Genomic DNA, 45,728 nt, shown 5'->3' with positions numbered 1-45,728 from the left:
CAACTCCCGCAGCGGGAACCGGGCGAGGACCGACTCCACCTCCGGGGACAGCGCCGCCTTCAGACGGTCGTGCACCGACAGGGAGTCGTCGCCGAGGGCGTGCGCGGCGGCCAGCACCAGGGCGCGCTCGGGGCCCTTGGGCACTCCGGCGGCGGCCCGCTCGTACAGCTCGGCGCCCTCCTCCAGGACCAGGCCGGTGTCGATCCCGGCCGGCACCTTCACGGACGCGGTGTGCCGCCACGTCGCCAGCGGATGGCTCCAGGCCTCCACCCGGAAGGTCCAACGGCCCGTCGCGTCCGGGGTGATCTCCGCACCCCAGCGGTCGCTGCCCGGGGACAGCTCCCGCATCGGCGTCCAGGGGCCCCGGCGGCCCTGGGGATCGCGCAGGACCACGTTCGCCCCCACGGCATCGTGCCCTTCGCGGAACACGGTGGCCGTGACCTCGAAGGTCTCCCCGGCCACCGCTTTCGCCGGGCGCCTGCCGCACTCCACGGCCGGCCGGACGTCACGTACCGGTACACGGCCGATGGCCGGGGTCCTGCGCATGTATCTCACCTCCGCCGTGCGCGGAGCCGGGCACCCGGCCCGGCTCCGCGATCCGAAAGCGGGGCCGGCGCGCGCCGGTCCCGAGAGGAACGCCTTGTACGGTGCCAGGTCAGGGGCTTGGCGCCGTGGAACGCCGCTCCGGCGGCGGCGCTCTTCTGACCGCCCGGCGTGGCTTCGGCCGTCCGTCCTGCTCGCGCAGGTAGGTGACCAGGTTCGTACGGAGATAGCGCTCGGCCGCGTCCGCGGCTTCGCGGGCGCAGCGTTTGCCCATCAGCACGCACAGCGTGTATCCCGAGTCCTCGAAGGTGGCCCGGACCGTGCGGTCGTGGGGCGAGGCGAGCATGACGCGCTCCCACGCCCGGTAACGCCGCAACTGCCGGGCCACTTCGGCCTTGGCGGGTAGCAGCATGGCCCTCAGCCACCTTCCACGCTCTCGACTGGGCGCGTTCCCGACGGTCGGGTGGCGTCCGCGCACGGGAGGGCGCGGCACCGTTACGGCGATCGAGGCTTTCACTTATGGTGCACGCGCGACGACGCAGCGTCTTGTTGGAGCTTCAATCATTCGGGGGTGTCGGGCGCTCGTGTTGCACGAATGGCGTAGTGGGCTCACCGTGGAGGTGACTCAGAAGCGATCAGCGCTCACGCTATGTGTCCGGGATCCCTCCCGGACAGGGCAAGGGGAGCGAGAGCTTCGCCGGTGAGGAGCAAGCGACGATGAAGACCGCAGTGCCCTGCTACTACCACCTCGACGTGGAAGTCAGCCCGGAACGGGTGGGACAGGTCAGCCGCATCCTGGCCGCCCACCTCCGCCACTGGGACCTCGACAACCTCGTGGACCCCGTCTGCCGCGGCGCCGAACTGCTGCTGCGAGCGATCGACGAGCACGCGACGGACAAACACACCTCGATCGAGATGTGGTGGAACGGCCAGCACCTCATCACCGCCTTCGGTGACGACGACCCGGATCTGCGCCCTGACCAGGACCTGCGGTCCTGCCTCGCGGACATCGCCGCGATGAGCGACGGCTGGGGCTGCTGCGCCTCGGACACCGGCAGCAAGATCATCTGGTTCTCGCAGCGCGCCCGCGCCGGCCAGCGCGTCCCGCTGGTGCCCACCGCCCCCGCGCCGACGCTGCGGGAGGGCCGCACGGTGCCGCACGAGGAGCCGGTCGCCGTGCTCGCCGCGCCGGCGCCCGCCGGTGACGACGCCCTGGAGGGCAGCCGGTGACCGCCCGAAAGCGCCGCAAAGGGGTGCCCGTGTGGAGCGGGCACCCCTACCCGTTGGGTGCCGCCTTCGACGGACAGGGGACCAACTTCGCCCTGTTCAGCGAGGTCGCCGAGCACGTGGAACTGATCCTCGTCGACGACGCCGGCACCACCACGCCTGTCCCGCTGCAAGAGGTCGACGGCTTCGTGTGGCACGCGTACCTGCCCGGCGTCGGACCCGGCCAGCGCTACGGCTACCGGGTGCGCGGCCCCTGGCAGCCGGCGCTCGGCCACCGCTGCAACCCGGCCAAGCTGCTGCTCGACCCGTACGCCCGCGCCGTGGACGGCCAGATCGACAACCACGCCTCCCTGTACGAGCGCGCCCCGGACGGACCCGCCCCGGCCGACAGCGCCGGCCACTCCATGCTGGGCGTGGTCACCGACCCGTTCTTCGACTGGGGCGACGACCGCCCGCCCCGGACGCCGTACGCGGACTCGGTGATCTACGAGGCCCATGTGCGCGGCCTGACCATGACCCACCCGGACGTCCCGGAACGGCTGCGCGGTACCTACGCCGGCCTCGCCCACCCCGCGGTGACCGAGCACCTCACCTCGCTCGGGGTGACCGCCGTCGAACTGATGCCGGTGCACCAGTTCGTCCAGGACGGCGTGCTCCAGGACCGCGGCCTGTCCAACTACTGGGGCTACAACACCATCGGCTTCTTCGCCCCGCACAACGCCTACGCCGCCTTCGGCACCCGCGGCCAGCAGGTCAACGAGTTCAAGGCCATGGTGAAGGCGCTGCACGCGGCCGGCCTCGAAGTCATCCTCGACGTGGTCTACAACCACACCGCCGAGGGCGACGAACGGGGCCCCACGCTGTCCTTCCGGGGCATCGACAACGCCTCCTACTACCGTCTGGTCGACGGCGACTGGGCCCACTACTACGACACCACCGGCACCGGCAACAGCCTGCTGATGCGGCACCCCTACGTGCTCCAGCTGATCATGGACTCGCTGCGGTACTGGGTCACCGAGATGCACGTCGACGGCTTCCGCTTCGACCTCGCGGCCACGCTGGCCCGGCAGTTCCACGAGGTGGACCGGCTCTCGGCGTTCTTCGACCTGATCCAGCAGGACCCCGTCATCAGCCGGGTCAAGCTCATCGCCGAGCCCTGGGACGTCGGCGAGGGCGGCTACCAGGTGGGCAACTTCCCGCCGCTGTGGTCGGAGTGGAACGGCAAGTACCGGGACGCCGTACGGGACTTCTGGCGGGCCGAGCCCGGCTCGCTCGGCGAGTTCGCCTCCCGGCTCACCGGCTCCTCCGACCTCTACCAGCACAGCCGGCGCCGGCCGCGCGCGAGCGTCAACTTCGTCACCGCGCACGACGGTTTCACCCTGCGCGACCTGGTGTCGTACAACGACAAGCACAACGAGGCGAACGGCGAGGAGAACCGGGACGGCGAGAGCCACAACCGGTCCTGGAACTGCGGGGTGGAGGGCGAGACCGACGACCCGGCCGTGCTCGAACTGCGGGCCCGCCAGCAGCGCAACCTGCTGGCCACGCTGCTGCTCTCGCAGGGCATCCCGATGCTCTGCCACGGCGACGAACTCGGCCGCACCCAGCGGGGCAACAACAACGCCTACTGCCAGGACAACGAGATCTCCTGGGTGGACTGGGACCTGACCGACGAGCAGCACGCCCTCGCCGAGTTCACCCGGCGTCTGATCGCGCTGCGCGCCGCGCACCCGGTGCTGCGCCGGCGCCGCTTCTTCCGCGGCGAGACCGCGACCCACGCCAGGCAGCCGCTGCCCGACCTGATGTGGCTGCGGCCCGACGCCCGGGAGATGACCGACCGCGACTGGCAGCGCGGGGACGCGCACACGGTCGGGGTCTTCCTCAACGGGGACGCCATCGCCGAACGCGACTCCTACGGCCGCCGCATGGTCGACGACTCCTTCCTGCTGTGCGTCAACGGCTACTGGGAGCCGGTCGTCTTCCGCCTGCCCGACGACTCCTTCGGCGAGCGCTGGACCACCCTGATCGACACCGCCGACCCCGAGGGCGTCCCCGACGAACGCGAACGGAAGGCGAGCACGAAGCTGCGCGTCGAGGCGCGCAGCCTGGTCCTGCTGTCACGCCCGTCGCGTTCCGCCGGCTAGGCGGCCAGGGGACCGAGACGGCGGCGCCGCACCCCGTCCGGGGGTGCGGCGCCGCCGTCTTGAGCGCCGGCCTCAACGGCTCCGGCGGGACGTCACCGTGAACTGCGCGCCGTCCGGGTCGCGCAGGATCGCCTCGGTGTCCTCCTCGCGCAGCACGCTGCCGCCGTGCTTCTCCGCCGTGCGGGCGCAGCCGGGCACGTCGGCCACCGCGAAATGGACCTGCCAGTGCGGCCGTACCGAGGGGTCCGGGGCCGCCTCCACCGCGCCCGAGTCGATGCGCGCCACGATGTCACCCTGGCTGCGCAGCACCACCTCGCCACCCTCGTACTCGACCTCGCAGCAGCCCGGCAGCCCGGTCGCCCAGTCCAGGACCTCGCCGTAGAAGATCGCGGCGTCGAAGGCGTCCCGGGTGTGCAGCCGGACGAAGGTCGGTGCCGCCTGCCGCCACGCCTCCCAGTTGCCGACCAGTTCGCCCTGCCAGATCCCGAACGTGGCCCCGTCCCGGTCGGCGAGCAGTGCCGCCCGGCCCGGCGGGAAGGACAGCGGCCCGACCGCCGCCGTGCCGCCGCGCTCCCGCACCCGGGACACGGCCACGTCCGCGTCCCGTACGGCGAAGTACGGCGTCCAGGCCACCGCCATCTGCCACATGGAGGCGACGGCGGCGATCCCGGCCACCGGGACCCCGTTCGCCAGGGCGATCCGGAAGTGCTCGCCGAGCTTGGCGCTGCGCCAGCGCCAGCCGAGGACGGCCGCGTAGAAGTCCTGGGTGGCCTGGAGATCGCGGCTGGTCAGGCTCACCCAGCACGGTGCGCCGAAGACGGAGTGGGTGGAGACGACCTTTGTTCTGCGTGGCTCGCCGCCGGTGCGGGTGTCGTGGTTCATGGCAGTCGCGTCCTGCTCTCGGGGCCGGGCGGCCACCGGTCTGACACCAGTGTCCGACCGGAAGCGGGTGGGCTGCCTGTCGAGTACCCCGGGTGGCGGGGGTGCAGGCCCCTGCGCACGATGGAGGGATGGGAGAGATCGAGCCGGACCGGATCGCCGCGCTACAGGCGGAGGTCGACCAGCTGAAGGAGGCCGTGACCTCCCACGCGGTGATCGACCAGGCGATCGGGATGGTCGTGGCCCTCGGCCGGGTGACCCCGGACCAGGGATGGCAGGTGCTGAAGGAGGTCTCCCAGCACACCAACATCAAGCTGCGCAACATCGCCGAGCTGATCCTGATCTGGGGGCGGCGCGGCGACATCCCGGCCGAGATCAGGGCCGAGCTGGAGGACGCGCTGGACCGCTACGGCCCCACCCAGGTGCCGGGGTCCGAGGGGCAGTAGGCTCCCGGGAGCCGACGGAACGGGGGCTCCCGGGAGCCTCGGGGGACCAGGGACTCAGCGGGCTCGGGCCTCCGCGAGCAGTTCGTCGCGCAGCCGGTCGAAGCAGCCGCTGAGCAGCCGCGAGACGTGCATCTGCGAGATACCGAGCTGCTGGGCGATCCGGCTCTGCGTCATACCGCCGAAGAACCGCAGGTAGAGGATGGTGCGTTCCCGCTCGGGCAGCGCCTCAAGACACGGCTTGACCGCGGCCCGGTCCACGACGAGGTCGAACCCCGGGTCCGGGCCGCCCAGGGAGTCGCCCAGCGCGTAGCCGTCCGTGCCGGTCACCTCGGCGTCCAGGGACAGCGCGGAGAAGCACTCCAGCGCCTCCATCCCGGTGCGCACCTCGTCCTCGCTGAGCCGCGTGAACGCGGCGATCTCGGCGACGGTGGGCGCCCGGCCCGGCGTCGTCTGCGCCAGCTCCTTGGTGGCGGCACGGACCCGGTTGCGCAGGTCCTGCACCCGGCGCGGCACGTGCAGGGTCCACATGTGGTCGCGGAAGTGGCGCTTGATCTCCCCCGTGATGGTGGGCACCGCGTAGGCCTCGAAGGCCCGGCCGCGGTCGGGATCGTAGTGGTCGACGGCCTTGACCAGGCCCAGCGCGGCCACCTGGTACAGGTCCTCCAGGGCCTCGCCCCGGCCGCGGAACCGTACGGCGATCCGCTCGGCCATGGGCAGCCACAACCGGACGAGCTCGTCCCGCAGCGCCTGGCGCTCGGGACCGTCGGACAGCCCGGCGAGCCGCTCGAAAGCGGCGCTGGTGTCCGGGGCGTCGTCGTGTGGATGGGGTTTCGTGCTGCCAGTGACACGCATCGCGCGCACCTCTCTCAGCAGGTGCTGGATGACAGACACCGTGGGAGGTGCGCTCGGACCATGGATAGGACACCGGGGCGTCCGGCGAGGGCCGGCTCCCACGGACGTGCCTCCTGTCCGAAGCACTGGTGTGCCCATTCCCGCTGAGGGGCATCTCAAAACAAATATGTGCATACAGGGAGATTCGGGCGAAGTGCTCTCGGCCGCCCTTTGGGGAGCCCTTGGAGAGCCCTTCGGAAGTCCTTGGGGAGCAATACCTCTGTAGCAGAGGTAATCTCCGAAGCGTGGACGCCGACACCTTTCCGGAGCAACTGGCCGACGCGCTGGTGCGCATCCAGCGGCTGATCCGGCGCCGGCTGCGCGGCGGGCTCACCGCGCCCCGGCTGCGCGGCGCCGAGGTCGAACTGCTGCGGCTCGTCGAGTCCCGGCCCGGCATCGGTGTCTCGGACGCGGCCCGTCGGCTGCACCTGGCCGGGAACTCCGTCTCGACCCTGGTCAACCAGCTCGTCCGGGACGGCTATCTGGTCCGCGAGACCGACCCGGCCGACCGGCGGGCCGCCCGGCTGCTGCTGACCGGGGCCGCCGAGCAGCGGCTCGCGGACTGGCAGCGCCGCCGGGCCGAACTGGTCGGCCGGCATGTCTCCCGGCTCGGCGAGGCCGACCGCGAGGCCCTGCGCGCGGCCCTGCCGGCCCTGCGCAGGCTGGCCGTCATGCTGCACGAGGAGGCCGAGGAAACATGACGAGCGACAAGCCTGACGGCTCCGGGACGGGCGGTACGCCCGACGTCGCCGGTACGGCTGAGACCCCCAGCAGGTCCGGTGCCCCCGCCGGTGCCCCGGTGGCCTCGGAGGGCCCTGGGGGCTTCGAGGGTGGTCCGGCCGGTCCGGCGGAGGGCGCGCCAGGCGCCGTCGGGGCTTCCTCCGTGGCCGCGGACCGTGTCTCCGTCGAAGCCGTGTCCTGCACCGGGCTCGCCCATGCCTTCGGTGAGACCCGCGCCGTCGACGGGCTCGATCTGGCCGTCCGGGAGGGCGAGGTGTTCGGGCTGCTGGGCCCCAACGGGGCCGGCAAGACCACCGCCATCCGCTGCATCACCACACTGCTGCCCGTCCCGGCCGGCATGGTCCGCGTCTTCGGGCACGACGCCGCCAAGGAACGGATGGCGGTGCGCCGGCTGCTCGGCTACGTCCCGCAGCAGCTGTCCGCCGACAGCGCACTCACCGGCCGGGAGAACGTCGCCCTGTTCGCCCGGGTCTTCGACGTGCCGCGCCGCGAGCGCGCCGCACGCGTCACCCAGGCCCTCGCCGCCGTCGGCCTCGCCGACGCCGCCGACCGGCTGGCCGGGACCTACTCCGGCGGCATGGTCCGCCGCCTGGAACTCGCCCAGGCCCTGGTCAGCGCACCCCGGCTGCTGATCCTGGACGAGCCCACGATCGGCCTGGACCCGATCGCCCGCACCGGCGTCTGGGAGCACATCAACGCCGTACGCGCCGCCACCGGCATGACCGTCCTGGTCACCACCCACTACATGGACGAGGCCGACCAGTACTGCGACCGGGTCGGCCTCATGCACCGTGGCCGGGTCCGCGCCCTCGGCACCCCGACGGCACTGCGCCACGGCCTCGCCGAGCGGCGGGGCGCCGACCGCCTGCCCACGCTGGAGGACGTCTTCCGCGACGTCGCCGGCAGCGGCCTCGACGACCACTCCGGAGGAGGTTTCCGCGATGTCCGAAGCACCCGCCGCACCGCGCGCCGCGTCGGCTGACGGCAGCACCGGAGACGGCATCGCCCTGCTGCTCACCCCGCCCGTACCGCGCGCGGGCTGGCGCGTCCTGCCCGCCCGGGTGATCGCCATGTGCGCCGTCGAGCTCCAGAAGCTGCGCCACGACCGGACCGAGCTGTACACCCGCGCGGTCCAGCCCGCCCTGTGGCTGCTGATCTTCGGCCAGACCTTCACCCGGATCCGGGCGATACCCACCGGCGGGGTCCCGTACATCGACTACCTGGCACCCGGCATCATCGCCCAGTCGGCGATGTTCATCGCGATCTTCTACGGCATCCAGATCATCTGGGAGCGGGACGCGGGCATCCTGAACAAGCTGCTCGTCACCCCGACCCCGCGCTCGGCCCTGATCACCGGCAAGGCCTTCGCGGCCGGGGTGAAGTCGCTGGTCCAGGCGGTCGTCGTGATCGTGATCGCCGCCCTGCTCGGCGTCGCCCTCACCTGGAACCCGCTCAAGCTGCTCGGCGTCGCACTCGCGGTGGTCCTCGCCTCCGTGTTCTTCTCCTGCCTGTCGATGACCATCGCGGGGATCGTGCTCAGCCGCGACCGGCTGATGGGCTTCGGGCAGGCGATCACCATGCCACTGTTCTTCGGCTCCAACGCCCTCTACCCCGTGTCCGTGATGCCGGGCTGGCTCCAGGCGGTCAGCAAGGTCAACCCGCTGAGCTATCAAGTGGACGCCCTGCGGGGCCTGCTGCTCGGTACACCCGCGCATCTCGCCGCCGACTTCGCGGTGCTGACGGTGGCCGCCGCGGCGGGCATCACCGCGGCCTCCGCACTGCTCGGCCGGCTGGCCCGCTGATCTTGCCGCGGACGTGATGTGCGGCACGCGCGCGTACCCGGCCGCGAGGGGCCGGATACCGATTCTTCCTGGGCAGCGCTTGATCACCGATCAAAGCGGGTGAATCCCCTGGCCACAGCGCATTACGCGCATTTGACAGTGCGCTGAGCGCACAGATAGACAGCAGCTCTCGAAGGTCGAGAGGGGCACTGTGTACGAGCCGAACGTGGTCGGGGACTGGCAGGAGTACGAGGAGCATGCCGGTCTGCGGGTCCGCGTCCACCGCCTGGAGCCGGCCGAGCCGCCGCGCGGACGGGACGACGCCGCCGCCGGGCTGACGTACTTCAGCGTCCGGGTGACCGTGGAGAACCGCGGCGCGCGGCACTACGGCATCCACCTGGAGGACGGCCAGATCGACGTCCGCGTAGGTCCGGACGGCGAGGGCGCCTTCATCGACTGGCGCAACTCCCAGTTCATCGAGGGCTTCGACGTCTACCCGCTGCGCCGGGCCACCGCCGTCCTCTACGCCGCCGCGCCCGAGGCCGCCCTCACGCACGTGGACGTGCAGGTGCAGCTGCGGGTGGAGGACGAGTGGGCCGACCGCCGGCTGTGGGCGGGCGGCATCGGCATCGTGGAGCCCGCCGCGCCGGCCGCACCCGCGGGCACCGGACAGGGCAGCCTGGCCCACCAGGTCAGCGCGTTCCTGAGGGACCAGACCGAGCCCGGTTCCGCCTGACGAGCGCCCGCGCGGAGCGTCGTACGACGCTCAGTGCGGGATGCCGTCGATGATCTCGCGCGCGCCCTGCCGCAGCAGCGCCACCGCGACCGAGGTGCCGAGGGTGGCCGGATCGAGCCGGCCCGCCCACTCGTGGGCGTTCAGCCGGGTCTTGCCGTCCGGGGTGAAGACACAGGCGCGCAGGGAGAGTTCCCCGCTCCGGTCCACCCGCGCGTACCCGGCGATGGGGCTGTTGCAGTGTCCCTGCAACACGTGCAGGAACATCCGTTCGGCCGTCGCCTCCCGGTGGGTGGCCGGGTCGCTGAGCCCGCTGACCGCGTCGATCAGCTCGCTGTCGTCCTCCCGGCACTGCAACGCGACGATGCCCGCGCCGATCGGCGGCATCATCGTCTCCGGGGACAGTACCTCGCTGATCACGTCCGTCCGCCCGATGCGCTCCAGGCCGGACACCGCCAGCAGCAGCGCGTCCGCCTCACCGGCGGCCAGCTTCTCCAGCCGGCGGTTGGCGTTGCCCCGGAAGGGCACGCACTCCAGGTGCGGGTGGGTGGCGGCCAGTTGGGCGATGCGACGCACCGCGGAGGTGCCGATCCGGGTGCCGGGCGGCAACTCGTCCAGGGTGAGCCCGTCCGGGTGCACCAGCGCGTCCCGGATGTCGTCCCGCTTCAGGAACGCGGCGAACACCGTCCCGGCCGGCAGCGGCCGGTCGGCGGGCACGTCCTTGACGCAGTGCACCGCGAGATCCGCCTCCCCGGCCAGCAGGGCGGCGTCCACCTCCTTGGTGAACGCCCCCTTGCCCTCGACCTGGGACAGATCGCCGAGCCACTTGTCACCGGTGGTCTTCACCGGTACGACCGTGGTGCGCACGCCCGGGTGCAGCACCGCCAACTCGGCGCGGACCCGTTCGACTTGGGCCAGGGCCATGGGCGAGTCGCGGGAGACGATTCGGATCAGTTCGGGAACCGGCATGCGGACACGATAGACCCACCGGCCTCAGCCGGATTCCCCGGGCAGGTCGGCCGCCGACTCCTCCGGGGTGAGATCCGGGCGCAGCCGCAGCCAGGAGGGCTGGCGCAGCATGCCGTTGCGGGTACGGGTGCTGTAGCCGACCTCGCCCACCAGCCGGGGCAGCACCCAGCGGGCGCCGGGCACCCGCGGCACGGGCGCGAAGGGGCACCGGTCGCTCGCCGTGTCCCGCAGCAGGTCCGCCAGCCGGACGCGCTCGGCCTCGCTCCAGCCGGTGCCCACCCCGCCGACGTACCGCAGCCGGCCCTCCGGGTCGCGCTGGCCGACCAGCACCGCGCCGGGCAGTCCGGTCAGCCGCCCCTTGCCGGGCAGCCAGCCGCCGACGATCACGTCCTCGGCCCGCATGTTCCGGATCTTGATCCAGGCGCGGGAGCGCACGCCGGGTTCGTACACCGAGTCCAGCCGCTTGCACACCAGGCCCTCCAGGCCGTGTTCCCTGGTCGCCGCGAGCGCCTCGGCGCCGTGCCCGGTCACCGCTCCCGGCGTCGACCAGTACGGCCCCGCGAGCCCCAGTTCCTCCAGCCGCGCCCGCCGCCGGACGTACGGCAGCCGTACCAGGGACTCCTCCAGATGGGGCACGTCGAACAGCACCAGGTGCACCGGGACCTGCGCGGCCCGGCGCGCCGCCCGCGCGGGGGCGTGTGCGAGGCCCATCCGGCTCTGGAGGAGCTGGAAGTCGGCCCGGCCCCGCGCGTCCAGGGCCAGCACCTCCCCGTCCAGCACCGCGGGCGTGGTGCCCAGCGCCCCGCCGAGCGGCCGCAGCTCCGGGTAGGCACCGGTGATGTCCTCGCCCGAGCGGGCGCGCAGCAGCACACTGCCGTCGCCGGGCAGGTACACCATCGCCCGCTGGCCGTCCTGCTTGGTCTCGTACGCCCACCGCGCGTCCTGCGCGGCGGGCGGCAGGCTGCCGGGCGTCGCGAGCATGGGCGGAATGAGCGGCAGGGTCACGGCGGTCACGGCAGAGATCTCGACCACCCCCGACGCCGTCACGCCCCTTTCCCCCCGGGTTCCCCTGAACGGTCCCGCGACGGACACGGGCACGGGCACCGGGCGCCCGCCGGCCGGGCTGGAGCGGCACGGGGCGGGACCGCGCGGGGGCGTGGCGGCGGGGACGGACCGTGGCCGGTGTGGGGCGCTCGGGGGCGTACCGGTGGGGACGGAGCGTGCGTGGGTGCCGGGTCGGTGCGGGGGTCGGTGCCGCCGGACGGGGCGCGGGGCGGCTACCGGGCGCTGGGCGGGCGGGGTGTGCTGCGGGTACCGGCTGGGCGGGGACGCTGGGGCGACGCGGTGGGGGAGTGGTGGCGGGGAGGGGCTGTGGCCGGTGCGGGGCCACGGGGGGCGTGCCGGTGGGGACGGACTGTGGGCGGGCGCCGGGGCGGCGCGGCGGGGGAGTCGCGGCCGGGACGAGCCGGTGCGCCGTACCGGGCCCGCGTGAACGGGCCCGGTGTCGCCTGGGCGGGTGGTCACGGCACCGGACCGGCCCGGTGCGGCGGGAGGGACCGCCGAGGGCCGCCCCGGACGGGGGCAGCCGGGCGGCCCACGAGTCCCCCTCAGCTGACCCGTTCCGGTGGCGCGGCCCGCTCGCTCGCCCCGCTCAGCTGACGCAGTCGTGATCAGCGAGCGGTTCGGTCGTCGGTGCCGGGATTGCCGGGCGGGGAGACGGGGCCTGCTCGGTCTCCCCGCCCGGCCGGCGGAGTTTGCTCAGGCGACCCGTTCCGGCGGGAGAGGCCGCTTCGCCGCTCCGTTCCGGCGGCAGATCCGCCATTCGCCCCGCCCGGCCGGCCGAGTGCTGCCCAGGCGACCCGTTCCGGCGGCAGGGGCCCCTCGGCCGCTCCGCTCGGCCGGCAGAGTTCCGCTCAGGCGACCCGTTCGGTCGTCGGTTCCGGGGTCGGGGTCGGGGTCGGGGCCGGGGTGTCGGGGTGGTGGCGGGGGAGGAAGGAGGCGAGGACGAAGGCGAGGGCCGCCGCGCCCGCGCCGAGTGCCATGACCGCCTTGAAGCCGTTCTCGGACGGCAGCGCGTGGCCGCCGAGGCTGATCGTCAGCTGGGCCAGGATCACGCCCGCGACCGCGCTGGCCACCGACGTTCCGATGGACCGCATCAGCGTGTTGAGGCTGTTCGCGGCGGCCGTCTCCGACGCCGGGACCGCGCCCATGATCAGCGCGGGCATGGCGCCGTAGGCGAAGCCGACACCCGCGCCGATGACGCAGGAGACCAGGACCAGGTGCCAGACCTCGCTCATCAGCACGATGCTGAGCGCGTACCCGGCGGCGACGATGACCGCTCCGATCATGAGCGTGATCTTCGGCCCCCGGGATTTGGTGATCACGGCGGAGACCGGGGCCATGGCCATCATCACCAGGCCCTGCGGCGCCATCACCAGACCGACGGTGAGCATGGACCTGCCGAGGCCGTAGCCGGTCTGGGTCGGCAGCTGGAGGAGCTGTGGCAGGACCAGGGACATCGCGAACATCGAGAAGCCGAACGCGATGGAGGCCAGGTTGGTGAACAGCACCTGGCGGCGGACGGTGGTGCGCAGGTCGACCAGCGGCTGCGCGGTGCACAGCTCGAAGAGGCCCCAGCCCAGCAGGACGACGACGGCGAGGGCGAACAGGCCCAGCGTGGTGCCGCTGCCCCAGCCCCAGTCGGCGCCCTTGGAAATGGCCAGGAGCAGGGAGACCAGGCCGACGGCCATGCCCAGCGCGCCGGCCACGTCGAAGCGCCCACCCGTACGCACGCTCGACTCCGGTACCAGGCCCAGCACGCACACGAACGCGACGACGCCGAGGCTCGCGGAGGTCCAGAACAGTACGTGCCAGTCGAAGTGGTCGGCGATGAAGGCCGCCGAGGGCAGCCCGAGCGCGCCGCCGACGCCCAGCGAGGCGCTCATCAGGGCGGTCGAACCGGCCAGCTTCTCCGGCGGCAGCTCGTCGCGCATGATGCTGATGCCCAGCGGGACCACGGCGGCGGCGAGCCCCTGGAGCGCACGGCCGACGATCATCGGGACGAGCGTGTCGCTGAGCGCGCACACCACCGAGCCGGCCACCAGCAGCACGAGGCTGACCATCAGCAGGCGCCGCTTGCCGAACATGTCGCCGAGCCGGCCGGCCACCGGGGTGGCGACGGCGGCGGCCAGCAGCGTGGCCGTGACCGCCCAGGCGGCGTCGGACGCCGAGGCGTGCAGATAGCCGGGCAGCTCCGGGACGATCGGGATCACCAGGGTCTGCATCAGCGACACGGTGATACCGGCCAGGGCCAGCACCGCGACCACGGCACCCGGCCGTGCCGGAGCGGAACGGCCGGCCTCGGCGGGCCGGGCGGGGGCGTCGGACATAGGAGGACCTTCCAGGGAACAGGGAACAGGGAACGAACAGGGAACAAGGAACAGCGGGGCAGGGAACGAGGGCGAGCCGAAGGACCGGACGAGTGACCGACACTTCGTTTAAGTCAACTGCTTGACTTACTGTAGCGGCATGGAGCGGCGGCACGCGGGGGCCCGTCCCCGCCGGTGCGGGCGGGCCCGTAGGCTGCCCTCGCTGGACCTCGCCGCCCCGGTCGAGGACCTGGGACGGAGCGCGGGACGGGCCGGCCCAGGGCGGTGCGCAGTCCCGGAGCGGTGGTGAGCATGGCGCGCAGGACGGCGCGGGCCGAGCAGGTGAGCGCGACCCGGGAGGCGATCCTGACCGCGGCGGAACGGCTGTTCGCCGAGCACGGCGTGTACGCCGTCTCCAACCGCCAGGTCAGCGAGGCCGCGGGACAGGGCAACAACGCCGCGGTCGGCTACCACTTCGGCACCAAGGCCGACCTGGTCCGCGCGGTCGCCCGGCGGCACGCCGAGCACATCGAGACGCTGCGGGAGCGGGCCCTGGCGGCGGCCGGTGACTCCACGGACGTACGCGACTGGGTCTACTGCCTGGTCCGGCCGGTGACCGAGCACCTGGCGAGCCTCGGCAGCCCCACCTGGTACGCCCGGTTCTGTGCCCAGGTCATGACCGACCCGGCCCTGCACGAGATCATGGTCGAGGAGTCCTTGGCCTCACCGGCGCTGCGCGAGGCGGTCGAGGGCCTGAACCGCACCCTCGGGGAGTTGCCGCCCGAGGTGCGCGCCGAGCGCGGCCAGATGGTCCGGCTGTTGATCCTGCACACCTGCGCCGAGCGGGAGCGGGCCCTGGCGGAGGGCACCCCGACCCCGCGCGCCACCTGGGACGAGGTGGCCACGGGCCTCGCGGACGCGATCGTGGGCCTGTGGCTGGCCCCCGTGGGCACCGCCCGCCGGACCGCGAGCCGCTGAACCCGGGCGGCGGGCCGGGGCCGCCGCCCCGCGTCAGGAGGACCGTGCCGGCCGGACCCAGCCCAGGGAGCGTTCGACGGCCCGCCGCCAGTTGTCGTACTCCGCCTCCCGCCGCTCCGGGTCCATGGCGGGCAGCCACTGGCCGGCCTTGTGCCAGTTGCGGCGCAGCACCTCCAGGTCGGGCCAGTAGCCGGCGGCGAGCCCGGCCGCGTAGGCGGCGCCCAGCGAGACCGTCTCGGCGACCATCGGCCGTACCACCGGCACGTCGAGCACGTCGGCCACGAACTGCATGAGCAGGTTGTCCGCGGTCATGCCCCCGTCCACCTTGAGCTGCTGGAGGGCGACCGAGGAGTCGGCGTTCATGGCGTCGACGACCTCCCGGGTCTGCCACCCGGTGGCCTCCAGGACGGCCCGTGCCAGGTGTCCCTTGGTGATGTACGAGGTGAGCCCGACGATGACCCCGCGCGCGTCGCTGCGCCAGCGCGGCGCGAACAGGCCCGAGAAGGCCGGGACGATGTAGCAGCCGCCGTTGTCCTCGACCGTCCGGGCGAGGGTCTCGATCTCCGGCGCGCTGCTGATCAGCCCCAGACGGTCACGGAACCACTGGACGAGCGCGCCGGTGACGGCGATCGACCCTTCCAGGGCGTAGGCCGGCTGCTGGTCCCCGATCTTGTAGGCGACCGTCGTGAGGAGCCCGTGCCGGGACCGCACCAGGTCGGCCCCGGTGTTGAGCAGCAGGAAACTGCCCGTTCCGTAGGTGCACTTGGCATCGCCCGGGGAGAAGCAGGTCTGGCCGAACAGGGCGGCCTGCTGGTCGCCGAGCGCGGCCGTGATGGAGACGCCCGGCAGCAGCGAGCGGGCCTCGCCGTACGGCTCGGCGGACGACCTGATCTCGGGCAGCATCGAGCGGGGCACCCGGAAGAAGTCCAGCAGCTCGTCGTCCCAGACGAGTTCGCGGATGTTCATCAGCATCGTGCGGCTGGCGTTGGTGACGTCGGTGATGTGCAGACCGCCGTCGGTTCCGCCGGTGAGGTTCCAGATCAGCCAGCTCTCCATCGTGCCGAACAGCACCTCGCCGTCCCGGGCGCGCTGTTCGACCCCCTTGACGTGGTCGAACAGCCACCGGATGCGCAGCGCGGAGAAGTAGGTCGACGGCGGCAGGCCGCACCGGTCGAGGAAGAACGCCTCCCCGGGGTCTTGCGAGAGGGCGTCGACGAGCGGCGCCGTGCGGGTGTCCTGCCAGACCAGTGCCCGGCCGAGCGGGGCGCCGGTGCGCCGGTCCCAGAGCACCGTCGTCTCCCGCTGGTTGGCCAGGCCGATCGCCGCGATCTGGCCCTGGTCCACCCCGGCGTCCGACAGGGCCTCGGGCACCACCCGCCGCAGGTTCTGCCAGATCTCGACGGCGTCGTGCTCGACCCATCCGGGTTTCGGGAAGTGCTGCTGGTGCTCCTTCTGCGCGACCGAGACCAGCCGCCCACGGTGGTCGAACAGGATGCAGCGGGTCGAGTTGGTGCCCTGATCGACGGACATCACATACCGTTCAACCATGATCGGGTCTGTCCTTCCGACGGATCGAGGGGCGGCTGTCCCGGCCTACCAGCGGGCGGCTCCCAGGTCCCGGGAGATCGCCCGCGCGGCTTCCCGGATCAGGCTGACCAGATGCGGGCGGGGCCGTCCCTGGCTGTCGCAGATCCGCTCGACCGGCCCGGACAGCCCGATGGCGCCGACGACGAGCCCGCCGTGCCCCCGGATGGGTGCCGAGAGCCCGGCCTCGCCCATGCTCATCTCCTGGATCTCGGCGGCCCAGCCGAGCTCCCTGACCTCGGCGAGCGCCCGGGCGAGCCGCTCGGGATCGACCAGTGTGTGCCGGGTGTACGCCTCCAGCCCCGGTGGCCGGACCGGCTCGACGGTCGCGGTCCCGAAGGCCAGCAGGACCTTGCCGAGAGAGGAGGCGTGCAGGGGCAGCAGCGCGCCCACGTCCAGGGTCTGGAAGGTGTCGTCCGGCCGGAACACGTGGTGGACGATGAGGACGCTGCCCTCCAGGGGGGTGCCGAGGCGCACCGCCTCCCCGCTGCGGGCGGCCAGGGCGTCGGCCCAGTTGAGGGAGCGCGAGCGCAGTTCGTTGACGTCCAGGTAGCTGGTGCCGAGGTGCAGCAGGGCGGCTCCGAGCTGGTACTTCCCGGTGGTCGCGTCCTGCTCCACGAAGTCGACGTGCTGGAGCGTGCGCAGGATGCCGTGGGCGGTGCCCTTCGCCAGCCCGAGCGACGCCGCCACCTCGCCGAGACCGAGCCGGCGGGGGCCGCCGGCGAGCAGGCGCAGGATCGCCGCCGCCCTTTCGATCGACTGGACTGGGCCGGCCATGAAGCGAGCCTATTACCGCTGCGGAACCTTCGCCGCGCGGACGGGACACGGGTCCCGGGCGGTGCGTTCGGTAATGCCGACCGCCGTTCATTGACCAGCCCGATTCGTCTCCATAGGTTTCCTGAAGTCCGGCAAGGTGTCGATTCACGCGCCCGGCCGGCCCACATCATCGGGAGAGAACATGGCGGCACAGCTCAATACGCTGCTACGGGCGGCGGCACACGAACTGGTGTGTCCGGTGCCGCCCGCCCCCGGCGCCGTCTCGGCCGTGCGCCGGTGCGCGGCGGCGGCCCTCGCCGACTGGAACGTGTCCGAGGAGATCGTCGAGGACGCGCTGCTGGTGGTGTCGGAGCTTGTCACCAACGCGATCATCCACGCCCGGCCCCCGGCTGAGCTGCGGCTGTCCTGGGAGGCGGGCGACGGCGGCGGCACGCTGCGCGTGGAGGTCACCGACACGGGACCCGCGTGCCCGGCGGGGCAGCAGCTCGGCTGGCTGGACCCGGACGAACACGGCCGGGGCGAGGCGATCGTGCACGCCCTGGCGACACGGCACGGCATACGGGTCCGCCGTGGCGGGGTCACCCGGTGGGCGGAGCTCGTCGCGGTCCGCGGCGTCTGAGGCGCGGCCCGCGGACCGGCCGGCACGGAGACCGGCTCCCGCGCGGCCGTCCTCCGCGGCAGGAGGAGCGCGGCGTCGTGCAGCCCCCGCCCGGCCACCAGGTCGGGGCAAGACCGGGATCAGGGGGTGGCCGCACGGCCGTAGACCCCTGCGTTTGGGGGACGCCTCGTGTGGGGCGGGGCCCCGGGCCCCACGCGCGGCCATGATCAGATCCGGGCCGAGGCCGCTACCCCGCCGGGCTCGGCACCGGTGTGTCGCCGGCCCGGTCCACCAGTTGCCGCTCGGGGTGATCGCGACGGGTGCCGGTGGCGCCGCGGTGGGAGTCGCCGAAGCCCCTCCTGCCTCCCCCCCCGGCACGGCGCGGGCGTCGGTCAGGCCGGTCCGTGCCGGTGCCGCGTGGTGAGGCTCAAGGCGTTGGCCGTCACCACCGCGCCGATGCCCGCCCACTCCACGGCGCCGAGGGCCTGGTCCAGGATCACCCGGCCGACCACGGCCGCCAGGACCGGGTTGACGCTCATGAACAGGCCGAATGTCTGTGCCGGTACACGGCGCAGTGTGAGCAGGTCGCTCAGGTACGGCACGGCGGAGGAGAGGACCCCGGCGGCGACGGCGCACAGGACGGCCCCGGCTGTCGGAGGCCGGCCGATCACTACGGCGATGCCGACGGGAAGGAAGGCCAGGGCGGACACGGCCGAGGCCGCCGCCGCGCCCTGCGCCCCGGGGATGCGCCGCCCGACGACCCGGTTGAGCAGGATGTACGACGCCCAGCAGCACGCGGCGGCCAGGCCGAGGGCCATGCCGGTGCAGTCGGCGGACGCGCGCGGTCGCAGCAGGACGACGACCCCGGCCCCGGCCAGCACCGCGCACCCGGCGTCCAGCCGCCGCCGGGACGCGGCGAGCGCGACGGTGAGCGGCCCCAGGAACTCCAGGGTCACGGCGAGACCCAGCCCGATCCGGTCGACGGCGCTGTACAGGCTGAGGTTCATCGTGCCGAACACCCCGCCCAGCAACAGCACCGGCCACCACTGCGGCCAGCTGAACCCGCGCAGCCGGGGGCGGGCCACGGCGAGCAGGACGAGCGCGGCGACGTACTGCCGTACCGCCACCACACCGAGGGGACCGAGGACGGGGAAGGCGAGCGCGCCGACGGCGGCGCCGGTCTGGTTGGACAGCCCGCTGCCGGCCATGGCGGCCACCGCGGCCAGCGGCCGGGGCGAAGGCGCGGACGCGGTCAAGGTCCCGGCCGCGACGGGGTGTTCGAGAGCTGATCCCATGCCCGGGATCGTGCGCGCAGGGCATGCTTGCGCAAAATGCATGCGTCACTCGATCTATACGCTGAGCGTATGCAGGACATCGATCTGCGCCAGTTGCGCTGTCTCGTGGCCATCGTGGACGAAGGCACGTTCACGGACGCGGCGATCGCCCTGGGCGTCTCCCAGGCCGCCGTCTCCCGCGCCGTCGCCTCCCTCGAACGCGCCCTGGGCGTACGACTCCTGCGGCGCACCTCCCGCGAGGTGACCCCCACCGCCACCGGCGCCCGCGTGGTGGCCCAGGCCCGGCGCGTCCTCGCCGACGTCTCCGACCTGGTCCGGGAGGCCACCTCGGGACACACCCGGCTGCGCGTCGGCTACGCGTGGTCCGCGCTGGGCCGCCACACGGTCGCCTTCCAGCGGCACTGGAGCGCGGCCCACCGCGACACCGACCTGCACCTGGTCCGCGTCAACTCGCCCTCCGCCGGGCTCGCCGAGGGCGCCTGCGACCTCGCCGTCGTCCGCAGACCGCTGGACGACCGGCGCTTCGGCACCGCCCTCGTCGGGCTGGAGCGGCGGCTGTGCGCGCTCGCCGCCGACGACCCGCTCGCCCGGCGCCGATCCGTGCGGCTGGCCGACCTCGCCGCCCGGCTCCTGCTGGTGGACCGCCGTACCGGCACGGCCACCCCCGACCTGTGGCCGCCGGACTCCCGGCCGGCCACCGAGGAGACCCACGACGTCGACGACTGGCTCACCGTCATCGCCGCCGGACGCGGGATCGGGGTGACCGCCGAGTCCACCGCGCACCAGTACCCGAGGCCCGGGATCGTCTACCGGCCGGTGCGCGACGCCGAGCCCGTCGCCGTCCGGCTGGCCTGGTGGCGTGACGATCCGCACCCGGCCCTCCGGGCGGTGCTGGAACTGCTCACCGAGCTCTACCGGGCCGGATGAGCCGGGGCGCCGGGGCCGAGTCCTTGCAGACAAAAATGTTGGCATTGGGCCACACAGCACGCGCTCGCGCAGCCGCGGCAGGCGATCTCGCACGGCGAGGTGGCACCGGCCCAGCGGCTGGTGGAGAACGAACCCGTCCGCCCACACCTCCGCCTCGCCCTCCAGCACGGTCACGTGCTCGTCGCAGTTGTGCGAGTGCGACGGCGCCCCGGAACCCACCGGATACACGCTCATCCCTGCTGCTCGCTGGTTCTTCCCGCCCGACGACGGCGTGGTGATCAGCGGGGTCGTGACGGCCGAGCCGCCGCGAACGGATGCCCTCCTCGCCCTGCGGGGCGGGGCGTCCGGCCCGGCGGGAGACCACGTCCCGGCCCGCCATCGCGCGGACCGGCCCGGCCGGGTCGAGTTCGGCGGCGGGCGCGGTGCGGACGACCGTACCGTCGCGGAGCACGGTGAGCCGGTCGACGACGGCCATCACCTGGTCGATGTGGCGCGAGATGTGGACGACCGCGACGCCCTCCCCGGAGGCCGCGCACCAGCGCGCGGATCCGGTCGGCGTCGACCGCGCCGGGGCAGACGGTCGGCTCGTCCAGGGTGAGGATCCGGCCGCCCCGGCGTACCTCGCGGGCGACCTTCACCATGTTCGGCGACGGTGAGCGAGCCCGCGGTCCGGTCGACGTCGTGGGCGAAGCCGAGCGCGGACAGGGCCGCGCGGGCCTGCTGCCTGACGTCCTTGCAGCGGACGGTGCGGGCCCGGGTGGTCAGGTCGCCGGGTGCGGAGCGGCCACCTCCGCTCCCGCCGTCGGCCGAGTGCGCAACCCGTGTCTGTCTGCCGAGAACGGCCACACCCGCGCCTACCGTCGAGTAATATCCGGCGGCAGGACACCAAAGGAGGTACCGTGCCCCGGTCCCCACGCTCACCCCTGCTGCTCGCCGGTCTGCTGGCGACCGCCGGAGTGGCCCACTTCGCCGTTCCGCGGCAGTTCGACGCGACCGTGCCCCGTGCGCTGCCGGGCTCGCCCAGGGCCTGGACGTACGGGAGCGGGGCCGTCGAGCTGGCCCTCGCGGCCGGGATCGCGGCGCCCCGCACCCGCGCGCTCGCCGCTAAGGCGGCGGCCGCATTCTTCGTCGGCGTGTTCCCCGCCAACGTCCAGATGGCCGTGGACTGGCGCCACCGGCCCGCGCCGCTCAGGGCGGCTGCCCTCACCCGGCTGCCCCTCCAGGTGCCGCTGGTGCTGTGGGCGCGCGCGGTCGCCCGGGGCGGGGAGGCGCGGTCATGACCGAGCGTGTCGAGATCGGAGCCAAGGCCGAGGACTTCGCCCTGCCCGACGAGACCGGCACCACCCGCCGGCTCACCGAGCTGCTGGCCGACGGCCCGGTCGTCCTCTTCTTCTACCCCGCCGCCCTCACCCCCGGCTGCACCGCCGAGGCCTGCCACTTCCGCGACCTCGCCGCCGAGTTCGCCGCCGTGGGCGCCCGGCCCGTCGGGATCAGCGGGGACCCTGTCGACAAGCAGCAGGAGTTCGCCGGCCGGCACCGTCTCGGGATGCCGCTGCTCTCCGACGCCGACGGCACGGTCCGCGAGCGGTTCGGCGTCAAGCGAGGCTTCTCCCTGGCCCCGACCAAGCGGGTCACCTTCGTGATCGCCGAGGACCGTACCGTCCTGGAGGTCGTCCGCAGCGAACTGCGCATGAACACCCACGCCGACCGGGCCCTCGCCGCCCTCCGCGCCCACCGGGGCTGAAGCGGACACCCCGCCGCTTGATGCGCCGGGACAATCGGATCATTCTGGGGCGTATGAAAGATGTCGCCGCCGTGGCGGTCATCGACGCGCACGGCACGGTGACCGGGTGGACCGAGGGAGCACGGCTGCTCACCGGCCACCCGGCCGACGAGGTCGTGGGCCGGCCCGCCACGGACCTGCTGGCCGAGGACGTCCCCGGCGACATCCTCACCGCCCCCGCCGGCCCGGTCGCCCTGCGCCACCACGACGGCCACCGCCTCGTGCTGCCCCTGAGCGTCTGCCCGCTCACCGGCGCCGCCGGACAGCCCGCCGGCTACGTCGTCACGGCCCTGCCCCCGGGCACCACCCTGGCCGCCCGAGCCTTCGAGCAGGCGTCCATGTCCATGTCGGTCTTCGACCTCCGCCAGCGCTACCTGCGCGTCAACGCCGCCGCCTGCCATGCGATGGGCGTTCCCGAGGAAGCGCTGCTCGGCCGGTCCTTCCCGGACACCGTCGCGGACACCGAGCACAGCCGTGGCTTCCTGGCCCAGCTGCGCGAGGTCGCCGAGACCGGCCGGCCCGTCCGCTACGAGAGCTACACCGCCGCCCCCGCCCTCGACCAGGAACAGGCCTGGAGCATCGAGATGTGGCCGGTGCGCGACGCCTCCGGCGAACCGGCCGCGGTCGCGCTCGCCGCGTCCGACAGCAGCGAGCAGTACTGGGCCCGGCGCCGCCTCGCCCTGCTGAACGAGGCCGCGACCCGCGTCGGCACCACCCTGGACGTGATCGGCACCGCCGAGGAGATGATCGCGGTGCTGGTCCCGCAGTACGCGGACTTCGCCAGCGTCGACCTGCTCGACTGGGTGCTCGGCGCCGACGAACCGCCGACGCCGCCGGACGGCGGGGTCGTCCTGCGCCGCGTCGCCCACGGCTCCAACCGCCCCGGCCACCCCGCGGCGGCCCTGTACCTCGGCGAGACCGACGTCTACCAGCCGACCTCCCCGCCCGCCCGCGCGCTGCACGAGAGCCGCGCGGTGCTCAGCCAGGCCGGCGAGCCCGAGTTCGTCCAGTGGGTGGCGGAACGCAACGCACGCTCGCCCGGGGGCCGCCCCTTCCGGCAGGGCGCCCACTCCATGATCGCGGTGCCGCTCCGGGCCCGCGGCACCACGCTGGGCGTCGCGGTCTGCGTCCGCATGGGCCACCCCGACGACTACGGCCCCGACGACGCCGTCTTCGCGGAGGAACTCGCCAGCCGCGCCGCCGTCTGCATCGACAACGCCCGCCGCTTCACCCGCGAACGCGCCACCGCCCTCACCCTCCAGCACAGCCTGCTCCCGCGCGGCCTGCCCGGGCAGGCCGCGGTCGACGTCGCCCACCGCTACCTGCCGAGCGGATCCCTGGCCGGCATCGGCGGCGACTGGTACGACGTCATCCCGCTCTCCGGCGGCCGGGTCGGCCTGGTCGTGGGCGACGTGGTCGGCCACGGCATCCAGTCCTCCGCCACCATGGGCCGGCTGCGCACGGCCGTCCGCACCCTCGCCGACGTCGACCTGCCGCCCGACGAACTCCTCACCCACCTCGACGACCTGGTCACCCACCTCGCCGCCGACGACAGCGGGGAAGAGGTCGCCGAACTCGGCGCGACCTGCCTGTACGCCGTCTACGACCCGGCCTCCCGCCGGCTCGCCCTGGCCGCCGCCGGCCACCCCGCCCCGGCCGTCGTCCTGCCCGGCGGCACCGCGGAGTTCCTCCCCGTCACCGCCGGGCCACCACTCGGCGTCGGCGGACTGCCGTTCGAGGCGACGGAACGGGAACTGCCCGAGGGCTCGGTCGTCGCCCTCTACACCGACGGCCTGATCGAGGACCGCGAGCGCGACCTGGACGGCGCCACCGAGGAACTGCGGCGCGCCCTCACCGCACCCGCCGCCTCCCTCGAAGCCCTCGCCGACGACGTCCTGAAGGCCGTCCTGCCCGACCAGCCCGGCGACGACGTCGCCCTGCTCCTCGTGCGCACCCGGGCCCTGGGCGCCGACCGGGTCGCCACCTGGGACGTGCCGCCCGACCCCGCCCAGGTCGCCGTCCTGCGGCAGGCGGCCGGCGGGCAACTGGCGGCCTGGGGGCTGGCGGAGACCGCCTTCGTCACCGAACTCGTCACCAACGCCATCCGCTACGGCGAACCGCCCATCCAGCTCCGGCTGATCCGCGACCGCGCTCTCATCTGCGAGGTCTCCGACGCCAGTTCCACCTCCCCGCACCTGCGCCGGGCGCACGCCTACGACGAGGGCGGCCGGGGACTGCTCCTCGTCGCCCAGCTCACCCAGCGCTGGGGCAGCCGGCAGACCGGCGCCGGCAAGACCATCTGGGCCGAGCAGCCGCTGCCCGGGGACTGATCACTGGAACGCGCAGCCGGGGTTCGGCGCGTCCCGCGAGAACGGGGAGCCGTGCGGCAGCACGTACAGCACATCGAGGACGAGCGGCGTGTCCCCCAGGTTGCGGCCGATGTGGACGTAATCGCTGCCGGACGGCTCCCGGATCGTCGCGCCCGTCCGGTACACGCCGTCCGAGCCGCACGTGGCGTCGAAGTGGCTGAGGGTGCCCTGCTCGACGACGCCGTACAGCGGGCCGTCGTGGTAGTGCCAGCCGGTGCTCTGGCCGGGCGGGACCGTGATCTCCCGCAGGGTGTAGTCGGTGCCGCCGACGGTGGTCTGCGCGAGGATCCGGGCCGTCACACCGGGCCCGGCCGGGGTCGCCCCGGCGGGGCCGCAGAGCGCGAGGGCGGCGGCGGTCACCACGCCGGCGACGACGGTACGGAGTGCGGTGCGCATGCGGGGCCTCCAGGGGGCGCGGGCGGACACCGCCCGAACATAGAGGCAGAGGAGGCGCGCCGGGGCCGGAACCCGGCGATCCGCATTCCTCCGCCCGCGCGCCGCTGAGCCGGTGTCACTCCCGGCCGGCAGCGGCGGCGACCTGGGCCAGGGTGCGCCCGCTGCGCACCGAGCGGGCCCGCCGGGGATCGGGGTGCCGTGCCCGTCCGGCCGCGCCGGTCCCTTGCGGACCAGCAGCCAGGCATCCTCCCCGTCCGTGCCGCCGCGGAAGCGGGTGAGGGCGTACTCGCCGTGCAGCTTCGCGCCGTGCAGCCGGAAGGTGGCGTGCCCGCGCGCCAGGGACTCCGCGAAGTCCGCCGGGCGCCCCCGGCGGTCGTGGCTGAGCGGCTCGTACGTCCCGCGGTCCCACACGATCACGGTGCCGCCGCCGTACTCGCCCTTCGGGATGACCCCCTCGAAGTCCTCGTACTCCAGCGGGTGGTCCTCGGTCGGCACCGCCAGCCGCTTGTCCCCGGGGTCGGTGGACGGGCCCTTGGGCACCGACCAGGACTTGAGGACGTCGTCGACCTGGAGCCGGAAGTCGAAGTGCATCCGCCGCGCGTCGTGGATCCGCACCACGAACCGGGGCTGCTCACCCCGTGTCCGCCGCGCCTGCCCCGACGGCTCACGGGTCCGCTCGAAGCCGCGCTTGCCGCGGTACGTCCGCAGCCGGTCCTCCGCCGCCACCTCCGGCTCCTTCCCACGACGCCTACGACCGCCGCACGCGCCCCCGGGTACCCCGCCCCGGTCCGGTCAGCCCGCGATGCCGTCCAGCTCGGCCATCGCGTCGTCCGGCAGCACCAGGTCCGCCGCGGCGATGTTCTCCCGCAGGTGCCCGGGGGAGGAGGTGCCGGGGATGAGCGCGATGTTCGGCGAGCGGCGCAGCAGCCAGGCCAGCGCCACCTGCTGCGGCGACGCCTCCAGCCGGGCGGCCACCTTCGCCAGCGTGTCCGACTGGAGCGGGGTGAACCCGCCGAGCGGGAAGTACGGCACGAAGGCGATGTTCTCCGCCGCCGTGCGCTCCAGCAGCGCGTCGTCCTGCCGGTTCGCCAGGTTGTAGAGGTTCTGCACGCTCACCACGGGCGCGATCGTCCGGGCCTCGTCCAGCTGCGCGGCGGACGCGGCGCTCAGCCCCAGGTGCCGGATCAGCCCGCGCTCGCGCAGCTCGGCCAGGGCGCCGAACTGGTCGGCGACCGAGTCCTCGTTCGGGGTGTCCATGTCGCCGAGCCGCAGATTGACCACGTCCAGCGTGTCCACGCCGAGGTCGCGCAGGTTGTCGTACACCTGCGCCTTCAGGTCCTCGGGGTGCCGGGACACGATCCAGCTGCCGTCGGCTCCCCGCCGGGCCCCGACCTTGGTGACGATGCGCAGCTCGTCCGGGTAGGGGTGCAGGGCCTCCTTGATGATCTGGTTGACGACGACGGGCCCGTAGAAGTCGGCCGTGTCGATGTGGGTGATGCCCGCCTCCACCACCGCGCGCAGCACCGCCACCGCCCGGTCCCGGTCCCGCGGCGGGCCGAAGACGTGCGGCCCGGCCAGCTGCATGGCGCCGTACCCGACGCGGGTCAGGGTCAGGCCGTCGGCCGGGGTGACGGTGCCACCGAGCTGTGCAGACATGTCGTACCTCTCAGGATGTTCCGGCCACCGGACGTTCCCGGTGGCCTCGCTCGCTTCGCCCTCCACGGTCCGCCCGATCCGCCCGGTACGGCAGTGCCCCGACGATCCTGGGAGTGACAGGGCCAGTCACCGCCGCCCGGCCGGCCGTACGGTGGGGGCGTGGACGGATCGAACGCGCTCGGTGAGTTTCTGCGCGCCCGCCGGGCGCTGGTACGGCCCGAGGACGTGGGGCTGCCCGGTGGCGGCCTGCGCCGGGTGCCGGGGCTGCGCCGCGAGGAGGTCGCGATGCTGGCCGGCATCAGCTCCGACTACTACCTTCGCCTGGAGCAGGGCCGCGACCGCAACCCCTCCGTGCAGGTGCTGGAGGCCATCGCCCGGGTGCTGCGGCTGGACGTGGACGCCACCGCCCACCTCGTCGGGCTCGCCCAGGAGCGGCCCGCGCCCGGCGTGCGCCCGGGGCGGCGGGCGCGGCAGGTCCCGGCGAGCCTGCTCCAGCTCATCGACGGCTGGCCGCGCAACCCCGCCTACCTCCAGAACCGCTACACCGACTGCCTGGCCGCCAACGCCCTCGCCACCGCGCTCACCCCGAACTACGCGCCCGGCGTCAACCTGCTGCGGGCCGTGTTCCTCGACCCCGCCGAGCGCGCCCTGCGCCGGGACTGGACGGACCTGACCGGGGAAGGCGTGGCCGCCCTGCGGTCCGAGGCCGGGACCGACCCGGACGACCCCCGGCTGCGCGACCTGGTCGGCGAGCTGTCGCTGCGCAGCGAACGCTTCCGCGCCCTGTGGGCCCGCCACGAGGTGCGTCCCCGGCGCGGCCGGGTGAGCCACCTCAGCCATCCCGAGGTCGGCGATCTCGACCTGCACTCCCACAAGCTGTCCGTGGACGGCACCGACGGACTCACCCTGGTCGTCTTCCACGCCGAGCCCGGCAGCCGCAGCGCCGAACTGCTGGACATCCTCGGCAGCCTCACCGCGCCCGGACGGACGAGCGCGCACGGCGAGGAACGGAAGGACGAGCCCGCCGAGGAGCCGTAACCCGGAACTCCTCGTGAGCTCAGAACTCCTCGTGCGTGTCGGGGTCCCCGCCGAGCCGGCGCGGGGAGCGGCGGGCGACGGCCGCCATCTGGTCCTCGTCCAGCCCGAAGCCGAAGACGTCCAGGTTGGCGCGCTGCCGTCCGGGGTCCGCCGACTTCGGGACCGGCAGCGCGCCGAGCTGTACGTGCCAGCGCAGCAGCACCTGCGCGGGCGTGACCCCGTGCGCCCGCGCGACCTCGGCGACCGCCGGGTCGTCCAGCGACACGCTGCCCCGGCCCAGCGGGCTCCAGCTCTCGGTGACGATCCCCCTCACCGCGTGGAAGGCGCGCAGTTCCTCCTGCGGGAACAGCCGGTGCAGCTCGATCTGGTTCACCGACGGCAGCACCCCGGTCTCCTTCTCCAGCCGCGTGAGGTGTTCGTGCGTGAAGTCGGAGACGCCGATGGAGCGGACCAGACCGTCCTCGCGCAGCCGGATCATCGCCCTCCACGCGTCGACGTACTTGTCCACCCGCGGGTTCGGCCAGTGGATCAGATACAGGTCCACGTACTCCAGGCCCAGCCGTCGCCGGGACTCCTCGAAGGACGCGAGGGTCTCCTCGTACCCGTGGTGGCGGCCGGGCAGCTTGGTCGTCACCACCACCTCCTCGCGGGGCACCCCGCCGCCCGCCACGCCCCGGCCGACACCGGTCTCGTTGCGGTAGTTCGCCGCGGTGTCGACCAGCCGGTAGCCCGCCTCCAGCGCCGTGCGCACGGCTCGCTCGGCCTGCGCGTCGTCCAGGGGCCAGGTGCCCAGGCCGATGGCCGGGATCGTCGTACCGTCGTCGAGCGTGTACCGCGGAACACCGTTCACGATGACCTTCCCTCGATCGTCTCCCCCTGTGTTTGTCCCCAGCCTCACGGATAGGGTGAGCGGTGATCAACCGGACGGGTGGGAAGAGGGCAGCGGACGGCATGGGCGGCGGCGCGGACAGGAACGGCGTGGGCGGCGGACGGCCCACCTCACGGGACGTCGCCCGGCTCGCCGGCGTCTCTCACACCGCCGTCTCCTTCGTCTTCAACGGCCGCGCCGAGGGCAACCTCTCACCCGCCACCCAGGAACGCATCCGGCAGGCCGCCGCACAGCTCGGCTACCGGCCCGACCCCGTCGCCCGCGGCCTGCGCCGCCGCCGTACGGCCGTGATCGGCCTGGTCACCGACGAGATCGCCACGTCCCCGTTCGCCGGCCGGCTGTTGCGCGGGGCCATGGAGACCGCCTGGGACAGCGACCACCTCGTCCTCACCGTGGACTCCGGCGGCGACCGGGCCAAGGAGGACGCGGCCGTCGCCGAACTCCTCGACCGGCGCGTGGACGGCATCATCTACGCCGCGATGTCCCTGCGCCGGGTCCGGGTCCCCGAGGGCCTGCACCGCACCCACTCCGTGCTCGCCAACTGCCTGCCCGAGGACGGCTCGCTGCCCGCCGTCATCCCCGCCGAACGGGCCGGCGGCCGGACCGCCGCACGCCTGCTCCTGGAGGCCGGGCACCGCAGGGTGGCCCTGGTCGGCGGGCAGGACGACATCGCCTCGGTGGAACGGCTGCGCGGCTTCCGGGACGCGCTGCGCGCCGAGGGCATCACCGTGCCCAAGGAGTGGGTCGTGCGCACCGGCGGCGAGATCACCGGCGGCTACGAGGGAGCCACCCGGCTGCTCGACGGCACCGCCCCGCACCACCGGCCCACCGGGATCTTCTGCTACAACGACCGGGTCGCGGCGGGCGTGCTGCACGCCGCGACCCGGCTCGGGATCGCCGTACCCGGGGAGCTGTCGGTGGTCGGCTACGACGACCAGGAACACATGGCCGCCTTCCTCACCCCGGCCCTGACCACCGTCGCGCTGCCGCACCGGGCGATGGGCGAGGCCGCGGCCCGGCTGCTGCTCGACGCCATCGACACCGGCCGCACCCCGCCCGCCACCGTGCGGCGGCTGGCCTGTCCCGTGGTCAGCCGCGCCTCGGTGGGACCTGCTCCCACGCGCTGACCCCGGCGTCCCCCTCGACCAGCAGTTCGGCGACATCGCCCGGCCGGTGGTAGACCCGCTCGGTCACCGTCGCCCGGTCCGCCACGAACAGTTCGAGCAGCGAGCCGTCGGCCAGCACGCGCACGGAGAGGCCCGGCCCCGGCGGCACTCCCACCGTCACCGGAGCCGATCCCCCGACGCCCTCGCGGGGCCACCCGGAGCGGTCCAGGACGACGGTGCCGGCGTCCGGGTCCAGCCGGAGCGTCAGCGCCCGGTCCGCCGACCGCAGCAGCGTGACGGTGGTGGCGCCGTACGCCGTCACCGTCAGGTCGTACGCCGGCGGAAGCGGCACCGCCCGGCCCGGCCGGGTCGCGAACGGCGCGTCGGCGCGCAGGAGTTCCAGCTCCGGGGCCGGTACGACCCGCAGGGTGCCGTCGGGACCGGCGTCGACGACCCGCGGCGCGGTGAGCGTGCCCGCCCAGCCCGCCGCCAGCACCGCCGCCTCGTCCCGCGCCTCCCACGACCAGCCCCACATCAGCGCCCGGCCCGGCTCCTGGAGGACGGCGGGAGCGTAGAAGTCCCGGCCGTGGTCGAGCCGGCCGCCGGTGCGGGGCACGAACCGGGGCTGCGTTCCGGGCGTCAGCCGGCCCGTCAGGTAACCGGTGGTCCGGGGGTCCCCGTCCCACAGGGACACCACCAGGACGTGGTCGCCGCCGGACGTCTCGAAGAGCTGCGGGCACTCCCAGCCGACCGCCTTGTCGCCGAACGCGCCGACCGCGACGGGGTCGTGGCCGTCCAGCAGGACACCCGCGAACCGCCAGTCGGTCAGCTCGTCGCAGCCGTACAGCAGCACCGAAGGGGTGCCGTCGGCGTGGCCGGCCCCGACCACGGCCCAGCGGCGGCCGGCGTGCCGGAAGACGAACGGGTCGCGGAACATCACCACGTCGAGTCCGGGGGGCGGCCCCGGGACCACCGGGACGGGCCGGGGCCGCCAGGTCAGGAGCCGGTCGTCGGCCGGGTCGGCGGCGCGGGCCAGGCAGATGGCGCCGAGCCCGGTGTGGGCGTGGTCGACGCCGGTGTACACCGCCGTGGGCACACCGCCGTCGTCCACCACACACCCCGACCAGCAGCCGGCCTCGTCGGGGCCGCCGGGCGTCGGGGTGAGGGCGACCGGGTGGTGCTCCCAGTGGACCAGGTCGGGACTGGAGGCGTGGCCCCAGTGGATGTCGGCGTGCACCGGGGCGGCCGGGTTGTGCTGGTAGAAGAGGTGGTGACGGCCACGCCAGCGGAAGGGGCCGTTGGGGTCGTTGATCCAGTGGGCGGGCGGGCGGACCCGGAAGCGGGGGGCGTCCGGGTCCGGGGCGGGAGCGGCGGGGCTCAACGGTTGACTCCTGCGGAGGTGATGCCCTCGCGGAGAGGGCGCTGGCCGACGACGAACACGGCGACGGCGGGGATCATGGAGAGGACGACACCCGCGAGGACCACCGAGATGGAACCGGTGCCGAGGTTGCCCTGGAGGGAGACCAGCCCCAGCGGAAGGGTGTAGTTCTGGCCGGAGGTCTCCAGGATGAGCGGGCGGAAGAACTCGTTCCAGTGGTAGTTGAAGGCGAGCACGCCGACGATCGCGAGGCCCGGCCGGGCCAGCGGGGCGTAGACGGACCGGAAGATCCGCCAGGGCCCGGCGCCGTCCAGCATCGCCGCCTCGCCCAGGTCCTTCGGCATGCCGAGGAAGTACTGGCGCATCAGGAAGGTGCCGAACGCCGTCGGGAACGCCGGCACGATCAGACCGAGCAGGGTGTCGGTCAGGCCCATCGACTTGAGCACCAGGAACACCGGGACGATCGTGACCTGCAAGGGGACCATCATGGTCGCCAGGACCAGCCCGAACAGCGGCTTCTTGAAACGGAAGTCGAGCCGGGCGAACGCGTAACCGGCGAGCCCCGCGGTGATCATCTGGCCGACCGCGATCAACGCGGTCACGAGCGTCGAGTTCAGCGCGAGCAGCCACACGTCGATCTGCTCGAACACACCGTGGTAGGCGGCGGCGCTGGGATGCGCGGGAATGATCTGCGGCGGCAGGTCGAACGACTCCGCCGGAGTGCGCAGCGAGGTGGACACGGTCCACACGACCGGCCCGAGGGTCAGCAGCGCGCACACCGTCAGCCCGGCGATCCGCGCCCACGGTCCGAGCGCGTACCGGGCACGGCTGAGGGTCGGGGTTGCTTGGCTCATGGGACTCACCCGGCTCACTGGTAGTGGACGAAACGCCGGCTGAGCCGGAACTGGAGGGCGGTGACCGCCATGATCAGCACGAACAGCAGCACGCCCACCGCGGACGCCTCGCCGAACCGCAGTTGCTCGAAGGCCTTCTCGTAGATGACCATCACGACCGTGCGGGTGGAGTCGCCGGGCCCGCCGTCGGTGAGGACGTACGGCTGCTCGAAGACCTGGAGCGCGTTGATGATGCCGACCACCGAGGCCACCAGCAGGGTGGGGGAGAGCAGCGGCAGGGTGATGGCGAGGTGCTTGCGCGGGCCGGTCGCGCCGTCGAGCGCGGCGGCCTCGTGGATCTCCTTGGGGATGTTGTTCAGTCCGCCGACGAACAGCAGGAAGGAGAACCCGAACTGCTGCCACACGTAGACGATGACCACCGTGGCCATCGCGCCGTGCTCGGAGGTCAGCCACGGCACGGGAGCGATCCCGAACAGGCCGATCAGCCAGTTGACCACTCCGAAGTCCTGGTTGAACAGGTACTTCATCACCACCGAGATGGACGCGGCGGACAGCACGAGCGGGAAGAAGAACGCCGAGCGGAACACCGACCGCAGCCACGTCGGCATCCGGCCGTTCAGCGTCAGCGCGAGCGCCAGCGCGATCAGGAGCTGCGCGGCGACCGCGAAGACCATGAAGACGAGGGTGTTGCGGAAGGACACCAGAACGGTCGTGTCGCCGAACACCTCCCGGTAGTTGGCCGTACCGGCGAAACCGGGCGAGTCGATCACGTTCCAGTGGAAGAGGCTCAGCACGACCGAACCGACGATCGGTACGACCGTGAAGATCACGATCCCGACCACGGTCGGCGCCAGGAACACCGCCGCCAGCAGCCGCGTCCCCCGCTCACGCGCTCCCGGGCGCACGGCCCGCGCGGCCGGGCTCGCGGCCCGCGGCCGCACGGAGGAGATCCGGGTGTCCGTCATACGTCACGCTCCATGGCCTTCTCCAGATCGCCCTGCATCCGGCGCAGCGCCGGCCCGACCGAACCCGGGCTCGACAGCGCCGTCCCGGTGTGCTTCAGCAGCACCTGGGTCACCTCGGCGACCTGCGGCGGGGCCGGGATGGGCCCGGTGTCGGGGAACCGGTCGAGGGTGTCGTAGAAGACCCGCCAGTGCGCCGGGCCGGTCTCCCGGTAGCGGTCCGCGGTCAGCATCGAACGGAGGGCCGGGGTGGTCTGGTTGGTGGTGAACAGCTTGCCCAGGGTGTCGCGGCGGGCCGAGTACTTGATGAACTCCCAGGCCGCGTCCTGCTTCTTCGAGGTGCGCAGCAGCGCGTAGCCGGCCGCGCCGAACTGGTGCCGCTGGGTGTGCCGGCGCGGGAAGTACTGCACGTCGAAGCCGTCGGCGCGCATCCCGGCCAGATGCAGACCGCCCGCCCAGAAGCCGCCGGCCGGGGTGACCCCGACCCGGCCGGTGGAGAACACGCCGATGAGGTTCTGGCCGTTGCCGCCCTCGGGCCGGGTGCACAGTCCGTCGTGGACCAGGGCGGCGAGATAGTCGTACGCCTCCACCACCCGGTCGTCCGTCGCCTGCGGGGTCGTCCAGCGGAAGCCGCCCCCGCGGCCCCGCCGCCGGTCCGCCGGGTAGAAGGCGTCCCACAGCCAGGAGCCGCCCGGCGCCTTGGACTCGGCGAGCAGGTTGGTGCCGTTCGCGAACAGCCAGGGGACCACCCCGCCCCACAGCCGGTTGGTCCAGAAGTACGGCGTGAAGTGGGAGTCGCTCGCCTTCTTCATCCGGCGCAGCAGCGCGGTGAAGTCGTCCCGCGTCCAGTCGCCGGCCGGGAACTCCGCGCCGGCGCGCCGCAGCACCTGGGTGTTGAGGTACATGTCGGCGGCGTTGAACTCGATCGGGAGCTGGTACAGGCTGCCCTCGTACATCATCGACTCCACCAGTGAGGGGTGGACGTCGGCGAAGTACTCCCGCAGTTCGGCCGCGTCCCGCCGTACCCAGCGGTCCAGGGGCACGCCCAGGTGGCGGGCGAACAGCTGCACGCCCTCGGTGGCCACGTAGACCAGGTCGGGCGCGGTGCCCGCCGCGATCTGCGTGAGGATCTTGGCGAAGAAGTCCGACCAGTCCACGGCCTGCACCGCGTTGACGCGGACCTTGATGTCGGGGTGCAGCCGGCGGAAGCCGTCGACCAGGGCGCGGACCCCGGCCGGGGAGAACGCGGAACCCAGGGTGGCGACGACCAGGGAGCCGTCGTCGCGGCCGGGGATGTCGGCTCCGGTGAGCCGGTCCCAGCTCGCGGCGGTGCCGGCGAGCGCGGCGGCTCCCGCGCCGTAGGCGCCGTACCGCAGCAGGGCGCGGCGGGAGAAGAGCGAGTCGGTCATCCAAGCGTGCCTAACTCGTGTTAGTCGAGGAGTGATGCCCACGATGATGAAAAGCGCGTCACATCTGTGTCAAGGCATTGGAACACTTGACCTTTAACGAGTTAGGTCTACAGTCCCTTGAACCGATGACCCGTCAGGAAGGGGACACCGAACGATGCGTGGTCTGAGCAGAAGGGCCCTGTTCGCCTCCACGGCCGCCGGAGCCGGCGCGGCGCTGTTGCCCGCGGCGCCCGCCGGGGCGAGGCCGCGGTCCGGGCCGGCGGCCGGATGCGCGCGGTACCGCGCCGACTACCACTTCACCGTGCCCGACCAGTGGAAGAACGACCCGCAGCGCCCGGTCTGGATCGACGGCGAGTACCACTGCTACTACCTCTACAACGCCGACTACCTGGACGGCCTGGAGGGCACCGCGTGGCGCCTGGCCACCAGCACCGACCTCGTCTCCTTCACCGACCGGGGCATCGCCGTCCCCAAGGACACGACCGTCAACGGCGACGTGTGGTCGGGCTCGGCGGTGGTCGACACCGCGGGCACGGCCGGCTTCGGCGCGGGCGCGGTCGTCGCCGTCGTCACGATGTCACCCGGCGGCGGCACCGACCACCAGGAGCAGTTCCTGTACTACTCGACGGACGGCGGCCGTACGTTCACGAACCACGGCACCGACCCCGTTCTCGCCAACCCGGGCGTCCTCGACTTCCGCGACCCCAAGGTGATCCGCGACGACGACCGCGACCGCTGGGTGATGGCCCTCGCCGAACGGAACAAGGTCGGCTTCTACCACTCGACGGACCTCAGGTCCTGGACGTACGCGGGCGCTTTCGTCAAGGACGGCCTCGGCGTCCTCGAATGCCCCGACCTGTTCCGCATCACCGCCGACGACGGCGCCGTGAAGTGGGTGCTGGGCGTGAGCGCGGACGGTACCGGCTCCGGGCAGCCCGCCACCTACGCCTACTGGACCGGTTCGTTCGACGGCGCGGCGTTCACCGCCGACTCCGCCGACCCGCAGTGGCTCGACCACGGCTGGGACTGGTACGCGGCCGTCACCTTCGAGAAGCGGAACCCGGACGGCACGGTGGACCCGGCCACCCGCCACGCCCTCGGCTGGCTGAACAACTGGGCCTACGCGCACACCACACCCACCATCGACGCAGACGGCTTCAACGGCACCGACTCGATCGTCCGCGAGATCACCCTGAGGAAGACAGCCTCCGGCGGCTACCACCTCGCCTCCCGGCCGGTCCCCGCGCTCGACGCCTATGTCTCCCGGACCGTGCGCCTCGGCGACCTGACGGTCGACGGCACCCGCACGCTCGACCACACCGGCATCTCGTACGAACTGACCACTGAGATCACCTGGTCCGAACTCACGGGCGCCGGCGTCCAGTTGCGCCGTTCCCCGGACGGCGTACGGCACATCGACGCCGGGGTGTACGGCGACTACGCATTCCTCAACCGGCGCGGCACGGTCAACCCCGACACCGGCGGTACCCGACAGGAGAGCCGTACCCCGTTCGACCGGTCCGCCGGCCGGGTGCGGCTGCGGATCCTCGTGGACCGCACGTCCGTCGAGATGTTCGTGGACGACGGCCGGTACGTGCACTCCGCCGAGGTGTTCCCCTATCTGGTCGACGACCGCCTGGCCCTGTTCAGCGTCGGCGGCACGGCCGTGTTCCGGAACACGGTGATACGGGAGTTCGCCGTGCCGGGGCGGAGAGTGCCACGATCTCCCCGGTAGCGGATACGGACGAGCACCGGAGGGCGCATGGCGACGGACAGGGCGACCGCGGACGGAACGGGCCGCGTCCCGGGCGTGGAGGTGCGGCCGGTCGCCGGGCACATCGGCGCCGAGATCACCGGCGTCGACCTCGCCGAGCCGCTGGACGACGCGGTGACCGCGCTCATCAGGGACGCGGTGCTGCGCTGGAAGGTGGTGTTCTTCCGCGGCCAGCGGCTCGACCACGCCGGGCACATCGCGTTCGCGCGCCGTTTCGGCGAGCCGGTGGTGCTCCCGCGCCGCGGACCGCACTCGCCGCCCGGCTTCCCCGAGATCGAGACCACCGCCGACCGGCTGGAACTGGGCGGGCGGTACGGCATGGACCACGACGAGTGGCTGGGCCGGCGCCGGCACACCCTGCTGCGCGGCTGGCACTGCGACCACGGGGCCCGCGTCGATCCGCCGGCCGCGACCGTCCTGCGCGCCGAGGCCGTCCCGCCCTACGGCGGCGACACCACCTGGGCCAACCTGGCCGCCGCCTACGCGGGACTGTCCGCACCGGTCCGCGCCTTCGTCGACGGCCTGCGCGCCGAGCACCGGCTCGGTGTCGGCTACCAGCCCCGGCCCGGCGACGACGCCTACGTCCGCCACCTGCTGGACCACCAGGTCGCCTCCGTGCACCCGCTGGTCCGGGTGCATCCGGAGACCGGGGAGCGGGTGCTGTTCGTGAACGGCTACTACGTCGAGCAGATCACGGACGTCTCCCGGCCGGAGAGCGCGGCGCTGCTTCAGATGCTGGTGGAGCAGGCCGTGCGCCCCGAGTACACGGTCCGCTTCCGCTGGGAGCCCGGCAGCGTCGCCTTCTGGGACAACCGGGCCACCATGCACCTGGCCCCGAGCGACCACGCGCACGTGGGCTCCCCGCGGGTCATGCACCGGGTGATGCTCCACGGCGAGGTGCCGGTCGGGGTGGACGGGCGGCCCTCCGAACCGGTCACCGGCACGGAAGCGGGCCGCTGGTGACTCAGCCGGCGGGCCGCCACCCCAGCGCCGGACCCAGCCGCGTCGCCATGTCGGTGAGGATCTGCACGTAGTCCTCGTGCTCGAACGCGAACGGCAGCGCGAACGCCACCTCGTCGACCTCGCGGAACGCGGCGTGCGCGTGCAGCCGTTCGGCCAGCTCCGCGGAGGTGCCGACCAGGTCCGGCGCGAACAGCAGTCGCGCCGGGCCCTGCGGGGAGGTCGTGCGGGGCAGGCGCCCGGCGGCGTAGGACTCGTACATGGCGCGCTGCCGCGGTGTGGCCGAGTCGGTGGGGATCACCACCAGCCCCTGGGAGACGCGGGCCGCCTCCCCGTCCGGGTGGTGGGCGCGGAACGCGCGGATGTGGGAGAGCTGGATCTCCGCGAAGTCCAGCGGCGCCCCGGGGTTCTCCGCCTTGACGACGCTGCTCGTCAGGAAGTTCATGCCGTGCTCGCCGGCCCAGCGCGCCGAGCCGAGGCTGCCGCCGCCGTACCACAGCCGCCGGCCGAGCCCGGGGGAGTGCGGCTGGACGACATCGCTGAAGACCTCGATCCCCTCCACCCCGCTGAAGTCGGTGGCGGGCTTGCCGCGCACCAGGTCCAGCAGCCGCCGCACGCGCTCGTAGGAGAAGTCCTCCGCGTCGGCGGTGTCCGGGTAGAGGGCGTCCTTGACCTGGTCGTAGTGCAGGGGCGGGCCCACGCTGACGCCCGGGTTCAGCCGGCCGCCGGACAGCACGTCCACCGTCGCGAGGTCCTCGGCGAGCCGCAGCGGGTTCTCCCAGCCGAGCGGTGTCACCGCGGTGCCCAGCGCGATCCGGCGGGTGCGCTGCGAGGCGGCGGCCAGCACGGCGACCGGGGACGATATGCCGTACTGGAGATGCCGGTGGCGGACCCAGGCGCTGTCGAATCCGAGCCGCTCGCCCAGCTCGATGATCTCCAGGGTGGACTCGTGGCCCCGGCCCGGGTCCGCAGGGTCGAACAGGCCGATGGTGAGGAAGCCCAGCTTGCGCAACGGGCGAGGGGTGGACGGCACGGGCTCCTCCAGCGGTCGTACGTCGGCTCCGCACCGATTCTCGCAGGCGAGTGTGACAACCGTGTGATCAGTTCGCCCGGCCCCTTGATCACGCCGGCGGGGACAGCGGGATGACGACCTCGTCCTCGACCGGCGGGTCGACATCCTGCGGGCGGTTGCCGGTCGCGGCGAAGCAGCGCAGCCGCACCGCGTCCGGACCGACGTCCAGCCGCAGGAAGCACTTGAAGAAGGGCGGGCTGTAGGTGGCGGAGGACGGCGAGAACAGCTGGGTGTAGATCTTCCGGACGGGCAGCCGGAACCGGGCGGGCCGGCCGGGGCGGCGGCCGGCCCCGAGGAGGCTCGCGACCAGGCGGGCACGGCGGGTGACCCGGACGTCCGGGCCGGGTGCGCGGGCCGGCTCGATGCCGAGCCGTTCGGCGACCACGGCCGTCGCCTCCGCCTCGGTGAGGGTGAAGAAGCGGCGCAGCCGGAGCCTGCGGCCGTACAGGCGGCTGTAGAAGGCGAGCGAGTCGCCGCGCAGCGGGTAGCAGCGGAACGCGTCCTCGGTGACACCACCGACCGAGACGCGCGGGACGGTGTGCGTGGCGTGCATGAACGCGCCGCCGCCGCCCGCGACGACGTACTGGATCGTGCGGCCGTCCACGTCGACCGGATACCGCTGGTAGTTGTGGATGTCACCGCCGATCGCGGCCACGTAGTGGTGCTCGGGAGCCCGGACGATCTCGTCCACCGTGCCGCCGCCCTCGATGGGGCAGGGGTGGTGCTCCCCGTCGACGTACAACGGCGATCCGGTGACGAGGATCTTCGGCCGGGGCCCGCGGGATATCTCCCGCAGCCAGGCGCCCTGTTCGGCGTCGACCGTGCCCAGCAGACCGGTGTCGATGCCGACGATCCGCACCGGTCCCGCGTCGATCGCCCAGTACGGGCCCGGCTGTACGGCCTGTTGGCCCGGCGCCGAGCGCAACTCGCGTGCCGAGGCCAGCCGTCGCTCGTCGGCGGGGCGCGCCCGGTGCCACAGCAGGGAGCGCCACCAGGCGCGGGTGAGGGGGCGGGGCCGGGGCTCCGGGCCGGGCGGCGGGGTGTCGGCGCAGAAGACCCGCATGAAGGCGCCGAGGTCCTCGTACCAGTCGTGGTTGCCGGGGATCGCGTAGATCGGCGCGGGATAGTCCTGGTACGGCCGGAAGAACTTGTCGCCGTAGTCCTCGGCGCTGCCGACGGGGTAGATGACATCGCTGGCGATCACCGCGAAGTCGGTGTCCCGGCCCGCCTCCAGCAATCCCGGCACGACGGCGTACTGGGAGTCGCCCCCCTCGCCCGTGTCCCCGATGACCAGGAAGGAGAACCGTTCCGGTACGTCCCGCCGGATCACCTTGTCCGCGGGCGCTCCCGCCGTCGCCCGCGCGGCCACCCAGCGGCTGCGGGTACGGCCCGTCGGGTCGCCGAACCAGGACGCCAGCACGCCGTTGCGGGCGGCCCACAGAACGCGCGGGTTCAGCCACGACAGCTTCTCGACGTGGTCGGGCATCAGCCGCTTGTAGGTGCCGGGTTCGGACGCGCCCCAGCCGGCGCCCTGTGCGGTATCGCGTGAGGAGTCAGACACGCGGTGCACGGTAACAACGTGCCGGTCAGCGGCGAGAGGCCGGGGTCTTGCCCAACGTGCCCGGCGCCCGGGCCGGTTCGGGGCACGCTACGCTCTGCGCGACGGTGCGCACCCTCCTCCCGAACGGAAACGGATCGCATGGAACTCTCCTTCGCCGGCCGGGTCGTCGAGTGGCGGGGACCGTCGCCGTACTACTTCGTCGCCGTGCCCCGCCAGGAATCCGCGGACATCGGCGAGGTGGCCGCCCAGGCCACCTACGGCTGGGGCGCGATCCCCGTCACGGCCAGGATCGGCGGAACCGACTTCGCCACCTCGCTCTTCCCGAAGGACGGCACGTACCTGCTCCCGCTGAAGAAGGCGGTGCGCACGCCGGAAGGACTCGCGGTGGGCGACGAGGTGGCCGTGGAGCTGACCGTGCGCCTGTAACGGCGCCGGTGCCGGACGGTCACGGCTCGCGGGCGGGACCCCCGTGCTCCGCGACGACCTCCGGGGCGGGTGAACCGGGCTCCGGGCGCCACCGGGTGACCGGCACGACGCCGGGGTCGACGAGGCGCAGCCCGTCGAAGAACGAGGTGATCTCCTCCACGGTCCGCAGGTGGTACGGGACGGCGCCGCTGTTGTTGCAGGCCCCCTGGGCCCGCTCGAAGACCGGGTCGACGCCCGACGACCCGTCGTTGACGCAGAGGTGGCTGCCCGCCGGCGGGGCGGCCATCAGCCGGTCGACGAGGGAGCGGGCCTGGTCGTGGCCGACGACATGGCCCAGGATGTCGCTGAGGACGAGCCCGGTCGGCCGGGTCGGGTCCGGCGTCTTCGTGGCGGCGGCGAGGATGCGGTCCGGGTCGGTGGCGTCGGCGTCGATGTAGGCGGTCGCGCCCTCGGCGGAGGAGCGGAGCAGCGTCCGGGCGTGGGTCAGGACCATCGGGTCGTTGTCGACGTACACGATCCGTGACTCGGGTGCGGGCCGCTGGGCGACCTCATGGGTGTTCCCGGCGGTCGGCAGGCCGGTGCCGACGTCCAGGAACCGCCGGATGCCCGCCTCGCGGACCAGGTAGGTGAGGGTGCGGCGCAGGAAGGCGCGGCTGCCGCGGGCGAGGGTGACGATGCCGGGGAAGACGGCGGCGTACGCGTCGCCGGCCCGCGCGTCGACCGGGCAGTTGTCCTTGCCGCCGAGCCAGTGGTTCCGGATGCGGGCCGAGTGCGGCACCGACGTGTCGATCCGCGGGTGCGCCGCCGACGCGGGGGTCGTGGCCGGATCGGTCATGATCGTGCCCCTCGCTTCAGCCGAGGCATGGATTCCGCCACCCCTCGACCTGTGCCCCGAAGCCCTGCTCCCACCTCCCTGTTCGCGCTTCCGGGCCGATAGGGAAAACCCTCGATTGACCCGCCGTGAGGTGACATGGCTCGGTCAATGCTGTCATTCTCCCTCAGCACGCTGATCCACCCCACCCGTTCCTGGATCACGGCCCCGCACAGCTCAGCTCACCCCGGGCAGCAGACCCGTCTGCCCGTCTGTCACCGGCCGCCGACCGGCGGTCGCAGCAGGAGGAGTACGAGTGAGACCCCACAGACCCCTTCCCCACAAGCGGGCCACGGTCGGAGCCGCCCTGGTCTCCACCGCGGCCTTCCTCGCCGTCGGCCTCCAGGCCGTCCCGGCGACCGCCGCACCGGCCGCAGTCCACCCCAGCCCGCTGCGCGCCGGCGGCCTGGAGGCCAAGCTCAGCCCGGCCCAGCACCAGGCGCTGATCAAGAGCGCCCGGCAGCGGACCACCACGACCGCCCGCGCCCTCGGCCTCGGCGCCCAGGAGAAGCTGGTCGTCAGGGACGTCGTCAAGGACAACGACGGCACCCTGCACACGCGCTACGAGCGCACGTACGCCGGACTGCCCGTCCTCGGCGGCGACCTCGTCGTGCACACCCCGCCCGCCTCGCTGGCCAAGGGGACCGTGAGCACCACCTTCAACAACAAGCGCACGATCAAGGTGCGTTCCACCACCGCGACCGTCAGCAAGGCCGCCGCCGCGACCACGGCCCTGAAGGCCGCGAAGACCCTGCGCGCCGAGAAGCCCACCACCGACAGCGCCCGCAAGGTGATCTGGGCCGGCGACGGCACCCCGAAGCTCGCCTGGGAGACCGTGGTCGGCGGACTCCAGGACGACGGCACGCCCAGCCAGTTGCACGTCATCACCGACGCCACCACCGGCAAGGAGCTGTACCGGTACCAGGCGGTCAAGACCGGCACCGGCAACACCCAGTACAGCGGCACCGTCACCCTGAACACCACGCTGTCGGGCTCGACGTACCAGCTGTACGACACCACGCGCGGCGGTCACAAGACGTACAACCTCAACCGGGGCACCTCCGGCACCGGCACCCTGATGACCGACACCGACGACGTCTGGGGCGACGGGACCGGCTCCAACACCCAGACCGCCGGCGCCGACGCCGCCTACGGCGCGCAGGAGACCTGGGACTTCTACAAGAACACCTTCGGGCGCAGCGGCATCCGCAACGACGGCGTCGCCGCCTACAGCCGCGTCCACTACAGCAGCGGCTACGTCAACGCCTTCTGGGACGACAGCTGCTTCTGCATGACCTACGGCGACGGCTCGGGCAACACCCACGCCCTGACCTCGCTGGACGTGGCCGGCCACGAGATGAGCCACGGTGTCACCTCCAACACCGCCGGCCTGGAGTACAGCGGTGAGTCGGGTGGCCTGAACGAGGCGACCAGCGACATCTTCGGCACCGGCGTGGAGTTCTACGCGAACAACTCCAAGGACGTCGGCGACTACCTCATCGGCGAGAAGATCGACATCAACGGCGACGGCTCGCCGCTGCGGTACATGGACAAGCCGAGCAAGGACGGCGGTTCGGCGGACAGCTGGTACTCCGGCGTCGGCAACCTGGACGTGCACTACTCCTCGGGCCCGGCGAACCACATGTTCTACCTGCTCTCCGAGGGCAGCGGCACCAAGGTCGTCAACGGCGTGACCTACAACAGCCCGACCTCCGACGGCGTCGCCGTCACCGGCATCGGCCGCGACGCCGCGCTGAAGATCTGGTACAAGGCGCTGACGACGTACATGACGTCCAGCACCAACTACGCCGGCGCCCGCACCGCCGCCCTCAACGCGGCAGCCGCGCTGTACGGCACCAACTCCACGCAGTACGCCGGGGTGGGCAACGCGTTCGCCGGCATCAACGTCGGCAGCCACATCAACCCGCCGAGCAACGGGGTGACGGTCACCAACCCGGGCAGCCAGTCCGCCACCGTCGGCACCGCCGTGAACCTCCAGATCCAGGCGAGCAGCACCAACAGCGGCGCGCTGACCTACAGCGCCTCCGGTCTGCCCGCCGGCCTGTCGATCAACAGCTCGACCGGTCTGATCTCGGGGACGCCCACCACGGCGGGCACGTCCAGCACCACCGTCACGGTGCAGGACTCCACCGGCGCGACCGGCACCGCCACCTTCGGCTGGACGGTCAGCGCGACCGGCGGCGGCTGCACCTCCACCCAGCTGCTGAGCAACCCCGGCTTCGAGTCGGGCAGCACCGGCTGGACCTCGACGAGCGGCGTCATCACCACCGACAGCGGTGAGGCGGCCCACAGCGGCTCCTACAAGGCGTGGCTGGACGGGTACGGCTCCTCGCACACCGACAGCGTCTCCCAGTCGGTGACGATCCCCGCGGGCTGCAAGGCGACCCTGACCTTCTACCTGCACGTCGACACCGCCGAGACCGGCACCAGCACCCAGTACGACAAGCTGACGGTGACCGCCGGTTCGAAGACCCTCGCGACCTACTCGAACCTGAACGCGGCCTCCGGCTACACCCAGAAGACCTTCGACCTGTCCTCGCTGGCGGGCTCCACGGTCACACTGAAGTTCAACGGCGTGGAGGACGCCTCCCTCCAGACCAGCTTCGTCGTGGACGACACGGCCCTGACGACCGGCTGAGCCGGCGCTGGTGACAGCGGTCCCGCACCCGGCCGTCCGGGTGCGGGACCGCTCGCGTGTCAGCTCAGCGGATCCAGTGTCAGATACGCCTGCTGCGGGCTGCCGTCGTGCACCAGGGACTCCTGGTTGCCGACGTCGTCGAAGGCGAACGCGTACGCCTTCCCGTCGGCCATCTGCGCGTGGATCGCGCGCGCGTAGTGATTGGTCACCGCGTCCCGGTAGAAGTTCGCCGTCGTGGTGTCCGGCTGGCTGGGGTTCACCAACAGGGTCGACCGGTTGAAACCGGCGCACAGCGTACGGGAGATGGGGCCGCGGACCTGGTCGTTGGGCGCGTCCAGCAGCTTGTGGCAGCCGAAGACGCTGGCCGCGTCGGGCTTCTGGAAGCTGGTGACGACCGCGCCGGAAGCGTTGGTGAAGTTCATGACGTTCCCGGAGACACGGCCGTAGTACTTGGTGTTCGGCTGGTCCGCGAACGGCGTGACGGTCAGCGTCGACGTCGTGTACTTCTGCCAGACCCGGCCCACGTAGTCGTCCATCGCGTTCGCCGGCAGCGCGCCGGTCTCCACGCCGTACAGCGGGGACAGCGCGCGCAGCACGGTGCCGTCGGAGCGGGTCTGGATCAGGCCGGCCCAGCCGCCCGGCTGCGCGCGGAGCGCGTTGAAGAAGCCGTTCCAGCCGCCGGACTTCAGATGCCCGGTGCTGCTGACGCTGCCGTCGGCCCGCTGCACGCCGACCGCGTACGGCGCCGAGAACATGTCCACCTGGGTGCTGTTGAGCCACAGCCCGGAGTCGTTGAGCGTGTACTCCGACCAGTTGAAGAGGATGTTCCGGTTGGGGTCGGACGGGTTCTGGACGGCGGGCTGCACCAAGCCGCCGGTGGTGAGCCTGAAGTCGAGCTTCTGGCCGTACGAGAAGTAGATGCGGCCGGAGAACTTGGGGATGCGGATGGTCGTGGACTGCCCGGCGGCCGGGCCGGGTATCGCCGCGTCCGGTGCGGGAGTCGGCGGATTGCCGCCCGCCGGCCAGGCGTGGAAGGCGCCGCTCGCGTCGGCCCAGCCCTGCCGACCCGAGGACAGCTGGGTACCGAGGTCGTAGAGGTACAGCGGCTCGGAACGGCCCGAGTTGTTGGTGATCTTCAGCGGGATGGTGTCGGGGACGGCGGCGTCGGCACGCTCCGGTGCGCCGAGGGCGAGCAGTCCGCCGAGCAGCGCCGCGGCGGCGGCCAGGGGGAGCGCGCGCCGGGGAAGCGCGCGGCGGGTGAGCCTGTGAGGCACTCTCCACCTCCGTGTGGGGTCGGGGTCGTACGGACGTGGTCCGTACCGCTGTGAGAGCGCTCTCAGACTCATGCTCGGACGGGTGCATGTCAATGACATGGACGAGATCGGCCCGGCGCCCGCCCACCGGGCGGACGCCGGGCCCGGCGTCAGAACGTGCGCCTGGACAGCGTCAGAACGTGCGCTTGAGCAGACCGAGCAGCGCCGCCCAGTGCCGCTCGTCGGCCTCCTGGTCGTAGGCCGGGGTGTCCGCCTGGGTGAAGCCGTGGTGGGCACCGGCATACACCTCGCAGGTGTGCCGCACCCCGGCGGCGGTCAACGCCTCCTCGAAGCGCGCCACCTGCTCCGGGGGCAGCGACGGGTCCTCGTCGGCGTGCCCGAAGTAGAGCTCCGCGGTGATGTCCGGGGCCTGGAGGTGCGGGCTGTCCGGGTCGTCGGTGGCGAGGCGCCCGCCGTGGAAGCCGGCCCCCGCCGCGACGCGGTCCGGGTGGGCGCCCGCGGTCCACAGCACGAGCCGGGCGCCCATGCAGTAGCCGGTCAGCGCGGCCGGGCCGTCGGCCGCGACCGGGCTGTCGGCCAGCCATCGCAGGTAGGCGTCGGAGTCCCGCCTGACCTGGTCCGGCGTCAGCCCGGACACGATCGGACCGAGCCGCTCCCAGAGGGCCGGGTCGGCGCCCGGGTCGATGAACTCGGGCAGCCGAAGGACCGGCGCCCGGCCCAGGCGGTAGAACACGTTCGGCACCAGCACCGTGTATCCGGCGCCGGCGAGCCGGTCGGCCATCGACCGCAGGTACGGCCGCAGACCGTAGGCGTCCTGGTAGAAGAGCACGGCCGGACGGGGGCGGCCGTCGGCCGGATGGACGAGGTAGGCGTCGGCGACGCCGTCCTCGGTGGGGATGTCGACGGCGGTCGCCTGGACATCGGTCATGGTGAGAAGGCCCTCCCTCGGGGATGGCGCGGGCGGCGGGTGCCCGCCCGGCGCCGCGGCTACGGCCATGCTGCCACGCAAGATCAGGTCCGGCGCACCCGGTGCCCCGGGCGCCCGCGTGCGGGGCGGTGCCGGCTCGCGTGGTGTCGGGGCCGGCGCTTACGTGGCCTGAGTGGTGCCTGTGGTGCCGGGTGCGGGGCCGGCGCTCGGGCGGCCCCTGTGATGTCCGCGTCGCTCGCACGCGGTGGCCGGTGCTCACCCGGCCGGGCGGATGTCCCCGGCACTCGCGTAGCGCGGCCAAGGCGCTCACCGGCTCCGCCCGGTGTCCCCGGTCTCACTCGAAGCGGCTGGTGTCCCCGGCGCCCCGTCGGACGATCTCCGCCTCGCCGCTGGAGAAGTCGACCACGGTCGTCGGCTCGGTGCCGCAGTCACCCGAGTCGACGACGGCGTCCACCACATGGTCGAGCCGGTCCTTGATCTCC

The 45,728-nt window shown here is 73.1% G+C and carries 42 protein-coding genes and 1 pseudogene (1 of these 43 only partly in view); 19 read left to right on the top strand and 24 right to left on the bottom strand.

The genetic code is table 11. The annotated features are described in order from the left end of the window. Both IE273_RS13290 and IE273_RS13285 read right to left on the bottom strand, forming a co-directional pair. The coding region (locus IE273_RS13290; RefSeq protein WP_189815317.1) for a maltotransferase domain-containing protein at nt 1-546 on the bottom strand (546 nt) is incomplete at its 3' end. Nucleotides 547-655: 109 nt separating this feature from the next. Next, nucleotides 656-955, bottom strand: a complete 300-nt coding sequence (locus IE273_RS13285) for a DUF5133 domain-containing protein (protein ID WP_041665878.1) — start codon at nt 953-955, stop codon at nt 656-658. 305 nt (nt 956-1,260) lie between these two features. Between IE273_RS13285 and IE273_RS13280 the strand changes: the two genes are divergently transcribed. Together IE273_RS13280 and glgX are read left to right on the top strand one after the other, a co-directional pair. Continuing rightward, the gene (locus IE273_RS13280; RefSeq protein ID WP_189815316.1) at nt 1,261-1,773 is read left to right on the top strand and encodes a pep a2; all 513 of its coding nucleotides are present in this window, start codon (nt 1,261-1,263) and stop codon (nt 1,771-1,773) included. Continuing rightward, the gene (glgX, locus tag IE273_RS13275; protein ID WP_229887212.1) at nt 1,770-3,914 is read left to right on the top strand and encodes a glycogen debranching protein GlgX; all 2,145 of its coding nucleotides are present in this window, start codon (nt 1,770-1,772) and stop codon (nt 3,912-3,914) included. Before IE273_RS13280 ends, glgX begins: the two co-directional genes overlap by 4 nt. Nucleotides 3,915-3,986: 72 nt before the next feature. On the opposite strand, the gene IE273_RS13270 is transcribed toward glgX, so the two are convergent. Then, nucleotides 3,987-4,796, bottom strand: a complete 810-nt coding sequence (locus IE273_RS13270; RefSeq protein ID WP_189815315.1) for a VOC family protein — start codon at nt 4,794-4,796, stop codon at nt 3,987-3,989. Nucleotides 4,797-4,924: 128 nt separating this feature from the next. Between IE273_RS13270 and IE273_RS13265 the strand changes: the two genes are divergently transcribed. Continuing rightward, a complete protein-coding gene (locus tag IE273_RS13265; protein WP_014670708.1) occupies nt 4,925-5,239 on the top strand; it encodes an ANTAR domain-containing protein in 315 nt (104 codons plus the stop codon). A gap of 54 nt (nt 5,240-5,293) precedes the next feature. Here the strand turns inward: IE273_RS13265 and IE273_RS13260 are convergent, their stop codons facing one another. Further along, nucleotides 5,294-6,091 carry an RNA polymerase sigma factor SigF gene (locus IE273_RS13260; protein ID WP_189815314.1) on the bottom strand — a complete coding sequence of 266 codons (798 nt, stop codon included), beginning with the start codon at nt 6,089-6,091 and terminating at the stop codon, nt 5,294-5,296. A 284-nt stretch (nt 6,092-6,375) separates the two neighbouring features. On the opposite strand from IE273_RS13260, the gene IE273_RS13255 reads away from it, so the two are divergent. From IE273_RS13255 to IE273_RS13240, 4 genes are all read left to right on the top strand, one after another. Continuing rightward, a complete protein-coding gene (locus IE273_RS13255; protein ID WP_189815313.1) occupies nt 6,376-6,831 on the top strand; it encodes a MarR family winged helix-turn-helix transcriptional regulator in 456 nt (151 codons plus the stop codon). A 182-nt stretch (nt 6,832-7,013) separates the two neighbouring features. Beyond that, nucleotides 7,014-7,853 carry an ABC transporter ATP-binding protein gene (locus IE273_RS13250; protein WP_189815367.1) on the top strand — a complete coding sequence of 280 codons (840 nt, stop codon included), beginning with the start codon at nt 7,014-7,016 and terminating at the stop codon, nt 7,851-7,853. Next, a complete protein-coding gene (locus tag IE273_RS13245; RefSeq protein ID WP_189815312.1) occupies nt 7,813-8,673 on the top strand; it encodes an ABC transporter permease in 861 nt (286 codons plus the stop codon). Before IE273_RS13250 ends, IE273_RS13245 begins: the two co-directional genes overlap by 41 nt. Nucleotides 8,674-8,863: 190 nt before the next feature. Continuing rightward, nucleotides 8,864-9,388 carry a hypothetical protein gene (locus IE273_RS13240; protein WP_189815311.1) on the top strand — a complete coding sequence of 175 codons (525 nt, stop codon included), beginning with the start codon at nt 8,864-8,866 and terminating at the stop codon, nt 9,386-9,388. A gap of 30 nt (nt 9,389-9,418) precedes the next feature. Here IE273_RS13240 and hemC read toward each other — a convergent pair whose 3' ends face one another. The 3 genes from hemC to IE273_RS13225 form a co-directional block, all read right to left on the bottom strand. After that, complete coding sequence (hemC, locus tag IE273_RS13235; RefSeq protein WP_189815310.1) at nt 9,419-10,354, bottom strand: hydroxymethylbilane synthase; 936 nt, start codon at nt 10,352-10,354, stop codon at nt 9,419-9,421. A gap of 24 nt (nt 10,355-10,378) precedes the next feature. After that, complete coding sequence (locus IE273_RS13230; protein WP_189815366.1) at nt 10,379-11,359, bottom strand: ATP-dependent DNA ligase; 981 nt, start codon at nt 11,357-11,359, stop codon at nt 10,379-10,381. 908 nt (nt 11,360-12,267) lie between these two features. Continuing rightward, the gene (locus IE273_RS13225; RefSeq protein ID WP_189815309.1) at nt 12,268-13,743 is read right to left on the bottom strand and encodes an MFS transporter; all 1,476 of its coding nucleotides are present in this window, start codon (nt 13,741-13,743) and stop codon (nt 12,268-12,270) included. A gap of 291 nt (nt 13,744-14,034) precedes the next feature. Here IE273_RS13225 and IE273_RS13220 point away from each other — a divergent pair, with 291 nt between their 5' ends. Continuing rightward, a complete protein-coding gene (locus IE273_RS13220; RefSeq protein ID WP_189815308.1) occupies nt 14,035-14,700 on the top strand; it encodes a TetR/AcrR family transcriptional regulator in 666 nt (221 codons plus the stop codon). Nucleotides 14,701-14,733: 33 nt separating this feature from the next. Here IE273_RS13220 and glpK read toward each other — a convergent pair whose 3' ends face one another. Further along, entirely contained in the window at nt 14,734-16,248 is a 1,515-nt protein-coding gene (gene glpK, locus IE273_RS13215; protein ID WP_189815307.1) for a glycerol kinase GlpK, read from the bottom strand. A gap of 45 nt (nt 16,249-16,293) precedes the next feature. Continuing rightward, nucleotides 16,294-17,061 carry an IclR family transcriptional regulator gene (locus IE273_RS13210; RefSeq protein WP_189815306.1) on the bottom strand — a complete coding sequence of 256 codons (768 nt, stop codon included), beginning with the start codon at nt 17,059-17,061 and terminating at the stop codon, nt 16,294-16,296. Nucleotides 17,062-17,242: 181 nt separating this feature from the next. Between IE273_RS13210 and IE273_RS13205 the strand changes: the two genes are divergently transcribed. After that, entirely contained in the window at nt 17,243-17,680 is a 438-nt protein-coding gene (locus IE273_RS13205; RefSeq protein WP_189815305.1) for an ATP-binding protein, read from the top strand. A 371-nt stretch (nt 17,681-18,051) separates the two neighbouring features. Here the strand turns inward: IE273_RS13205 and IE273_RS13200 are convergent, their stop codons facing one another. Then, a complete protein-coding gene (locus IE273_RS13200; RefSeq protein WP_189815365.1) occupies nt 18,052-18,876 on the bottom strand; it encodes an EamA family transporter in 825 nt (274 codons plus the stop codon). 147 nt (nt 18,877-19,023) lie between these two features. Here IE273_RS13200 and IE273_RS13195 point away from each other — a divergent pair, with 147 nt between their 5' ends. From IE273_RS13195 to IE273_RS13180, 4 genes are all read left to right on the top strand, one after another. After that, nucleotides 19,024-19,881, top strand: a complete 858-nt coding sequence (locus tag IE273_RS13195; RefSeq protein ID WP_189815304.1) for a LysR family transcriptional regulator — start codon at nt 19,024-19,026, stop codon at nt 19,879-19,881. 899 nt (nt 19,882-20,780) lie between these two features. Next, the gene (locus tag IE273_RS13190; RefSeq protein ID WP_189815303.1) at nt 20,781-21,161 is read left to right on the top strand and encodes a DoxX family protein; all 381 of its coding nucleotides are present in this window, start codon (nt 20,781-20,783) and stop codon (nt 21,159-21,161) included. Beyond that, nucleotides 21,158-21,625, top strand: a complete 468-nt coding sequence (locus IE273_RS13185) for a peroxiredoxin (protein WP_189815302.1) — start codon at nt 21,158-21,160, stop codon at nt 21,623-21,625. Before IE273_RS13190 ends, IE273_RS13185 begins: the two co-directional genes overlap by 4 nt. A 53-nt stretch (nt 21,626-21,678) precedes the next feature. Continuing rightward, nucleotides 21,679-23,994 carry a SpoIIE family protein phosphatase gene (locus IE273_RS13180; protein ID WP_189815301.1) on the top strand — a complete coding sequence of 772 codons (2,316 nt, stop codon included), beginning with the start codon at nt 21,679-21,681 and terminating at the stop codon, nt 23,992-23,994. Here the strand turns inward: IE273_RS13180 and IE273_RS13175 are convergent, their stop codons facing one another. The 3 genes and pseudogenes from IE273_RS13175 to IE273_RS13165 form a co-directional block, all read right to left on the bottom strand. Further along, entirely contained in the window at nt 23,995-24,429 is a 435-nt protein-coding gene (locus IE273_RS13175; RefSeq protein ID WP_189815300.1) for a cupin domain-containing protein, read from the bottom strand. Between the two features lie 115 nt (nt 24,430-24,544). Continuing rightward, nucleotides 24,545-25,155 (bottom strand): annotated as a pseudogene (locus IE273_RS13170) (DNA polymerase ligase N-terminal domain-containing protein). A gap of 66 nt (nt 25,156-25,221) precedes the next feature. Then, on the bottom strand, nt 25,222-26,085 hold the full coding sequence (locus IE273_RS13165) for an oxidoreductase (protein ID WP_189815299.1): 864 nt from the start codon (nt 26,083-26,085) through the stop codon (nt 25,222-25,224). Nucleotides 26,086-26,244: 159 nt separating this feature from the next. Here IE273_RS13165 and IE273_RS13160 point away from each other — a divergent pair, with 159 nt between their 5' ends. Next, nucleotides 26,245-27,123, top strand: a complete 879-nt coding sequence (locus tag IE273_RS13160) for a helix-turn-helix domain-containing protein (protein WP_189815298.1) — start codon at nt 26,245-26,247, stop codon at nt 27,121-27,123. Nucleotides 27,124-27,142: 19 nt separating this feature from the next. Here the strand turns inward: IE273_RS13160 and IE273_RS13155 are convergent, their stop codons facing one another. Beyond that, entirely contained in the window at nt 27,143-27,973 is an 831-nt protein-coding gene (locus tag IE273_RS13155) for an aldo/keto reductase (RefSeq protein ID WP_189815297.1), read from the bottom strand. Nucleotides 27,974-28,074: 101 nt separating this feature from the next. Between IE273_RS13155 and IE273_RS13150 the strand changes: the two genes are divergently transcribed. Continuing rightward, on the top strand, nt 28,075-29,139 hold the full coding sequence (locus IE273_RS13150; RefSeq protein WP_189815364.1) for a LacI family DNA-binding transcriptional regulator: 1,065 nt from the start codon (nt 28,075-28,077) through the stop codon (nt 29,137-29,139). Here IE273_RS13150 and IE273_RS13145 read toward each other — a convergent pair. Genes IE273_RS13145 through IE273_RS13130 form a run of 4 tightly spaced genes read right to left on the bottom strand, consistent with a single transcriptional unit; the run spans nt 29,102 to nt 33,721 of the window. Continuing rightward, nucleotides 29,102-30,499, bottom strand: coding sequence for a glycoside hydrolase family 32 protein (locus tag IE273_RS13145; protein WP_189815296.1), 1,398 nt, complete (start codon nt 30,497-30,499; stop codon nt 29,102-29,104). The genes IE273_RS13150 and IE273_RS13145 overlap by 38 nt on opposite strands. Next, complete coding sequence (locus tag IE273_RS13140; RefSeq protein WP_189815295.1) at nt 30,496-31,350, bottom strand: carbohydrate ABC transporter permease; 855 nt, start codon at nt 31,348-31,350, stop codon at nt 30,496-30,498. Before IE273_RS13140 ends, IE273_RS13145 begins: the two co-directional genes overlap by 4 nt. A gap of 14 nt (nt 31,351-31,364) precedes the next feature. After that, entirely contained in the window at nt 31,365-32,315 is a 951-nt protein-coding gene (locus IE273_RS13135; protein ID WP_189815294.1) for a carbohydrate ABC transporter permease, read from the bottom strand. Continuing rightward, nucleotides 32,312-33,721: an extracellular solute-binding protein gene (locus tag IE273_RS13130; protein WP_189815293.1), complete on the bottom strand. Its 1,410-nt coding sequence runs from the start codon at nt 33,719-33,721 to the stop codon at nt 32,312-32,314. Before IE273_RS13130 ends, IE273_RS13135 begins: the two co-directional genes overlap by 4 nt. A gap of 154 nt (nt 33,722-33,875) precedes the next feature. Here IE273_RS13130 and IE273_RS13125 point away from each other — a divergent pair, with 154 nt between their 5' ends. Both IE273_RS13125 and IE273_RS13120 read left to right on the top strand, forming a co-directional pair. After that, nucleotides 33,876-35,456: a glycoside hydrolase family 32 protein gene (locus IE273_RS13125; RefSeq protein ID WP_189815292.1), complete on the top strand. Its 1,581-nt coding sequence runs from the start codon at nt 33,876-33,878 to the stop codon at nt 35,454-35,456. A 27-nt stretch (nt 35,457-35,483) separates the two neighbouring features. Further along, nucleotides 35,484-36,458: a TauD/TfdA dioxygenase family protein gene (locus IE273_RS13120; RefSeq protein WP_189815291.1), complete on the top strand. Its 975-nt coding sequence runs from the start codon at nt 35,484-35,486 to the stop codon at nt 36,456-36,458. Between the two features lies 1 nt (nt 36,459). Here IE273_RS13120 and IE273_RS13115 read toward each other — a convergent pair whose 3' ends face one another. Together IE273_RS13115 and IE273_RS13110 are read right to left on the bottom strand one after the other, a co-directional pair. Then, the gene (locus tag IE273_RS13115) at nt 36,460-37,488 is read right to left on the bottom strand and encodes an LLM class flavin-dependent oxidoreductase (RefSeq protein ID WP_189815290.1); all 1,029 of its coding nucleotides are present in this window, start codon (nt 37,486-37,488) and stop codon (nt 36,460-36,462) included. An 88-nt stretch (nt 37,489-37,576) separates the two neighbouring features. Beyond that, nucleotides 37,577-39,088 (bottom strand): metallophosphoesterase family protein, encoded by a 1,512-nt coding sequence (locus IE273_RS13110; protein ID WP_189815289.1) that lies wholly within the window; start codon nt 39,086-39,088, stop codon nt 37,577-37,579. 138 nt (nt 39,089-39,226) lie between these two features. On the opposite strand from IE273_RS13110, the gene IE273_RS13105 reads away from it, so the two are divergent. Continuing rightward, nucleotides 39,227-39,514, top strand: coding sequence for a DUF1905 domain-containing protein (locus IE273_RS13105; protein ID WP_189815288.1), 288 nt, complete (start codon nt 39,227-39,229; stop codon nt 39,512-39,514). A gap of 19 nt (nt 39,515-39,533) precedes the next feature. On the opposite strand, the gene IE273_RS13100 is transcribed toward IE273_RS13105, so the two are convergent. Further along, nucleotides 39,534-40,349 (bottom strand): SAM-dependent methyltransferase, encoded by an 816-nt coding sequence (locus IE273_RS13100; protein ID WP_189815287.1) that lies wholly within the window; start codon nt 40,347-40,349, stop codon nt 39,534-39,536. A 292-nt stretch (nt 40,350-40,641) separates the two neighbouring features. Between IE273_RS13100 and IE273_RS13095 the strand changes: the two genes are divergently transcribed. Further along, nucleotides 40,642-43,044 (top strand): M4 family metallopeptidase, encoded by a 2,403-nt coding sequence (locus IE273_RS13095; protein WP_189815286.1) that lies wholly within the window; start codon nt 40,642-40,644, stop codon nt 43,042-43,044. Nucleotides 43,045-43,103: 59 nt separating this feature from the next. On the opposite strand, the gene IE273_RS13090 is transcribed toward IE273_RS13095, so the two are convergent. From IE273_RS13090 to IE273_RS13080, 3 genes are all read right to left on the bottom strand, one after another. Further along, nucleotides 43,104-44,318, bottom strand: coding sequence for a glycoside hydrolase family 64 protein (locus IE273_RS13090; protein WP_189815285.1), 1,215 nt, complete (start codon nt 44,316-44,318; stop codon nt 43,104-43,106). A gap of 172 nt (nt 44,319-44,490) precedes the next feature. After that, nucleotides 44,491-45,246, bottom strand: coding sequence for a dienelactone hydrolase family protein (locus tag IE273_RS13085; RefSeq protein WP_189815284.1), 756 nt, complete (start codon nt 45,244-45,246; stop codon nt 44,491-44,493). Nucleotides 45,247-45,580: 334 nt separating this feature from the next. Further along, nucleotides 45,581-45,728 carry the 3' end of an L-threonylcarbamoyladenylate synthase gene (locus IE273_RS13080; protein WP_189815283.1) on the bottom strand. The gene runs 473 nt beyond the window's last position, so only the last 148 of its 621 coding nucleotides appear in the window; its start codon lies beyond the right edge, outside the window — the gene reads right to left on this strand; the stop codon is at nt 45,581-45,583.

The organism is Streptomyces olivaceoviridis (genome assembly GCF_014650115.1).
Lineage (GTDB): Bacteria > Actinomycetota > Actinomycetes > Streptomycetales > Streptomycetaceae > Streptomyces > Streptomyces olivaceoviridis.
The sequence above is the reverse complement of the archived record's forward strand: the minus strand, read 5'-3'. Positions and strand labels throughout refer to the sequence as shown.

What these genes read in the sequence shown, in the direction of transcription:
- IE273_RS13285 (WP_041665878.1), bottom strand. Translation starts at nt 955, where the DNA reads ATGCTGCTACCCGCCAAGGCCGAAGTGGCCCGGCAGTTGCGGCGTTAC.
- IE273_RS13280 (WP_189815316.1), top strand. Translation starts at nt 1,261, where the DNA reads ATGAAGACCGCAGTGCCCTGCTACTACCACCTCGACGTGGAAGTCAGC.
- IE273_RS13270 (WP_189815315.1), bottom strand. Translation starts at nt 4,796, where the DNA reads ATGAACCACGACACCCGCACCGGCGGCGAGCCACGCAGAACAAAGGTC.
- IE273_RS13265 (WP_014670708.1), top strand. Translation starts at nt 4,925, where the DNA reads ATGGGAGAGATCGAGCCGGACCGGATCGCCGCGCTACAGGCGGAGGTC.
- IE273_RS13260 (WP_189815314.1), bottom strand. Translation starts at nt 6,091, where the DNA reads ATGCGTGTCACTGGCAGCACGAAACCCCATCCACACGACGACGCCCCG.
- IE273_RS13245 (WP_189815312.1), top strand. Translation starts at nt 7,813, where the DNA reads ATGTCCGAAGCACCCGCCGCACCGCGCGCCGCGTCGGCTGACGGCAGC.
- hemC (WP_189815310.1), bottom strand. Translation starts at nt 10,354, where the DNA reads ATGCCGGTTCCCGAACTGATCCGAATCGTCTCCCGCGACTCGCCCATG.
- IE273_RS13225 (WP_189815309.1), bottom strand. Translation starts at nt 13,743, where the DNA reads ATGTCCGACGCCCCCGCCCGGCCCGCCGAGGCCGGCCGTTCCGCTCCG.
- IE273_RS13220 (WP_189815308.1), top strand. Translation starts at nt 14,035, where the DNA reads ATGGCGCGCAGGACGGCGCGGGCCGAGCAGGTGAGCGCGACCCGGGAG.
- glpK (WP_189815307.1), bottom strand. Translation starts at nt 16,248, where the DNA reads ATGGTTGAACGGTATGTGATGTCCGTCGATCAGGGCACCAACTCGACC.
- IE273_RS13210 (WP_189815306.1), bottom strand. Translation starts at nt 17,061, where the DNA reads ATGGCCGGCCCAGTCCAGTCGATCGAAAGGGCGGCGGCGATCCTGCGC.
- IE273_RS13205 (WP_189815305.1), top strand. Translation starts at nt 17,243, where the DNA reads ATGGCGGCACAGCTCAATACGCTGCTACGGGCGGCGGCACACGAACTG.
- IE273_RS13195 (WP_189815304.1), top strand. Translation starts at nt 19,024, where the DNA reads ATGCAGGACATCGATCTGCGCCAGTTGCGCTGTCTCGTGGCCATCGTG.
- IE273_RS13185 (WP_189815302.1), top strand. Translation starts at nt 21,158, where the DNA reads ATGACCGAGCGTGTCGAGATCGGAGCCAAGGCCGAGGACTTCGCCCTG.
- IE273_RS13180 (WP_189815301.1), top strand. Translation starts at nt 21,679, where the DNA reads ATGAAAGATGTCGCCGCCGTGGCGGTCATCGACGCGCACGGCACGGTG.
- IE273_RS13175 (WP_189815300.1), bottom strand. Translation starts at nt 24,429, where the DNA reads ATGCGCACCGCACTCCGTACCGTCGTCGCCGGCGTGGTGACCGCCGCC.
- IE273_RS13165 (WP_189815299.1), bottom strand. Translation starts at nt 26,085, where the DNA reads ATGTCTGCACAGCTCGGTGGCACCGTCACCCCGGCCGACGGCCTGACC.
- IE273_RS13150 (WP_189815364.1), top strand. Translation starts at nt 28,075, where the DNA reads ATGGGCGGCGGCGCGGACAGGAACGGCGTGGGCGGCGGACGGCCCACC.
- IE273_RS13140 (WP_189815295.1), bottom strand. Translation starts at nt 31,350, where the DNA reads ATGAGCCAAGCAACCCCGACCCTCAGCCGTGCCCGGTACGCGCTCGGA.
- IE273_RS13135 (WP_189815294.1), bottom strand. Translation starts at nt 32,315, where the DNA reads ATGACGGACACCCGGATCTCCTCCGTGCGGCCGCGGGCCGCGAGCCCG.
- IE273_RS13130 (WP_189815293.1), bottom strand. Translation starts at nt 33,721, where the DNA reads ATGACCGACTCGCTCTTCTCCCGCCGCGCCCTGCTGCGGTACGGCGCC.
- IE273_RS13125 (WP_189815292.1), top strand. Translation starts at nt 33,876, where the DNA reads ATGCGTGGTCTGAGCAGAAGGGCCCTGTTCGCCTCCACGGCCGCCGGA.
- IE273_RS13120 (WP_189815291.1), top strand. Translation starts at nt 35,484, where the DNA reads ATGGCGACGGACAGGGCGACCGCGGACGGAACGGGCCGCGTCCCGGGC.
- IE273_RS13105 (WP_189815288.1), top strand. Translation starts at nt 39,227, where the DNA reads ATGGAACTCTCCTTCGCCGGCCGGGTCGTCGAGTGGCGGGGACCGTCG.
- IE273_RS13100 (WP_189815287.1), bottom strand. Translation starts at nt 40,349, where the DNA reads ATGACCGATCCGGCCACGACCCCCGCGTCGGCGGCGCACCCGCGGATC.
- IE273_RS13085 (WP_189815284.1), bottom strand. Translation starts at nt 45,246, where the DNA reads ATGACCGATGTCCAGGCGACCGCCGTCGACATCCCCACCGAGGACGGC.